This is a genomic window from Streptantibioticus silvisoli (genome assembly GCF_027947535.2).
Classification (GTDB): domain Bacteria; phylum Actinomycetota; class Actinomycetes; order Streptomycetales; family Streptomycetaceae; genus Streptantibioticus_C; species Streptantibioticus_C silvisoli.
Map to the genome: position 1 here is coordinate 1 of NZ_JAAGKO020000006.1, position 57,671 is coordinate 57,671.

The following is a 57,671-nucleotide window of genomic DNA, read 5'->3' on the forward strand; positions in this document are numbered from 1 at the left end:
CCTGCATCCCCCGCGCCCCGCCCCGCACCGCCCGCGCAGCACCCCCACCCGCCCCTTCACCCCCGCGGCCGGCCCGACCTCCGCCCCGCGCGGCGCGGAACATCCGTGAGCGGATACCGCAGAAGACATTGACCGCGAGCGCGCCAGTCAATAATCTCGCCGACGGTAAAGTGAAATGAATCGTTTCATTCTGCCGGTCGCCTCTGCCGTCATGGGCGTCCTCACCCTGCCAGCGGCACGGCCGGCCGCTCAGGTGCTTCACGCGTGTTCCTCCTCCCCCTGGAGCCGACCATGAGCACTGAACGGCGAACCCGAAGGCGCCGCCGAGCCGTCGCGGCCCTGGGCTGCGCATTCGCCCTCCTCACCTGGGCGTCAGCCCAGCCCGCCTCCGTGGCGGCCGCGGCGCCGCAGACCCCGTGGCCGACGGCCCCCGACTGGCAGAGCTACGTCGAGACGCCGACGAGCGCGACGGTGTGCCCGACCGCGGTGGTGAGCACCTCGGGCGGTGTCACCGGGGCGCAGAACCTGGTGTGCGGCGCGTCGGGCGGTGCCACGCTGACCCTGGCCTCGGGCGGCGCCACCCCCACGATCGTGCTCGACTACGGCAAGAACGTCGGCGGCATACCGTACTTCGACGTCAGCGCCGAGTCCGGTTCGCCGACGCTCCAGGCCGGCTACAGCGAGTCCCAGCGGTACCTGACCGCGACCGGTGACAACTCGCTGCCGTGGGCCGAGGGCGACCCGGCCCGCCACGACTCGTACACCGTCTCCGCGCCGGGGACGATCACCAACCACTACGAGCAGGGCGGCGAGCGCTACGAGGAGATCACCCTCACCTCGCCCGGCACGCTCACGCTGAGCACGGCGGGCCTGCACTACATCGCCGACCGCACCACCGCGGATGGCTACCAGGGGTACTTCGTCTCCAGCTCCGACGAGCTCAACAAGATCTGGTACGACGGCGCCTACACCGCGCAGCTCGACTCCGCCGACGCCGGTACGATGCCGGGCGACTGGAGCGTCGACGGCGGTGTGCTCGACGACTTCGGGGGCAACGCCGGCCTGCTCAAGCAGGGTTCCGGCTGGGGCGACTACACCACCACCTTCGACACGCGGATCGTGTCCAACCAGGCCGGCTGGGTGGTGCGCGGCCAGGACGCGAACAACGGCTACGTCTTCATCCTCAACGCCGCCAACGACACCGCGGGCACGCCGAACACCCTCCAGGAGTTCGACCTGCACGGCGGGACGTACACCAGCGTCGGCAGCGTCGCACTGCCCTCCGCGCTGGCCGCGAACACCTGGCACACCGTCAGCACGACGACGTCCGGCACCAGCGTGACGGTCTCGGTCGACCAGACGAAAGTGGCGACCCTCGACACCTCCTCCCTCCCGTCCGGCACCAGCACCTACCCGACCGGAACGGTGGGGCTGCGCGAGTACAACGGTGAGGAAGCCGACTTCCGCAACCTGAGCGTGGTGAGCAGCGCTGGCGCCACCCTCTACAGCAACGCCCTCAGCAGCACCGCGGCGCTGTCGGACTTCAGCGTCCCCGGCGGCAACGCGCTGCCGACCATCCTCGACGGCGCCACCCGCGACCGCGCGGTGTGGAGCGGGGACATCAACGTCGAGGGCCCCACGTCCTACTACTCCACCGACCACGCCGCCGACCTCAAGGGCGCGCTGCAACTCCTGGGCAGCTACCAGCTCTCCAGCGGTTTCGTGGCCGGCGACGAGCCGCCGCAGACGCCCCTGCACACCGGCGCCCCGATCCAGGGCACCACGGGCAGCTACTCCGCCTCGTACTCCATGTACTTCCTGCTGGGCCTGGGTTCCTACTACCTCTACACCGGCGACACCGCGTTCATCCAGCAGGAGTGGCCGGTCGTCAAGAGCGAACTGGCCTGGAACGCCACCCAGTTGGACTCCAACGGTCTGCTGGTCACCAACAGCGACGACGGCGCCGACTGGGACTTCTACGACGGCGACAAGACCGGTGAGGTCACCGAGTACAACGTCCTGTACTACCAGGCGCTGCTCGATGGCGCGCAGATCGCCACCGGGGCCGGCCAGAGCGCGCAGGCCGCGACGTACACCCAGCAGGCCGCCGCGCTGAAGACGGCCATCAACGCCCACCTGTTCAACACCTCGACCGGGCTGTACTCCACCAGCGACACGCAGACCACCGGGGTCGCGCAGGACGCCAACGCGCTGGCCGTGCTGTACGGCGTGGCGCCCGCGGCGAACCGCTCCTCGATCCTGGCGGCGCTGAAGACCAAGCTGTGGACCACCCCCTACGGCCCGCTGCCCTTCTCCGCCGGCTCCGGCGACGAGGCCCTGGTCAGCCCGTTCGTCAGCGGCTACGAACTCGACGCCCGGCTGGCGAACGACGACACCGCCGACGCCGAGCAGCTGCTGACCAACGTGTGGGGCCACATGATCGCCCCGGGCGCCGACTCCACCGGGACCATGTGGGAGAACGTCTCCGGCGCCGACGGCACCCCGGGCCTGGGGTCGGGCACCAGCCTGGCGCACGGCTGGTCCACCACGCCGACCAGCGCCCTGTCCGGCTACGTGCTGGGCATCCAGCCGACGTCCCCCGGCTACGCCGGCTGGTCGGTGCAGCCGCACCCCGGTGACCTGACCTGGGCCGAGGGCCAGGCACCGACACCGCACGGCGCCCTCCAGGTGTCGTGGGCCGGGCAGAGCGGGGTCGACCAGTTCGCCATGAGCGTCACCGCGCCCTCCGGCACCAGCGGCACGATCGCGGTCCCCACCTACGGCGCCAGCAACCCGGTGGTCTCGGTCAACGGCCAAGTGGTGTGGAGCGGCGGGGCGTTCACCGCCACCACCGGCATCGGCGGCGCCCACCAGGACGGCGACTACGTCTACCTCACCGGCGTCCAGCCCGGCACCTTCGTCGTCGCCTCCAACCAGGGCGGCGCCGCCACGCCGACCGGCTACACCTCGTGCGCGCAGCAGAACGGCACCTGCGCCTTCACCGGCACCCAGTCGGTGGCGTACGGGGCCAACGGGATCTACAGCTACCGCACGGCCACCGGCGGCACCGCCTGCGACGACACCGCGCTCACCGACGCCGACTTCGGGTTCGTCAAGTCCTGCTACGTCGGCCCGGTCACCAACGGCCCCAGCGGATCGGCGTACTGCGCGCCCGAGAACGGCCTGTGCGCCTTCAGCGGCTCGCGGAAGGTGGCCTTCGGCGCCAACGGGACCTTCACCACCAAGACCCTCACCAGCGGCACCCCCTGCACCGACACGGTGTTCGGCGACCCCGTGTCGGGCACGGTGAAGGCCTGCTACCTCCTGCCGAGCTGACCTGCACCGGCGCCTCCGCGCCCTCCGTCCGCCCTCCGCGTCCCGCTCGTCACCCCGGCGAGCGGGACGCGGAGGGCGGCGGGCGTTCACGGTCCGCCGCGGAGCGGGCGGCGGCCACGCCGTTCGCTCCGCGGCGGGGGTGTCACGGCCCCGGCCGCGCGCCGTACCGGCGTCACCCGGCCGCGCGGCCACCCGGGTCGACGGCCGGGGTGCGGCGCAGTACCCCGGCCGCCAGCGCGGCGATGGCCGGAACCGCGCGGCGTCATCCCGCAGGGCTGCTTGCGGTGGCCGGAAGGAGGAGGCGTGCCGGTCCCGGGCCTGCCGGCCGCGGATTCGGCGGTGTCCTGCGGCACTTGACCCTGCCGGGCCCGGGGTGCCAGCCTCGCATCCGGGCCTGCCGCCCAGCGGGTCCGCGGCGGCCACCTCCGCCGCCGGCTCCCCGTACCGCCGTGCACCGGCGCGGCCGCGCGACGGAGGGCCGCCTCCCGACCCGGCTGCACCATCCCGCCGTCGCGGTGCCAACCGCCGTTCCCGCCTCTGGAGTTGACGTGACCACTGACCCGCACAGCACGGATGCGACCGCGGCGGGCCTGCCGCTGCCGGCCACCCCGCGGGAGGTCGTCGAGCGGGCGAGGCTGCTGCGGCCGCGGCTGGCCGAGGACGCGGTCGAGATCGACGCGAAGGGCGTGGACCCGACGCGCAACATGCGGCTGATCGGTGAGGCCGGGCTGAACGCGATCAGCGTGCCAGCACGGTTCGGCGGGCTGTGGGAGGGGCCGCCGTTCGGTGGCTGGCGCCAGGTCGTCGAGACGCTGGTGGAGCTGGCGGCCGCCGACGGCTCCACCGGCCAGTGCTGGGTCTCCACCGCGCTGGTGTGCCGCGAGGTCTTCACCGCGCCCGGGCTGGACGCGGCGACCAAGGAGCAGCTCGCGAGCGAACTCCTGCACGAGGGGCGGCGGTTCGTCGCCTCCAACGCGGAGACCGGCGGCACCGGGAAGGTGGTGGCGCGACGGGTCGCCGGCGGCATCCGGGTCAGCGGCGTCAAGACGTTCAACACCAACAGCGGTGGCGGCGGCCGGGACCTCAGCTGCGTCGCGTTCACCCTGCTCGGCGCCGACGGACAGCTGGAGAACGGCACCCGGCACCACGCACTGATCCGGCTGGACGACCCGGCGCTTGAGGCCCACCACGACTGGGACAACATGGGCCAGCGCGGCACGTACAGCCAGACCATCACCTACCGCGACGTCTTCGTCCCCGACGGCCGGCACTTCCCGGCGCAGCCGGTCGACCCGTACTTCGTCGGTGCCGTCCTGCTGCTGCACGCGGGCCTGCTCCAGGGCATCGGCGAGGGGGCGCTGGAGGCGGCGCTGGCGTTCGTGCGGCAGCTGAACCGGCCGAGCATGCCGAAGTTCGCGACCGCGTCCCAGGACGTACTGATGCACCGTCAGATCGGGGAGATGTCCACCGAACTCGCCGCGTCCCGTGCCCTGATGCTCGCGGTGGCCGACGACCTGGAGACACCCGGCCGGGGCGTGTCGGCCGAGGAGGTGGCCGTCGGCGGCTTCCGCGCCAAGGTCGCCAGCACGCGGGCCGGGCTCGACGTCACCTCCCGCATCCATGACCTGACCGGCGCGCGGTCCACCGCGAACACCTACCGGCTCGACCGGTTCTGGCGCAACGCGCGCACCTTCGGCAGCCACGACTCGGTGGACGTCAAGAACGCGTTCATCGGCGCCTGCGAACTCGACGGCCGGTTGCCGTCCCTGTCCGACTACCTCCGCGTCTGACCGCGTTCCCGCCGGCGGGGCCGCGTCCGCCGCCGCGCCCGGCCCACCCGCGCGCCGGTGGGCCGGGCGCGTGCCACGTCGTGCCCGGTGCGCCGGTCAGGCGTCGGGGGAGCCGTTCTCCGGCGGCCGGGTGCGCAGCGGCAGGCGTTCGGCCAGCAACGGCACGACGATCCAGAGCACCCACGCGTAGGTGGTGGCGAAGAAGACCGGGATGGACAGGCCGAAGCCGAGGACGGTGCCGTACAGCCGTTCGCCCCTGAGGGTCGTCGAGGGCGCCGGGCTGCCGGGGTCCAGCAGGTGGTGCGCGGCCAGGTGGCGCGACATCGCGATCAGGGCGCCGCTCGCCAGCACCTGAAGGAGGGAGTAGAAGCCGAACCGCAGAGCGTGCGTGGCGACGGTGCCGTGGCCCTCCGTGGTGAGCAGCTTGGTCGCGAAGGGGTTCAGGACGATCATCAGCAGCCAGAACAGGTTGATCAGCCGCACCCGCGGATCGACGAGCTTGACGGTGCTGAAGACGCGATGGTGCTGGCTCCAGGACGCGGCGATCACCGCGAAGCTGATGAGGAAGGCCAGGTAGTGACCGTCGTTCTCGCGCACCGACCTCCAGAACGCGGAGACGTCGTGCCCGGCGGGAACGGGGAGTTCCAGCGCGAGCAGGGTGATGGCGATCGCGACCACCGCGTCGGAGAAGAGGATCATCCGGTCGGTGGCCCGTGCTTGCAGGGCCTGTTCGTTCTTCGCCGTACTCATCTCCCCATGCGGCGCCGCACGTTGAGTACCGCGCGTCCCATCAGAACGACCCAGTAGACCATTCCGGGTCGTGCGGGGGCCGGCCGCGGTCGCGTGGGCGGGGCGCCGGCTGGAGTTGACGTTGCGTCAGATCGCGGTCGGCGGCTCGCTCGGGACCGCGGGACGGCCTTCTGCCGTGCCGCCTCGGGCGGTCCGCCGGACACCGCCGCGTTCCGCCGGTCCGCGCCGGGGGGCGTCCGCACCGGCCGCGTCCCCGGTCCGCGCCGGGGGCCGGCGTCGACCGCCTCTCCCCGCGGGTCGGCGTGCCGCCCGCCCGTCCCCCGGGGGAGCGAACGCGGCAGACGCGGCCTTCGCAGTCGCCCACCGGCCGGGCCGGCGGCGCCGGGGCTGCCGCGCTGCCGCGCAGGCGTTCGGTCAAGAGCCTTCGCTGAAGCGCACCGACCAGGCGTACCCGCCCAGGGAGTCGTGGGGCACCCGCCGCACGTCCTGCACCTCGCAGCCGTCGTGGGCGTACTTGCGGGAGAAGCGTTCGAGGCGCTGCGCGTCCGTGAGGTCCTCCATGGACAGCGGCGCCCCGACAACGAGGTCCTCGTGGAGCGTGGTTCCTGACGCCGGGCTGGGCGAGCAGCCGGAGCACTGATGCGTTCGGGGTAGGGACATGCCACCAGTGTGCGCCCACCGCGGGGGGCATGCGAGGGCGTTTGGGTCCTTCTGCCGCGTATGGCGCAAAGTGGGCGTCGATCCTCCGGTGCCGGCCGGCACCGCGGGGACCCGGGACGGCCTCCGCGCCGGTCGGCCGCGCGGCGTCCGGTGCTCCGCGACAGGCCGGGCGCGCATCGGTCCGGTCGGCATCGGCGCCGCCCGCGCCGGGTTCCCGGCGCCCGGCGGGGCGTATGGTGCGGTTACCGAAGGCACTTCGCATGGCGCCGTTCATGGCGGCATCGTCTGCGGCGAGTGACAACACCGGGTGGCCTCGACCCGGGGCCGGCCGGCAGCACGGCCGCCGCCGCCGAAAAACCCTCGTCCGCCGGCGAGTCGACCGCCGTCGGAGCATCGCCTTCCCCATGTCGCGCCGCCCCGGCCCCGGCGAGGGACGACACTCAGCCGGTCCTGCGCCGACCCTTCCCGTCGTCCGTGGCGGGCCTGCGGCGCGGTCCGCGCCGCCCGGCCCCGTACCCGCGGCACCGGCTGACGGACCGGCCGCATCCGCCGTCCGATCCGACATCACCGCCGCAACACAAGCCCACCGGGAGCAGCCGGCAGTCCGGCGCCCCGACGACGTCCCGGCCGGCCCATGAACCGAGGCACCATGCCCAGTCCGCACCTGCTGAACGTTCACCGGCACGACGGGAGGAACCGGGCGTTGATCACCCTCGACGGTGAGATCGACCTGACGTCGGCACCACTGCTGCACGCTTCGCTGCGCCAGTGCCTGTGCGACGGCGTCCACCGCATGGACGTCGACCTCAGCACCGTCACCTTCTGCGACTGCAGCGGCCTCAACGCCTTCCTGACCGCCGCCGGGCAGACCGCCGCGGTCGGTTCGGTCCTGCGGCTGCACCACCCGCAACCGATGCTGGCCCGGCTGTTCGCCATGACCGGCACCGGCCCGCTGCTCCTGGGCCCTCGGGAGGCGACGCTCCGGGGCCCTCGGGAGCCGGCCCGCCTCCGGGCGCGGTGACCGCGGTGACCGTGCCGGTACGGACGCGGGGGACCGGGTCCCGGCGCGTTACCGCTGCTCAGCCGCCGGTCGCGGCACGTGAACGGCGAGGACCGCGGTGTCGTCGTCCAGGCCGTCGCCGAAGGTGGCGAGCAGGTCGCGGATCGCGGTGACGGCGTCCGCGGCGGTGGTCGGGGCGAGGTCGCGGGCGAAGGCGAGGAGGGCGTCGTCGCCGTAGCGGCCGCCGTCGTGTCCGGTGCCGGTGCGGGCCTCGGTGAGGCCGTCGGTGTGCAGCAGCAGCGTGTCGCCGGCCGCCAGCCGGACCGCCGTCGTGGCGATGCGGACGTCGCGGAGGGCGCCGATGAGCTGGCCGCCGGGGGTGGCCAGGTACTCGGCGCCGCCGCCGGCGCGCAGCAGGAGGGCCGGGGGATGTCCGCCGCCGGCCAGGGTGACGTGGAAGCCGCCGCGCTCGCCGTCCCGGGTGAGCAGGCCGAAGACGACGGTGCAGAAGCGCGGGTCGCGGCCGTGGTACTCGCGGTGCAGCACGGTGTTGAGGTGGGTCAGCACCGCGGCGGGGTCGGGATCGTGGACGGCGGCGGCCCGCAGGGTGTAGCGGGCCAGGGAGGTGACCACCGCGGCGGCGGCCCCCTTGCCGCACACGTCGCCCAGGAACAGCCCCCAGGTGTCGTCGGCCAGCGGGAACAGGTCGTAGAAGTCGCCGCCGACCTCGTCGGTGGAGGCGACCTGGTAGTGCGCGGCGGCCTCCAGACCCGGCACGTCCGGCAGGGCCGGCGGCAGCAGCGTCTCCTGGAGCGTGGCGTTCAGGCGCTGGAGGCGGGCGCGCTCGCGGTCGGCCTCCTGGCGGGCGCGCAGCAGCTCGGTCTCGTACGCGCGGCGGTCGCGGGCGTCGAAGACCGTGGTGCGGATCAGCCGGGGCTGTCCGTCGCCGCCCGTCTTCACCGTCGAGGTCACCAGGACGGGCAGCCGGTCGCCGCCGGCGGTCCTCAGCTCCAGGGCGATGCCGCTGATCTCGCCCCGCATGCGCAGCAGCGGCGCGTAGTGCGTCTCGTGGTAGAGCCGGCCGCCGACGGTGAGCAGGTCGGCGAAGTGCTTGCGGCCCACCACGTCGGCGCGCGCGTGGCCCAGCCAGCGCAGCAGGGTGCCGTTGATCTTCGCGATCCGGCCGTCCAGCAGGGTGGACAGGTAGCCGCACGGGGCGTTCTCGTACAGGTCCTCCGCGCTGTCCTCCAGCAGGGCCGAGAACAGGGCCCGGTCGTCCCCGGGGTGGCCGCCGCCCGCGGCTCCGGCGCCGTTCTCGTCCCCGTCGGTGTCGCACATCATCCGGTGCCGCCCGTGAAGGCGGTGCCGCCCACGAAGGACAGGACCGCGGCGGTGGTCTTCTCGGGGGCGGCGAGCTGCGGGCAGTGGCCGGCGGCGTTCCGGGGGAGCAGCCGGCCGCCGGCGACCTCGGTGTGGACGAACGCGTCCACTTGCGGCGGGGCGATCGCGTCGTGGGAGCACTGCGCGACCCGGGTGGGAACGGTCACCGCCGCCGGATCGGCACGGTGGTCGGACAGAAACGTCACGCGGGCGCGGCCGCTGGCCTTCACGTCGTTCCTGCTCGGCACGTCCATACGACCATCCTCGCAGAGCAGCACCGTTTCCCCGGTCCGGACCAGGGGGTACCGGCCTACGCCACCCCGGCGGCGGAGGGCGTCGGGGGATGAGTCCGGGGTCCTGCTGCGGGGCCGTGGTCCGGCGCCGTGGTCCGCCGCCCTGATCCGGCGCCCTGGTCCGGGGCCGCGCACGGCTCCGCGACCGACCTTCCGGCCTCCCCCCATAACCCCCGCCCGTCACCTCACCAGGCCGTCAGCAGCAGGTGGTTGACGAGCAGCGCGACCAGCGCCTGCGCGAGGAGCCAGCGGCGGTGGTCCCGGCGGGGGAGGAACGCGGCGGTGGCCGGCAGCCAGAGGGTGAACGGCAGCCAGATCCGTTCGGTCTCCGCCTTGCTCATCCCGGACAGGTCGGCGGCGAGCATCACCAGCAGGAATCCGCACGGCAGCAGCACCGCGGCCACCGCCCGCCGGTCGGCTCCCCTCCACCGGGCGACGAGCTGCCACCGGTCGGCTCCCCTCCACCGGTCGGTTCCGGTCCGCCGGTCGGCCGCCGTCCCCCGGTCGGCCGCCCTCCACGGCTGGGCTCCCTTCCGCCCCTCCCGCAGGCCCGCAGGCGCCACGGCGAGCACCCGGCGCAGTCCGGCGGCCGACGCCGGGCCGGCCGACACCGCGAGGGTGGCGAGGTCGCCGAAGAACCAGTAGCTGTAAGGGCGCACCCCGCCGTACCCCTGGAAGTAGCGGATCCGCAGCAGCCCGTACGCCTGCCACCAGTCGAAGCCCACCGCCGTGAAGACCGCGGCGACCGCGGCGGCACCCACGACGGCGTACGGCACCGGGCGGGCGGTGCGCGCGCACAGCAGGACCACGGCCGCCGGTATCACCAGCAGCGCCAGCCCGTACGACAGGTACACCGCCGCGCCGAGCAGGACGCCGCTGCCCAGGCCGGCCACTGCCGTCTGCCGGTGCGAGGTGCGGGTGGCGGCGACGGCGAGCAGGGCCAGCGCCCAGGCGGCCACCGCCGCGAAGTAGCCGTCGGCGGACACCCCCACCCACACCGCGCCCGGGGTGAGCACCACGAAGGGGGCCGCCGCCCGGGCCCGGTCCTCCCCGGTGAGCAGGCGCAGCGTGAGCAGGACGGCCACGACCAGCGAGGTGCCGGCCGTGATCACGAAGACCGCGGCGAAGGCGCCGCCGCCCAGGCCGATCCGGTCCAGGCCGACGAACGTGAGCACCGCGCCGGCCGGGTGACCGGCGATGTGGGTGGCCCAGTTGTGCGGCGAGTGCAGCAGGATGTGGCCGGTGAACGTCCGCAGGGTCGGCCCGAGGTGGTCGAAGCGCGACAGCTGCGTCAGGTACTCGCCGCTCGCGGTCAGCCGGCCGGCGACGCCGCGCTGCCAGCCGTCGACCAGCGCGAGCGACCAGGTCCAGGCCATGGCCGCCGCCCACGCCGACCACAGCAGCGCACGCCGGCCCAGGCGGGACGCCAGCGTCGGCCCGTATCCGGCGATCAGCACGCCCACCGTCACCGCGAGCGGCGTTCCCGGACCGACGTGGGGCAGCCACCGGGCCTCCAGCGGCGGGAACGACGACCGCAGCACGGAGCCGTCCCGCTGGAGGTAGCCGCCGATACCGGCCATGACGAGGAACAGCACGAGCACGCCGCCGCCCGCGACGACGTCCCACCGCCGGCCCCGCGGGGGAGCGGCAGCGGTGCCGGAGTCGGTCGGCGGCTGCGGGGTAGCCGCGGCGGGCGCGGCGGTGTCGGGGCCGGTCGGCGGCGTGGTGTTGCGACGGGGGAAGGGCAGGAGTCTCACCGACCGCACCCTAGGCAGGCCGGGACGCGCGAGGGGCACCGGGCGGCGGATGTCAGGCTTTCGTTAGGAGTTGATCCGGCCTGGTCCGGGGTGGCCGACCCTAGGGTCGGCTCCCATGAGGTTTCCCCCGCGTCCCGTCTCCGGTCCGTTCCGCAGTCCGCTGCGCGGACCCTGGCTGACCTCGGTCTTCGGCTCGGTGCTGCTGGTCGGCCTGCCGGTGCTGTTCGTCACCGGTCTGCTGTCCTACGCCGCGTACAACCCGGACTTGTCGCACATCAACGACCAGACCCCGGGCAAGGGCCTGCTCGGCTTCTACCTCTTCTCCTGGCCGACCCACCCGTACTGGCTCTACCGGCTCACCCAGGGCATGCACGTCACCCTCGGGATCGTGCTGATCCCCATCCTGCTGGCCAAACTCTGGTCGGTGGTACCGAAGTTGTTCACCCTGCCGCCGGTGCGGTCGCTGGGCCACGCCCTGGAACGGCTGTCCTTGCTGCTGCTGGTCGGCGGCGGCCTGTTCGAGTTCACCACCGGGGTGCTGAACGTCCAGCTCGACTACCTCTTCCCCGGCTCGTTCTACACGCTGCACTTCTACGGCGCGTGGGTGTTCACCGGCGCGGTCGCGGCCCACGTGGCGCTGCGGATGCCGCAGGCCGTACGGGCGCTGCGCAGCCGGGAGTTCCGCGCCGAACTGCGGACCTCGACCGCGCGCACCCGCCCCGAACCGGCCGACGGCGGCGGCCTGGTGGCCGCGCACCCGGCGGAGCCGACGATGTCGCGGCGCGGCGCGCTCGGCATGGCGGGCCTCGGCTCCCTGGTGCTCTTCGTCCTCACCGCCGGCCAGAGCATCGGCGGCCCGCTGCGCCGGACCGCCCTGCTCGCCCCGCACGGCCGCGACTCCGGCAGCGGGCCCAACGGCTTCCCCATCAACAAGACCGCCCTGAAGGCCCACGTGCGGCCGCAGGACATCGGTGAGGACTGGCGGTTGACGGTCCGCGGCAACGGCCGCACCGTCCGGCTCACCCTCGGCCAACTCCAGGCGCTCGCCCGGCACACCGCGGCGCTGCCCATCGCCTGCGTCGAGGGCTGGTCGACGGAGAACCAGCACTGGCAGGGCGTACGGCTGCGCGACCTGGCCGCCCTCGTCGGCCACCACACCGACCCGCCGGGGGTGTTCGTCGAGTCGGTGCAGCTCGCCGGCTCCTTCCGGGCCGTCGCGCTGCGCGCCAACCAGGTCCGCGACCCGCGCTCCCTGCTGGCGACGAACGTCAACGGAGCGCCGCTGTCGCCCGACCACGGCTACCCGGCCCGCATCATCGTGCCGGACGCGCCCGGCGTGATGAGCACCAAATGGGTACGCCAACTCACCTTCGGTGCAACGGACTTCGAGGAGCGGGCATGAAACGGCTGTTCGTCAGGGTGTACGGGGAGCCGCCGCGGCACCTGGTGATCCTGCTGCTGTCCTTCGCGGTGTGCGGCTACGCCCTGGTCCGGTTGCTGCGCACCGAGTGGCTGAGCGTCCTGGAGTGGGTGGTGGGCGCCGCGATCCTGCACGACGTGGTCCTGGTGCCGCTGTACGGCGGCGCCGACTGGCTGCTGCACAAGGGCGTACAGGCCGGAAAGCCGCTTTCGCGGTCCCGCCTGGCCGTGGTCAACCACCTCAGGGTGCCCGCGTTCCTGTCGCTGCTGACCCTGCTCGTCTACTGGCCGTCGATCTCCCGGAACGCGGGGACGAACTACCGGCGGGCCACCGGCCTGTCGCCCGACGTCTTCTGGCCGCGCTGGCTGCTGATCACCGTCGTGCTCTTCGCCGCCTCCGCCGCCCTGTTCGCCCTGCGCGCGCACCGCACCCGACGGCGGCCCGGCGGCTGACCGGGGACGGGGCGGGTGCCGCAGGCGGGCCAGCGAGGCGGGTGCCGCCGGCGCCGCCGCCGCCCCGCCCCCGCCCGCGTCGTAACCTACGCCTCCACGGGGTCCCCGCCGACCTCGTCGAGCCACTCCTGCCGCACGGCGCCGGCCGCGATCAGGAAGACGCCGAGCGGGGTGCGGGCGACGAGGTGGCGGCCGACGGTGACCAGGTCCAACCCCGGCGTGGTGTCGGGGCGTTCGTCCAGCGGTACGGCGAACAGCGGAACGCCCGCCGCCAGGAGCCGTCGGGTGCCGACGCGCAGGTGCAGCAGGTCGGAGGCGGCGTCGTAGAACGCGGTACGCCAACCGCTGACGTCGTCCTCGGCCCCCGCCCGGGCCAGGCCGGCCAGCAGGCGTACCGGCGAGCACCAGCGCCGCACCGCGCGACCGGCGCGCAGGACCCGTTCGCGCGCAGCGGCGCGGCGCGCGTCCGGCAGGACGACGGCCGGCCGCCAGCCCAGCCGCCCGACGCGGTCCATGGCCTCGCACCACTCGGGCCACAGGCCGGCCAGGGCCAGCCCGGCGCGCAGTTCGGCCACCCCCGCCGCGTCCAGTTCGCGCAGCAGCAGCGTCAGGTCGAGCAGGTCACGGCTGCGGAACTCTCGTTCCCAGCGCTCGGCCACCAGGGCCAAGGTGGTCACCGCCAGGGGGGAGTGGACCGGGCGCGGCAGCCGGCAGGCGGGCCGGCGCAGGTCGGTGAAGACCTCCGCGGTGACCAGGCCGACGACGTAGGGCTCGGCGCCGTCCCCGGCGTCCGTGCGGAACTCCGCGAACAGGTGCGGGGAGACGTGGTCGTCCCGGCGGGCGGGAAGGAGGGTGAACGCCACCATCTCCCAACCGGTGCCGGCCAGTTGCAGTGCGGCGGCCCAGAACGCCTCGTGGTCGGAGCAGACGACGTCCAGGTCACCGGCAGAGCGCAGCACGCCCGGCGGGTAGAAGGCCCCGATCGCCATGCCCTTGACCACCAGCAGGCCAGGGATGCGGGCGGTCAGCCCGGACCAGACGGTGGCGTAGCGCTCGACGCGCTCGCGGGCGGCGGCCAGTTCGGCGGCCTCGGCGCCGGTGAGCCGCTCACCCCCGGCGGCCCGCAGGCTCAGCAGGGTCCCGGCGAGTTTGTGCCCCGCACCCCGCGCGGTGGCGAGGACCGCCGCGTGCGGTGCGTCGTCGGGGGCGGCCAGCAGGTGCCGGACCGTGCCGATCGCTACCTCGGTCAAGCGCGCTCCGTTTGTTATCGGTACCGCCGGCCGCATTCCGTATACGGCCGGTACGAAACGATCAGGACCCGTGATCGGCGTGATCAACGGATCCTGATCGCTGGACCTGGGATTACTTCTTGTTCGGCTTCGGGCGAACGCGGATCCGCTTGGCAGAAACGGCCATGACAGCACTCCTTGATCTGCTCTATCCAACGGGTTAGCCTCAGGGTAATGCTCCGGCAGGACTCTGACAACGGGTCAAAAAGCGTTTTCCATACCGGGGTTGGACACGATCCCACGTTGGGGGAGTCATTCACGCGCTCTTACAGCCGCCGTTCAGTTCCGACCCGGTGCGCCGCGGCTTCTACCCCGACGACATCTACTTCTGTGAAACGGCCCTGCTGCTGGAGCGGGAGAGCCATCAGCGCCTCGACCTGATGCTGCGCCGCAGCAGTTTCGTGATGTTCAAGCCCGAGGCCGTCGTCGGCCGCCGGATCGGACCCGCCCTGGCCTGGCTGGCGGCCCGCGGCTTCCGGCCGACGGGCTGCGCCCGGGTGCGGGTCGACCCGCGCGTCCACCGGGAGCTGTGGCGCTACCAGCTCAACGCCGCGTCGCTGGCGATCGTGCGGACCGTGGACATGATCCTGTCGGCCGGCCCCTGCCTGGTCGTCGCCCTGCGCGACGAGCACGGGCCGGAGCGGACCGGGATGACGGCCTCCGCCCGGCTGGCCGCGCTCAAGGGGTCGTCGAGCAACCCCGGGGCCAACGGCGGCTCGCTGCGCGGCGAACTCGGCTGCGAGCTGCTGTGCCTGAACTTTCTGCACGCCCCCGACGACCCGTCCGACCAGGTCCGTGAGCTGGGCGTGCTGTTCCCCGCGCGGGAGCGGGCCGCGGCCCTGGCCATGCTCGCCGCGGACCCCTGCGCCGCAACGGACGCCGCCGTGGCCGCCGCGGTGCGCGCCCTGTACGCCGAGCACCCGGCGCACCCGCTGGACCCCGCCGCCGTCCCCGCGCCCCCGGCGACCGACGGGAGCGACGCCGCGCTGTTCGCCCGGCTCGACGTCCTCGACGATCCGGACAGCGACATCCCGCACTGGGACCGCGTCCTGATGGCCGCCCGGTTGGTCGACGGCCTGCCCTCGCGCCGCCGCCCGCTGATCGGCTCTCCGCGCAGCCGTTCCACCGGTTCCGAAGATCGCCATGAATCAACCGAAGATCGACATGATTCAGCGTCAAAAGCCTGACTTTACATGTTCGTTGACAACGCCTCGCGCGGCGTGTTGCTATCTTTCCGAAAGGCCGTCAGCAGGATTCTTTCAACTGCGAGGAACTCATGCAGATAGCTCAGAAAGCCCCTCAGCAGACCGTCACCCGTACCGGCGCCGCTCCGGTCATGCTTCTTCCGCGTCTGGTCGAGCGGATGATCGCCGAGCGTCAGGAAGTGCACATCGCGAAGTTCCGCACCACGTGCACCGACTGCGTGCCGAACTACTGATCGAGGGCCCACGTGTCGGCGGGCATGCGACCGTGTCCGCCGACCTTCGCGTGCTCCCGGAGGTCGTGAACCGATGCGTGGACGGCGCCGAACACGGCGTGATCCTGCTCGCGATGGACGGCCTTTCCCACCGGGCGGCCGAGCACAGCCTCTCCGGCGCCGGCCTGTGGCGGCTGCGCTCGACGTTCCCCAGCACCTCCACCACCGCCTGGCTCACCGCTGTCACCGGCGCCGGTGCCGCTGAGCACGGCGCGATCGGCATGGTCTACCGCGCCCCCGGCGCCGACCACGCCACCCACCTGATCACCGGCGACAGGATCGCCTTCGACCCGCCGGGGCCCGGTACCGCGGCGGGCGAGCCGATCGTGCCGCACGCCACGGTCTTCGACCGCTGCGCGGCCCGGGGCACGCCGGCCGTCGCGGTCGGCGCCGAACTGAACGGGTTGCGCGGCCCCTGGGTCACCGCGCTCCTGCACGGCGCCCGCCTGCTGCCGACCCCCCGCACACCGCTGAGCACCGACCCCGTCGCCGTCGTCGCGCGCGTCGTGGCCGAGGTCGACGCCGTACCGCCCGACCCGTCCACCGGCGAACGCCCACCGCTGATCTGGGCCTACGTCAACCTCGACGACCACATCCACCAGGCCGGCTACGACGAGCGCCTGCACGAGGCCGTACGCCTGCTGGACACGGCGGCCCGCCGCTGGGCACGGGCCGGCCGGAGCGTTGTGGCGCACGCCGACCACGGCCAGACCCGGGTGGCCCGCGACCCCGCGCTGCACGACGCCTGGGCCCGGTTGGACGCCCCCGAACACTGCCTGATGCCGGGCGGCGGCGCCGGGCGGACGCGCTGGCTGTACCCGCGTCCCGGCCGCGAGCGGGAACTCGCCGACCGCCTCGCCGACGCCCTCGGCGACCACGCCCGGGTGTACACCCCCGCCGAACTGGACGCCGCCGGGCTGCTGCCGGCGACCCCCGCCGTCCTGGAACGCATCGGAGCGGTGGTGGCCGTCGCCGCCACCGCGCGCTTCCCCGTCCCCGACCCCCGGGTGGGCTTCGAGCACGGCGCGCTCACCCAGGAGGAGACCCACGTCCCGCTCGCCGGCTGGGGCGCGGCCCTCGACGCGATCCCGCCGGCCCTGGCCGGAGCCACCCGCTGACCGGCGCGACCCCTCCCACCGACCACCACGACAGGAGCACAGGCCGTGAGCACCGTAGTCTTCCGCAACAAGACCGGCGGTTCCGAGAACCTCCACGCGACCGCCGGTCAGAGCCTGCTCGACGTCCTCCGTGTCCACGGCATCCCGGTCAACGCCGTCCTGACCTTCCGCGACGGGAAGATCGTCCCGGAGTCGACCGTCGTCCTCGGCCAGGACGAGGTCATCGAGGTGCGCCAGGTGCGCCACTACGACCTCGAAGTCCTGCGACGGCCCAAGGAACACACCTACGCCGCCCCCGACCCGGTGTACACCAAGTCCATCACGTTCGACCACGGCGGCACCCTGGAACGCCGCACCGAACAGCTCACCGCCGAGACCTTCGTCGAGTACGTCGAAGAGACCTTCGTGCAGAGCATCGCCTCCAGCGGCACCATGCGCGCCGGCGACCGGATCGTCATCGGCCTGTCCGGCGGCCGTGACTCCGTCGCCTACCTCAAGCTGCTGGAACGCACCCGCGGCCGCTGGCCCGACGTGGACATGACCTGCGTGACCATCACCGGGCTGCCCGACTGGGAGGAGCCCGCCACCTTCCAGGCCGCCCTCGACTCCTGCGCCGGGCTGGGCATCGAGCACACCATCGTCACCGCCGAGGAGGTCGCCGAGGTCTTCAAGCTCCGCGAGTCCTTCGTGTCGGTGATGAACCGCGTCGTGGCCGGCGAGCACCGCAACATGAACATGGTGATCGGCCACCAGGTCCTGCGCCGCATGCTGGAACGCGAGGCCGCCACCCGCGGCGCCGGCGTGGTCGCCTTCGGCTTCAACGCCGACGACCTGGTCGCCAGCATGGTCACCTGGTTCACCACCGGCTACCGCATGGGCGGCATCCCGGTCCGCCAGCTCGGCGACCTGCGCTACGTCTTCCCGCTCTACCGCATCACCAAGAAGGAACTCACCCTCTACCTGGAACTCGTCGCCCCCGAACTGAACCGGCAGGGCGCCCCCGGCCGCTTCACCACCGGCCCCGACGAACGCTCGCTGGCCTACGCGATGGCCGACCACCTCTACGACCTGTGGCCCGGCATCGACTACTACGTCTTCAACGCCTTCGAGAACGTCCAGCGCACCCTGCTGCCCTCGGTCGACGACACCTGCCGGGTCTGCGGCGGACTGTACGTACTCCAGGAAGGCGTCCCCAACCCGGCCGGCCGGTGCGACGTGTGCGGCTTCCTCGAACGGCAGGAGGCCCTGCGGGCTGACGCCGGATGAGCCGTCCCTGGTACCAGGACTTCTTCACCGAGCCGTTCTGGGCGGTGGCCGAACACGAGTACACCGCCGAACGCACCGACGGGGAGGCCGGCTACCTGGCCGCCGCCCTCCCCGCCGGCGCGCGCGTGCTCGACCTCGGCTGCGGCACCGGACGGCACGCCATCGCCCTCGCCCGGCGCGGCTTCGACGTCACCGGCGCCGACGTGGGCGAGTGGGCCCTGCGACAGGCCGAAGCCCGCGCCGAGCAGGCCGGCGCCGCGGTGCGGTGGCAGCGGCTGGACCTGCTGCGCGACCTGCCCTGGCCCTGGCCGGACGGCGACTACGACGCCGTCGTGTGCGTGCAGTCCTTCGGCTGGGGCACCGACGCCCAGCAACTGCGCCTGCTGCGCGAGGTCCGCCGGGTGCTCGCCCCCGGCGGACTGCTCGTGCTCGACCACTCCAACCTCCTCGCCCTGACCGCCCACTACGTCCCGGAGGCCACCTTCGAGACCGACGGGCTCCACGCGGCGTTCCACCGCACGCTGAAGACCGTCGAGGGCCGCAGCGCGGGCACGATCGAGGTCCGGCGCGACGGCCTGCCGACGGCCGTCGTCCGCGACGACATCCGGCTCTACCAGCCCGCCGAAATACGGGAACTGCTCACCCGCGCCGGGTTCACCGTCGAACGCGTCGACGCCGGATTCACCACCGGCGCGCCCGTCACGATGACCTCCCGCTACGTGCAGTTCCACGCCCGCCGCCCGCCCGAACCGCCCGCCGCGATCAGCACCTGGCGGCCGCCGGCGCGGGAGACCGGACCCCGCGGCCTGGACCTGCGCTGGACCCCCGACGAGTACGACTTCGTCCGGCCCGCCGTCGAACGGGCCTTCGCCGCCGTCGACCCCGGCACGGCCCGCGCCTACCACCTCGCCGACCCCTTCGCCGGCGCGCTCGCCTCCCCGGTGCTGTCCCGGCACTTCGCCGCGGACCTCACCCCCGCCATGGTCACCGCCGGCGCCGGCGCCACCGGCCTGCTCCACGCCCTCGCCCTGCTCGCCCTGCCCGGGCCCGTGCTGCACCTCGAAGGCGGCCACCCCGACCTGCCCCGCTGGGCGGCCGGCCTGGGCGCGCGCACCGTCACCACCCACCCGCGCACCGCCGTCGCCGACCTCGACCGCTACGCCCCCACCCTGCTGCTGCTCGACCACCCCACCCTCGGCGGCGAGTTCCACGACCGCGCGCTGATCGACGAACTGGCCACCGCCGCCCGCGCCCGGGGCGCCGTCGTCGTCATCGACGAGGCGTACGCCACCTACCCCGGCCCCGCCGCCAGCCACGCCCCCGCCGTCGCCGACCACGACAACCTCGTCGTGGTGCGCAGCCTGTCCAAGGGCTACTGCTGCGGCGGCCTGCGCGTCGGCTTCGCCCTCGCCGGCGAACGGCTGACCCGGCGCCTGCGCGAGAGCGCCCCGCCCCTCGGCGCCGGCAGCGCCTCCCTGGCCGTCGCCGTGCGGCTGCTGGACGAGGGCGACGTCTTCGGCCCGCTGCGGGCCAGGATCGCCGCGACCAAACCCCCGGTCGCCGCCGCGCTGCGGGCGGCCGGCGTCGACGCCGCCGCCGGCGCCGCCTGCCTGCCGTGGGTCACCGCCCCGGCGACCCCCGCGGCCCTGGCCGCCCTCACCGGCCGCGGCATCCTCGCCAAGACGATCGGCGACCGCCTGAAGATCGCCGTCCCGCTCTCGCCGGACCGCGTCGCCGCCTTCCACGAGGTGTTCACCGGTGACCGCTGACCTCACCGGTCTGGTCGCCGCCGTCCACCGCGACCTCGACACCGACCTGGCCATGAGCCAGCTGCGCCGCCTGACCGGCTGGGACCGCTACCAGGGCTCGGCGGGCCTGTCCGCCGCGGCCGGCTACGTCGCCGAGCAGGCCGAACGCGCCGGCCTGACCGGCGTCGAGATCATGACGTTCCCCGCCGACGGGCGCACCAGCTGGTGGACGTTCACCGCCCCCACCTCCTGGACACCGCGCTCGGCCCGGCTCTCGCCCGCCGACCCCGCCGGCCCGCCGCTGGTCGACTACCCCGGCCAGCCCTACACCCTCGCCGCCAACTCCGCCGCCACCGCGCCGGTGGAAGCCCCCCTCACCCTGGCCGGGCGGGCGCACTGGCCGCCCGGCAGCGTCATCCTCCTCGACCCCGGAGTACTGCCCGACCCCGAGCTGTTCGCCCGTATGCGGCGCGACCGGGCCCGCGGCTTCTGCGTCTGCACCCACCCCGACCGCCCCGACCAGGCCGGCCGCCTCGAACTCGCCCCCGGCAGCGGCCTGTTCGCCTTCAGCGTCCCGGCCCGCACGCACGCCGCCCTCAGCCGCGCCCGCCGCGTCCTGGTCCACGTCGAACTCGACCCCGCCCCCCACCCCATGCCCGTCGTCACCGCCCGCACCCCCACCGGCGACGGCGACGCCGAACTCCTCCTCGGCGCCCACCTGTGCCACCCCGCCCCCAGCGCCAACGACAACGGCTCGGGCGTCGTCGCGGCCCTCGCCGCCGGCCGCGTCCTGGCCCGGCGCCGGCTGCGCCGCCCGGTCCGCCTGCTGTGGGCACCGGAGTTCACCGGCACCGCCGCCTACCTCCACCACACCGGGCGCCGGCCGATCGCGGCCGTCAACCTCGACATGGTCGGCGAGGACCAGCGCCTGTGCGGCGGCCCGCTGATCGTCGAACGAAGCCCCGAGCACCTGCCGCACTTCCTCAACGCCCTCGTCGACGCCTGCGTGCGCGCGCTGCCCCCGCAGGCCCGCTCCTACAGCGGCGCCGTCGGCTGCGACACATGGGCCTGGCGGTCCACCCCGTTCGTCGGCGCCTCCGACCACGCGATCCTCGCCGACCGCGCCATCGGTGTCCCCGCCGTCCAACTCGGCCACTGGCCCGACCGGTTCAACCACTCCGGCGCCGACACGCTCGACAAGGTCGACCCGGCCGAAATACGGCGTGCCGCCGCCATCGCCGCCGCCGCCCTGGCCGCCGCGGCCGGCGCCGACACCGCCTGCGCCCACCACCTCGCCGCGATCGTCACCCGCTGGACCGCCCACCGCATGACCGCCTGCCTGCCACCGCACCCCGCCGGCGCCGACCCCGCCGACCGCCTCAGCCGCCGCTGGCAGTTCGGCCGCGACGCCCTGCCCACCCTGACCGCCCTCGGCGCCGACGCGACCGTCCTGGCCGCCCACGCCGAGCTGCTGGCCGGCCTGCACACCACCTTGGCGGCCTCGGTCGAACAGCACCCCGGCCCGCCGCGCGGCCCCCGGGGACCGGCCCTGTCGCGCACCTGGCCCGGCCCGTTCAACCTGCGGGCGTTCATGGCGGCCGTCCCCGCCGACGACCGCGACTGGCTCCAGCGCGAAGCGGCCGCCGACCGCGGCGGCTTCTACGCGCGGGCCATGGCCCTGGCCCAGGGCATCGACGCGGCCTGCGACGCCGCCACGGTCCGCCGCAACGCCGCGGCGGACTCCGAGTTGGACATCGACCCCGCATTCGCCCGCCGCTACCTCACCGCGATGGTCCGGGGCGGCTGGGCCAGAGAGGACGAGACCGCGTGAGCACCATCGACATCCACGTCGCCGCCGCCTTCCGTGAGGTCGACGCCGAAGCCTGGACCGACGTCACCACGCGGTCCGCCGCACCGGTCCAGTACGCCCCCGCCTACCTGCGGTCCTACGAAGCGGCCCCGCTCAGCCCCTTCCTGGAGGTCCGCTACCTCACCGCCGCCCAGGACGGCCGGGCCACCGCCGTGCTGCCCTGCTACCTCCAGGAACGCCCCGACCCCTACGGCGCGCTGCGCTCCGCCGGCCTGCCCGTCGGCGACGGCCCGGCCCTGCTGGGCCACAACTGGTACTGCTACGACACCCGCGTCCCCATGCTCGCGGGCACCCCCGCCCTCCGCGACCGCGTCCTGCACCGCATGCTCGACACCCTCGCGGACACCGCGCGCGCCGACGGGGCGTCCACCGCCGGCCTGGTCAACGTCACCGAGGACGACCCGGTGCTCCAGGTGGCCCGCGACAAGGGCTGGCCGACCGCCCCCATGGTGACCCGGTTCCAGCTGCCCATCGCCGGCGTCGCCGACTACGAGGGGTACCTGGAACGCCTGGGCGCGCGGACCCGCGGCACGATCCGCCGCTACCTGCGCCGCGCCGCCGACGCCGGGGCCACCACCGTCGTCGAACCGCCCACCCCCGACGTGCTCAAGACCGTCTGCCAGCTCACCCGGCTGACCGCCGCCAAGCACGGCAGCGACGACATGTACCCGGAGGGCCCCTTCGTCGACTTCGTGATGGGCCTCGGCGACCGCGCCCTCGTCGTCCGCGTCGACCAGGGCCCCGAGACGCTGGCCGGCGCGGTGGTCCTCCTCGACGACGAGCGCCTCCACATGTGGGTCGGCGGCACCCCGTACGCCACCGTCGACAGCTACAGCCCCAACTACCTGCTGTGGGCGACCGAGATACGCACCGCCATCGACCTCGGCAAGGTCCTGGTGGAGGGCGGCCGCGCCAACCAGCCCATGAAACGCCGCCACGGCATGAACCCGCTCCCCCTGTGGGCCTGCGTCACGCCGGTCGCGCGGTGAGGCACGGGGTACGGCGCCCGCCGAAGCCGGTACGCGGCGGGGGGTGAACCGGCGCCGGCCGAGGTTGACACGTGGTCGGCGCGGGCGCGGCCGGACGGCGTCGCCACGAGGTCGGCGCGGGCGACCGGCGCCGGTTGGGCGGCGGCCGGGGGTGGCGCGGGCGTCGTCGACCTCAGCCGTTCGTCGGGCTGGGCGTGTGGGCGGGCGGGCCGGCCGTCAGCCGTGGGAGGCCGGCGACCGGCGCGGAGGGGACCGCCTCGCGCACGGCGGGGGCGGTGAGGCGCGGGTTCACGGTGAGCGCGGTGACCCCCAGCGGTTCGCCCAGGGCGCGCAGCGCGGGCTCGGCCAGCCGGACGCACGCCTGGCGCCGGCCGAAGACGGCGGTCAGCAGTTCCCGGCTGGTGAAACCGACCGCGGTACGCCCACCCGGCGGGGTGCGGCACAGCCGGACGGTCCAGCCCGCGGGACCCGGCCGGACGGGAACGAACAGCCCGGCCGGGACGCGTTGTGAAGGCTCCGGATCGTCCCCGTACAACTGCTCAGCCATGCGAGCCTCCTTCAAGGGCGCCCCCGACCGGCAAGTCCGGACCCCGGGGCGCACGCTGACGGTATACCTGCCGACCGGCCCGCCGGGCCCGTCGCTGACGCGGCGTGGGCGCGGCGTTTCACGAAGCGTGGCGGGCGTCGGCGCGTCGTCGGGAGCGGTCCGGCGGCGGTGACCACGCCGGTGGGGCCGCGCGGGCGTGCTGTCCATTATTTTCTGGCAATACGTGCACATGGGCGTCATGGCGCAAGCGGGCGGTTTGTGCGACGGTGTGAGGGAGGGCGTGGCCCGGTGGCGGGCCGGCTGTTCCGCCCGGTGGGGGCAGGGGGAGCGCTGGTGCTCGGAGGGGTGCGTGCGCCGGACGGGCGGTGTCTGACGGTGGAGACGACCGGGGATCCGACGGGGAAACCGGTCTTCCTGCTGCACGGGACGCCGGGGAGCCGGCTCGGTCCGTCGCCGCGCGGGGTGATGCTCTACCACCAGGGCGTGCGGCTGATCTCCTACGACCGGCCCGGCTACGGTGGTTCGGACCGGCTGCGCGACCGCCGGGTCGCCGACGTGGCGCAGGACGTGGCGGCGATCGCGGACGCGCTCGGCGTGGACCGTTTCGGCGTGGTGGGCCGCTCCGGGGGCGGGCCGCACGCGCTCGGCTGCGCGGCGCTGCTGGCGGACCGGGTGACGCGGGCGGCGGTGTTGGTGAGCCTGGCGCCCCGGGGTGCCGACGGGCTCGACTGGTTCGACGGTATGGCCGCGTCGAACATCCAGGAGTACACCGCGGCGACCACCGGACCGGAGGAACTGGCCGCCAGCCTGGCGTCGCGCTCCGCGGAGATCCGCGACGATCCCATGCGGCTCCTGGCCGATCTGCGCCGGGAGTTGACCGGTCCGGACCAGGCGGTCGTCTCGGACGCCGGAATCCGCTCGCTGCTGGCGCGCAACTACCGCGAGGCGCTGCGCACCTCGGCGGACGGCTGGTACGACGACGTACTCGCGTTCAGCTCCCCCTGGGGCTTCGACCCGGCCGACATCAGGGTGCCGGTGATGATCTGGCACGGCACCGAGGACGTCTTCTCACCGGTGAGCCACTCGCGCTGGCTCGCCGACCGCATCCCCGGCGCCGTCCCGGTCTGGCAGTCCCGGGCGGCCCACTTCACCGCGCTGCACGTGATGCCGGACGTCCTGACGTGGCTGCTGACCGGCCGCTGGGTGCGGCCGGCCGGCGGTCACACCGCGGACGGTTCGAGGTCGCGGTAGACGTGCTCGTGGTTGAGGGCCATCACCGTCTGGGGGTGGTTGGGGCCCAGCAGCCTGGTCAGCCCCTCCCGGGCCGCCGGACCCAGCCGGTCCGACTCCGCGGACCGTCCCGCGCCGGCGAGGGTGAGGGCCAGGTCGGCCTCGCACAGGACCGTGTCCGGGTGCTGCTCGCCGAGCCGGCCCCGGAATCCGGCGAGGGCGGCGTACTGAAGTTCCAGGGCCGCCTCGTACCCGTCCGTCTCCCGCAGGATTCCGGCGAGGTTGACCATGCACCACAAGGTGTTGGGGTGCCGGTCGGGAAGGACCTCGCGCATCTCGCTCAACGCGCCCTCCAGCACCGACCGCGCACGGTCCGGTTCGCCGATGCCGCGCCAGTAGATGCCGAGGTTGTTGACGGCGACGAGGCTGGACGGGTGGTGTTCACCCAGCGACTCGCCGTACTTGGCGACGACCTCACGCGCCAGGTCGAGCGCGGCCGCCCGCTCGTCGGTCACGTACAGGTCGGCCGCCAGGTTGAGGGTGCAGGCCAGGCTTTCCGGCGTCTCGAACGGATACCGCTCGCGGTAGCAGTCCTGGGTGCGCGCGGTGAGCCGGCGGGCGTCCTGGAGGTGTCCGGACCGGCGCAGTGAGACCGCCAGGCTCTTCGCCGTCCGCAGGGTCTCCGGTGCCACCCGGCCGACGACCCGCTTGCACGCCGCGTAGGTGGCGGTCAGCAGCGTCGCCGAGGCGCCGTAGTCGCCCGAGTCGCGCAGGTCCCGGGCGAGGTTGCTCGCGGAGAACAGCGTGTACGGGTGCTCGTGGCCCAGCACGACGCGGCGCCGGTCATAGGTGTCCTGGTCGATGTCCCGCGCCTCGTAGTACCTGCCGACCATGCGCAGGCAGACGCTGAGGTTGTTGGCGGCGGCCAGGGTGCGCGGATGGTCCGCGCCGAGCAGGTCGGTGAAGCCGGCGTACGCCTCGCGTGCCATCTCCAGGGCCTCGTCGAACCTGCCGAGTGTCGCCAGGTCGGTGGCCAGTCCGCTGGCCGTCATGAGCGTGTGCCGGTCGGGTATGCCGGGCCGGTCGAGGTTGGCCCGCTGCCACGTCAGGATCCGCGCGTCCTTCTCGCGCGCCTCGACGTACTTTCCCCGGGAGCGCAGGATGTTGGCGAGGTGGAAGTCGAGGAAGTGGTTCTGGCGCTCGAAGTGCCGTCGCCGCAACGGGGATTCGACCGACATGTCACGTGCGCTCCACACCTGCACGAGCCGGTCGCCCAGTGCGTCGGCCGCGTCGAGGTCGCCGCGCTTCCACAGGTAGCGCACCCGGTCGATGAGGAGCTGGCGGGTGTCCGGCTCGTCGCACCGCGACGCCCGGGAGGCGTCCAGGTGCGGCCAGATCTCGGCGAACCGGTCCCAGTTCTCCGGGTCGTCGGTGTCGCCCTGGACCGGCCGGGCGCCCACCAGGATGCGGTGGACCGCGTGTTCGGCCGTCACCCGCTCCTCGGGCGTCAGATCCGCGCGGATGACCGACTGGACCAGGCGGTGGATCTGGATGCTGCGGGTGGCCGGGTCGACCTTGGCCAGGGCGAAGCGGCTCAGCTCCTGGATGAGCCGCCCGAGGTTGAGCCGGTCCTGCAGGCTCTCGTCGTACGGCATCAGCGACTCCAGCATCCGGTCGCTGTACAGCAGGTTCCCCGAGATCGGTTCGGGCGCGAAGAAGGCGCACAGCTGGAGCAGCCGGACGGCGGCCGGCGAGCGCTCGCGCAGCCGGGTCAGCGAGATGTTCCAGGTCGCGGCGACCGGCTGCGGATAGCCGGGCGGCGGGTTGAGCGCCAGCACGCGGGTGTCCTGCGCGGCCAGTTCCGCGAGGTAGTCGGAGACCGGGGTGGCGGTCTCCGCCAGCCAGGCCCCGGCCTGTTCGACGGCGAGCGGCAGGTCGCCGAGCGCCGCCGCCACGGCGTCGGCGTCCCGCGGGTCGAGCGCGGGCACCCGGCGCAGCAGGTGCTCGACGCTCTCCTCGCGGTTGAAGACGTCGACCTCCAGGGGGTGGCCGAGATGGGACCAGTTCTGGTTGCGCGAGGTCAGCAGGACGTGGCCCTGGCCGCCGGGCAGGAAGGGCCGGATCGCCTCGGGGTCGTCGGCGTTGTCGTAGATGAGCAGCCAGCGCTCGCTGACGGAGATGCGCCGGAGGTGGTCCAGGGCGTCGTGGGCCGCCTCCGCCATGTCCTCGGGGACCGGCAGACCGAGCCGCTCGCCGAGTTCCGCCAGGGAGGTGGCGACCAGTTCCTTCTGCTGCGAGGAGATCCACCAGACGATGTCGTAGTCCCCCATGAAGCGGTGCGCGTACTCCAGGGCCATCTGGGTCTTGCCGACACCGCCGAGGCCGTAGAGGGTCTGCGGCCTGGGCAGCACGATCGTCACACCGGCGCCGAGCTCCTCGCGGAGGTTCTCCAGCTGCATGCTGCGCCCGGTGAAGAGCGGGTTGCGGATCGGCACGTTCCACAACCGGGGCACGGTGCCGGGGAAGCGCGGCAGGTCCCTTGCCTCCTCGGGACGGGACGGCGGGCGGCCCGGCCGGCCCAGGGCGCGCAGCAGCGCCGAGCCGGCGTAGTTCTCGTCGCGCTGGACCAGGTCGACCGGCGTGCGTTCCACGAAGGGCGCGGTGACCCGCACCTCGCCGACCCGGACCGGGATGAGGAGCCGCTTGGCGCCCGTGGGATCCGCCGCGAGGGCCTGCTCCACCACGGCACGCGCCGTTGCGGACCGCAGGTAGGCGGCGGACAGCAGGGCCATGGTGCGGGCCGGGACCTCCCCGGCCGGCCGGGTGACCCGGCCGCCCGGCGCGGCCGGCGCGTCGGTCCCGGTGCCGGCCGGCAGGACCTGGAACCCGGCGTCGGCGAGCATGGCCGCGATCCAGTCGGCCCACATGCGGTCCTCGGGGACGAAGCTCAGCCGGACGCCGGTGGCCGCCGAGGGACGGTAGGGGCGGCTGAAACGGTCGCGGTAGTAGAGGCGGACGTTCTCCGGCATCGGCGGCAGCGAGGTCACCGACGACTCGCTGATCACCGTGGTGAGCCGTTCGAAGGCGGAGAGCAGCGAGTTGGCCACCCCGGTCTCGTCGCCGAAGGTGGCCAGCGTCTCCTCGTAGTTGTAGTAGGAGCGGTACGGCACCTCCACCGAACCCCAGTAGGAGGCGAGTTCGTCGTCGGACATGCCGTTGGGCAGCCGGTCGAAGACCGTCCGCACCAGGGAGCGGCCCGCGTCGGCCTTCTCCTTCTCCCCTTCGTCGATCCGCATGGGGACCGGCAGGATGCGGATGCGGCGGTCCCGGAAGCGTTCGTTGATGTTGCGGGCCACGCTCGCGGACCCGTCGACGCTCTGGCCGCTGAGGGTGAAGCAGTCCACCAGCACGTCCGGCAGCAGCACGGTGCAGATGTCGGCGACGTCGCTGATGCCGGTACGGCTGTCGATCAGCACGTAGTCGTAATGACGCTTCATGTCCTCGCGCAGCGCGTCGAAGAACCGGCCGCCGCCGAGCCGGTCGAAGAAGTTGTCCCAGTCGAAGCTGCTGACCGCCGCGGAGTACGTGCGGTCCTGCCGGCCGGCCGAGACGAAGTCGAGGGTTCCGCCGTCGGGGAACGTCCAGTCCAGCGACACCGCGTGCGGCGTGACGCGCGCGTACGGCAGGTGCCAGGCGTCCGGGCGCCCGTTGCCCGGGGTGACCGCGGCCTCCGCGAAGTCCCTGATGAGCTCGACGACCCCGGTGGTCGCGGCCAGCGTGGAGGGGTCGAGGAAAGGGTGGAAGAAGCGGTGGAGCCCCGGCGCCTCCAGGTCCCAGTCGACGGTCAGGACGCGCTTGCCGCTGGCGGCCAGGATCCAGGCGACGTTGGCGAGCGCCATCGTGCGGCCGGTGCCGCCCTTGTAGGAGTAGAAGGTGACGATGGTTCCGCCGCGATCGTCGGTCATCGCGGATCCTCCTTCTGGTCCGGGCGCGGATTGCGGTCCTGGGGCGGTGCGGTGGAGCCCGTCACGTCGGGCGGGCTGAGCCGGAAGCGTTCCTTGTGGGGGCCTTCCGGTGGGAAGGCGGGCGCGCGCTTGAGGTATTGGGAGGCCGCGTACTCCACGACGTCGGGCAGGACGTCGGAGAGCGACTCCAGGCTGAGGACGCCGTGCGCCGCCCGCCGGCAGATCACCGAGCCCTGCGCGGTCTTGCGGGGCATGGTCTCGCTGAGCGCGGTCACCAGTTCCTCCTCGTGCTCGCGGCTCTGCGCGTCGTCGCGGTTCCACGGCACCACGACACCGGTCCACGGCCGGTCCGCCACGTCGAGCCGGCCGAGCCGCTCCCGCTGCCGGGGGTCGGCCACCGCCCAGCGGTCGACCAGCAGGATCTCCGGTCCGTCGACCGGTTCCGCGGACTCCAGCGGGTCGGGCTCGTCGTCGAAGGAGACCAGGGTCGGGTGGTAGTCGAAACTCCCGGCGAACTCCGCCGCCACCGAGGCGAGCGGACGGCGGGACAGCGGGTAGAAGGGGTTCCAGTCGACGGCCCGGTCCCCGTAGTACTGCGCGTCGCGGCCCGGCGGCAGGTGGTGGCGGCTGGCGGCGGCCACGGTGATGCGCAGGTTGCGGGTGCCGCGCGGCGTGCCGAAGGCGCTCGGTATCCGCCGGTAGTCGACCGGCTGGCCCGGGCCGATGTGCGAGATCTCCGCCACCTTGACGATGTGCCTGGCCAGTTCGTAGACGGCCACCTCGTACTCCTCACGGAGCCTGCGCAGCTTGATCAGCCCGTAGAACCCGTCGGCGGTGTACCTGGCCCCGAACGCCGCGTGGTTGAACTGGAGTTGCTCCGCCGCGCTCGGCGTGGACTCCGGTGGCATCGGCACCCATAACGCCGGCACGATCGCCTGGATGGGCCGGTCGCTGCGCGCCTGCTGCTGGATGGCGCGCTGCTGGAAGGCGAACCACTCCTTGCCGCAGTTCAGGCTGCCGAAGTAGCGCGGCGAGGTGAGGGGGACGAAGACCCGGCAGGTGGCGAGCGCCTCCGACAGCCGGTCCGACCAGCCCTCCCCGGTCCGGATGTCGCGGTCCATGAAGCCGACCGTGGAATGCGGAAGATCGGTGAGGGAGAGGATGTGTTCGCACAGGTCCTGGTAGAGGCGCTCGACCCACAGATTCGGATCGGCGACGCTCGCGTCCTGGCTCGGCGTGTGAGCGTAACTCAGGAAGAAATACGGGTACCGCTCGTCACCCCACCGCTTCCCCGATGTGAGCACGCGTCCCCCATCTTCCGCCGGAGGGGACAGTGTAGGAAGCCATGTCTCTTCTGCGGAACAAGGCAAGCAGGAATTCAGGTGGGAAGTGTGCCGCGCGGACGTTTTTCGGACAGCCAGGGGACCGCGAAGTCCACGGCGTCGCGCATGACGAGGGAACGCGTCTCCGCGCCGCCCACCGGGCCGCGCAGAATGCGCGAACTGTTCCGGTCGAGATCGCTCTTCTCGTAATCCGTGCCGAGGTCCGTGAAGTCCGTGTCGTCGAGATCGACATCCTCGTAACTGATCCACACCGCCTTTCCCTTACGCACCACGACGCACGCGTAGTCACGCCGGGGCGGATTCGGCAGACGGTATTCGGCCAGGTGGAATGCGCTGCACACCTGGTATCCGACGCCGATGAGCAGCACGCGGGCCCCGACGTCGTACAGCCAGCGCAGCGGGGACTCCTCGCCCAGGTGGCACGTCTCGCCGTGCCGGGCGACCGCCTCCGGGGCCCGGGCGCCGAGCGCCACGAACGAGGTCTGGGGGTGGCCGCTGCGCCGGGCGCCGGCTGCCCGGCGCACGGTCTCGGCGAACCTCCCCATGCCGTCGGACGGGGAGTGGTCGGCCTCGAACGCCGGCATTCGGGTGCGGAACGCGGTGCGTTGGGCTGCCGTCATCCCCGCCGTGCGACGCCGGTGGACCCGCGAGCTCATGGAGTTGCCCTCGGTGAACGACGGAACGACCACCGTCCCGCGTCGTCCGAGCACGTCCCGCAGGGCCCCCAGCAGCGGCTCGGCCACCGGATCACGCGCGGGGGCGCCGGGCGGCTGTTCGACGTCCCCCACGGCGCTCATCCGGGCGTGCACCAGGACGACCGCTCCCGGCCGCACGCCGAGTTCCGCGAGATCGTCGGCGAGGGAGGCCCGGGTCGGCAGGACGGGCGGCACCGGTCGTCACCGATCCGCCGGCAGACCCGCGCGGATCCCCGCCACGAACTCCTCGCCCACGCCCGTCAGCACGTCGGCCTCCGTCAGCGCGTCGAGCGCCCGTGCCGTCTCGTGCGCGTACCGGCCCGGGTCGGCGGCGAACGCCGTCGTCGCGGAACGGGCGTACGCCTGCGCCAGCACCTCTCCGGTCAGCAGCGGGCTCTCGGTCCACGGCACCGTGAACGACCAGGGCGCGGCCTCGTCGTAGAGCTCGGTCTGCTCCACGAGGGCGTCCAGCGTGGCGAGTTGATGGCCGTGCAGCAACTCCCGGGCCAGCGCGGCCGGATCGCCGGTCGGCGTCAGACCGACGGCACCCATGCCGCGGATCCCGCCGGCGAGGCGGAGGTCGGCGGCGTCGTGCGGTGTCCCGGCGAGCGGGGTCAGCGTGGTGAGCACGGCGGTCAGTCCGGCGAGGCGCTGCGGTACCGCCTCGTGCAGCAGGCGCCAGGCGCGCTCCACCGTTTCCCCGAAGTGGTCCGCCCCCGCTCCCGACAGCCGTTCCCGGGCCGGGCGGGCGTAGCGGTCGCGGTACGGATCGAGGTCGTCCAGTACGACCGCGCCGGTGAGCCGCCCGACCGGTTGCCACCGGGCGTCCGGGGCCGTACCGGGGACGACACGCGCCTCGTCGCCGGCGAGACGTACGACGATGCCGTCGCCGTCCGCCACGGCCTCGGCCATCGGCACGTCGGCCGGTGCCATCCGGATCAGCCCGAGCGCGGGCAGGAACACCGTGCCGTCGGCCCGCGCCGGGACCGGCACCGCACCGGGGAGCCCGCCGCGCAGGGCGGCCGAGGCGGCGAACGCGGTGAGCGGGGCCATCGACGCAAGGCCGTCGGAGCCGTCGGCGGCCAGCAGGTCCGCGGCCCAGCCGCGCAGATACGGATGGCCGAGCAGCAACTCCATGGCGTCCGGGTACTCGTCCAGCCGCGACAACAACTGCCGCGTGACAGCGGGGAGTTCAGCGCCGCGGTCGGCGGCCCGCTCCTCGATGACCGTCAACCAGCCACGCGTCACCAGCCGTTGGGCCGCGGCCAGCGTCAGCAGTGGTTCCCGGTCGTCGCTCCCGGCGGCCAGCCGGTCCACCGCGGTGAGCGGGCCGCCGGGTCCGGCCGCGACGGTCGGCTCCGCCGCGAGGCGTGAACTCACGCCGGTCACCAGGGCCTTGAGGTCGGTGCAGTACACCGAGGGGTTGTCGAAGCCGTTCTCGGCGCGGTAGCGGTGCGCGTAGAGACCACCGCCGCACGAGCGGACCACCGGGCAGGCACGGCACGTGGCGCTGAGGCCGGCCACCCCTTGTTGCCGGGCCACCACACCGGGATGGCCCGCCGCGGTGTCGAAGCTGTGGGCGAAGACGTCGTATCCGGTCTCCGGAGCGCCGTCGTAGGCGATCTTCAGCGAGTCCGCCTGCTCCAGCGTGCCGTCGGTCTCGATCACCACGAGGTCGGAGGGGCCGACCCCCATCGACTCGGTCAGGCTCGGACCGCCGCGGCAGGTGCTGATCACCGAGTCGAACAACCGCACCGGCATCGGCCGTCCGGCGGCGTCCCAGCGGTCGAAGACACCCAGCAGCCACTGCGCGTAGGTCGGGCGGTCCTCCGGGCGGACCGGCGGCTCGTCCCAGGTCGCGTGCGGGAGCAGGAAGTCGACGCGGGGTGGCGCGAGGCCGGCCAGCGCGTCGTACACGGCGACCGGGTCGTTGGCGACATCAATGGTGCACAACAGGCCCGCGTACAGGTGGCGGTAGCGGTCGCGCCGCAGTAACTCCACCGCGTTGAGCACGTGTTGATGGCTGCTGCGGCCGTCGGCGTAGCGGCGATGCCGGTCGTTGGCGATGCGGTCGCCGTCGAGGGAGATACCCACCTTGACGTCGAACTCGGCGAACAGGTCGAGGTAACGCTCGCTCAGCTGGACGCCGTTGGTGTGGACGCGCAGGTCGAGTTCGGCGATGCCGGTCAGCGCGTCACGCAGGACGGCGCAGATCCGGCGCAGTGCGGCCGGACCGGCGAGCAGCGGCTCGCCTCCGTGCAGGATGACGTGCACGGAGGGCAGAGCGTGGGTCCTGGCGTGTTCCGCGAGTCGTGCGGCCACCCGGACAACGGTCTCCTCGGAGACCACCTTGGGCCGCCGGCTCCAACTCTGGTCGGCGTGCTCGTAGACGTAGCAGTACCGACAGGCGAGGTCGCACCTGCTGTGGACCTTCAGGACGAACTGGCGGAACGGAACCAGTGGTGGAGCCACCACTCGATATCAGATGGCCGAGTTGAACGTGGGGACCCCGGTGTTTCGGCCGTGGACGGCTGCTGCGCCCCGGCGCAGGCTTCTCGCCAGCACCCGGCCGTCCTGTGGAACGGATCGCGGCGGGCGGACACGGAGAGCCGCGGCGGTTTCAGGGTGCCGGGTGTCCACGGAAGTGTTCATGATGTCCTCGGGGGATGGGGATGCGGCGTGCGATCCCGCATCTCGGCGAAGACCGACCGCGACAGGTGGTTGACGTGATCCTAGCGTCGATTCCCGCCTACCGCGCGTGTTCCTCAACCACACCCGGGGCTATCCTGGTAGATGCTCCAGAAATACCTGAACGAGCTATAGCCCTGATTGACACGTCGTTATGGCGGGGCCCGGGCTTCTGCTCCGCTTCGGGGGACGGATCGTGCGGCGTCCTCCGTTCGGGGGACAAGGGACGGGGTCGTGCATGAGAGATCCTCGGGCCGACGAGCCCTCGAGTACCGAATTCCGCAACGCGGACCTCCCGCGGTTGTTCCACGACACCGACCGTGCCGCGGTGAGCAGGCAGAAGGACGCCCTGCGGTGGGTGCGGCGGCAGCTCGCGATGCTGCTGATCGCCGCCGGCTGTTCGGCGCTGCCCTGGCGATTACCCGTCGGCCGGGTCGACCTCCTCGCCCTGGCCAGCGCGGCCGGGTACGTCGGGGCGCTGTGGTACGCCTGGCAGGCCGCCCGTTACCGCCATCGGGCCAAGTGGCAGCTGCACCGGTCGGCCGCCGAACTCCTGCGCTCGCAGTGCTGGCGGTACGCCGTCGGAGGTGCGCCGTTCGGCCCCGGGGTGGCGGACCCCGACAGTGCCTTCGCCTTCCGCATCACCGAGAGCCTGACGCAGCTGCGGGCGGCCGGCTGGCAGGCTCCGGTCGAGGCGGCCGACCCGATCCCGGCGCCGGAGATGATCACCCCGGCGATGCGGGCGCTGCGGGGCAAACCGTTCACCGTCCGCCGCGGGGTCTACGTCCGTGACCGGCTGATGGAACAGCGCGACTGGTACCGCCGCAGGTCCGGTGAGTCACGGCGCTCCCTCGCGCTGTGGCAGGCCCTGTCCACGCTGAGCACGGCCGTCGCCCTCGCCGCCGCGGCCGCCAAGATCTTCGAGTGGGGCTCCTCGATGGACCTCGCCGGTCTCGCCTCCTCGATCGCCGCGTCCGGCGTGGCCTGGAGCGAGGTGCGGCAGTACCGCCCGCTGATCGCCGCCCACGCCCGGGTGGCCCAGGAGCTGAGCGCCATGGAGGTCACCCTGCGCAAGGAGACGGCGGAGGCCCGGTGGGCGGCCGGTGTGGAGAGTGCCGAGGAGGCGATCTCCCCGGAGCGGACCGCCTGGCTGACCCGGCACGGCGAGTGAGCCGGCCCCGTCACGCCGGATCGCGTACGACCCCCGCCTTCCAGATCACGGACACCGGTGTGCCGCGGCGCCGGGCGTAGTCGACGATCTCACCGGTGCCGCCGTGTCCGCGGGCCGGCCGGCCGTCCCAGACGGCGAGGACGAGGTCGCTGTGGTCGGCGATGTAGGTGCCGGCCTCGTAGTACGCCTCGTCGCACACCGTGGCGTGGCCCATCACGATCTGGCGGTCCGCGCGGTCCAACAGCCGCCTGAAGAGCACGAGTTCACCGGCGTCGAAGGTCTGCTCGTAGTCGGAGGAGGGCAGTACCGCGGTCAGCCGGGCGCCGTGGGCGAGGGCCACTTCGGCGAACAGCTGGTCGGCGCCGATCGCCAGACTGCTCAGCACCTCCAGCGGTCGGCGGTCCGCACCGTTCGGGTGCCCGGCCGCCCTCAGCGCGGTGACCAGTCCGGCGTGAACGTGGCGGCAGGCGGCGGGCGGGATGGCCCGGTGGCCGGTGATACCGACCGTGGTGGCACGCGTCGACTGGCCGTCGCTCTTCATGTTGGGGCCTCGATCGCAGGGGCGCCATCACCGGGCACGACCGGGTGCCCGGCTCGACGCGAGCCGTGAGGAGCGGTTCAACACGTCCAGTCTATAGACGGTTTGAACGCTTTTGCTGCCCGAACAGCACCTGCCGTTGGCATGTGACCGGATTCGTACGGTAACCGACGGCTCACTGCTGAGTTGCGAGCCGAGACGCACCCGGACCCCGCAGGCCACCGGCGGGGAGTGCGTCGCCGTCTCGACACGCGGACACCGATGCCGGTGGCGGAAACAGACCCGGTGAAGGAGCGGCGCACGGCGGCGGAGGGGCGTGCCCCGGCGGAGAGAGGTCGGCGGTGGCGCAAACGACCCGCGGCGGCGCAAACGGGCCCGCGGGCGGAGAGGCGTGCGGCCGGGGAGAGAGGTCCGGCGACCGAACGGGGTGCGGGGGAGGAGTGTGCCCCGGCGGAGAGCGGTCGGCGGTGGCGCCGGGGCCGGGTGCGGTGGTGACGCGGAGGCGGGCCGGCGCCTTCCGGAGCCCGGTCCGCCGACCGGCGAATAGGCCACCGGTGACCTGCAACCGCCGACAGGCCACCGGTGACCCGCGACCGCCGACCGGCGAACGGGTCACCGCCGACCGCCGAACAGCCCCCCGCCGACCCGCGACCGCCGACCAGCGCGCCGAGCTGTCGTGGTCGGCCCGCCGGAGGCACCCGTGCCCGTAGGATATTTGCATGGAAGCGCAAGTTGTGTCGTGGGACTCTGCTGGTGCCGACCGGGCGGTGGCGGTGCTGAAGGCGGTGGCCGATCCGACGCGCTACCGGCTGCTGTGGGCACTGGGGCAGCGGGAGCACTCGGTGGGTCAGCTCGCGGAGCTGGTTGGCGCCCATGTCGCGGCCGTCTCGCAGCACCTGTCGCGGCTGCGGTCGGCCGGGCTGGTGGCGTCCCGGCGGGAGGGGACGCGGATCTACTACCAGGCCGCGGGGCCGCATGTGCGGGGTCTGCTGGAGGAGGCGTCGCTGGTGGCCTCCGGTCCGGTCGACGGGGCGGATTCCGGCGAGGGCGGAGCGCCCGGGGCGGCGGCCGTCCAGGAACGCGGGACGGCCGCTTCGCCGGCCCGGTCGCCCCGGCCGCGCCCGCTGGCCATCGGGCGGTAGCGCCCCCGCCGCGTGCGGTCGCTCCGCCTCCGCCGCGCGCCTGGTCGCGCCCGGTTCGCGGAGGAGCGGCCGGCCGGGCGCTCAGCCGGCTGGCGGGGGTGCGGCGGCGGTCGCGTCCAGGCGGTATTCCTCGGGGCCGGCGTCGTAGGAGTACAGCTCGGCGTAGCGGCCCCAGTCGGTCGCGGTCTCCAGCTGCCGGGTGACCTGCTCGCTGGTGTAGTGATGCGCGAGCAGGTCACGGAAGAAGCCCGCGCGCAGGGTGCGGGCGGGGGTGATCTGGAGACTCGTCACGATCAGGCGGACCAGGGGGATCTCCAGCGCGGCGGTGGCGAAGATCTGCTTGGACCGCTGGACGTCGGCGCGGCCGAAAGCGGAGCCGCGCGCGGTGAGGGCCAGGTCGTTGCCGGTGACCATGGCCAGGCCGAGCAGGTCCAGGGCGTCGACCAGGGGCAGGAGGTCGTCGACCTCCAGGCCGAGTTCGTCCGCGAGGTCGGCGAGGTCGCGGCGGTTGTCGTGCTGGATGAGGATCTCGGCGAGGCCGGACAGGCCGTCGACGCCGGCGCGGGGCAGCGGGGTGTTGGCCGGAGTGCGCCTGGCCGGTGTCGCCGGCCGGCCGGGCAGGTGTCCCGCGGTGTCCTTCTCACGGCCGGTCATGACCTGGTACACCGCGTCGATGAGGGCGCCGAACTGCGGCGCGTTGCGGTCGCGGGGGCGCGGGAGCGGAACGTCGAACGTGGCGCGGATGCTGCCGAACGGCCGCGCGCCGAGGATCACGACGCGGTCGGCCATCAGGACGGCCTCCTCGATGTTGTGGGTGACGATCACCACCGCGCGGGTGGGGAACTCGCCGGACTCCCACAGCTCCATCAGCTCGCCGCGCAGGTTCTCCGCGGTGAGCACGTCCAGGGCGGAGAACGGCTCGTCCATCATCAGCACGTCGGGCTCGGTGACCAGGGCGCGGGCGAAGCCGACGCGCTGGCGCATGCCGCCGGACAGCTCCTTCGGGTACGCCGTCTCGAAGCCGTCCAGGCCGATCAGGTCGATGGCCTGCCCGGCGGCCGTCGCGCGCTCGGCGGCCGGCAGCCCGCGTGCCTCCAGGCCGAGTTCGACGTTCTGCTGGACGGTCAGCCAGGGCAGCAGGGCGAAGGTCTGGAAGACCATGGCGGTGCCGGGGTTGGCCCCGGTCAGCGGTTCGCCGCGGTACAGGGCGGTGCCGGAGGTCGGCGGGATCAGCCCGGCCAGGCAGCGCAGCAGGGTGGATTTGCCGCAGCCGGACTTGCCCAGCAGCGCGACGATCTCCCCGGCGCGCACTTCCAGGTCGATGTCGGCCAGCACGGGGAGCTGCTTGTCGGCGCCGGCGTAGGACTTGGTCAGGTTCCGGGCGGCGAGCAGCACCTCGCCGTCGGCGGCGCGGGCGGTGGCGGGCAGGGCTCGGGTGGCACGCTGGGCCATGGCGAGGCTCCTTCCGGATGTCTCGGTGGTACGGGTGGGATGTCTCGGCGGTACGGGCCGGATGCCTCGGTGGTACGGGAACCGGCGCGGGGCCGCGGTCAGAGGGCGTAGCGGGTTTCGGCGAGCCGGTACAGGGGGCGCCACAGCAACCGGTTGAGGCCGACGACGTACAGCGACATGACCGCGACCCCGGCGATCAGGTGCGGGTAGTCGCCGCGTTCGGTGGCGTGCGCGACGTAGGCGCCCAGGCCCGTGGCGGTCAGGGTGGTGCCGCCGAAGGTGACGATCTCGGAGACGATGGAGGCGTTCCACGCGCCGCCGGAGGCGGTGATGCCGCCGGTGACGTACGCGGGGAAGATCCCGGGGAGGATCAGGCGTTTCCAGCGCAGCCGGCCGGTGACGCCGAGGTCGTCCATGGCTTCGCGCAGGTCGGCGGGGACGGCCATGGCGCCGGCGATGGTGTTGAACAGGATGTACCACTGGGCGCCGAGCGCCATCAGCATCATGCCGCCGACGTTGATCGACAGGCCGGTCCGCAGGAAGAACCAAGTGGCCAGCGGGAAGAGGAAGTTGGCGGGGAAGCCGGCCAGGACCTGCACCAGCGGCTGGGCGATTCGCGCCAGCCGCGGGCTGAAGCCGATCCGCACGCCGACCGGCACCCACACCGCGGTGGCGACCGCGACCACCACGACCACCCGGGCCAGGGTGGCGAGGCCCAGCAGCAGCGGTTCGGCGAAGACACCGAGGCCGGTGCGGTCGCGCAGGTAGCCGAGCAGGTCCAGCAGGCCCCAGCCGATCAGGCCGCCGGCGACCAGGGCGAACACCGCGTCACCGCCGCGGCGGCGGACCGGGTCGACCGAGAGCGGCCGGTCGTCGGTGCCGAGAATCCGTGCGGCCCGGCCCAGTACCTCGGCGGCCGGTCGGGCGAGGCGGCCCAGCGCGTGCGGCCAGTGCGAGCGGCGCAGGAAGTCCAGTACCAGCGAGCGTTGGACGTCGGTGGCCTCGGACTGCTCGTTCTTGAACTTCTCCACCCACGCGGTCAGCGGCCGCCAGAAGACGAAGTTCACCCCGACGACCATCACCGCCATCGTCAGTACCGCCCAGCCGACCCCGCCCAGGTCGCCCTCGGCGATCGCGGTGCCCGCGTAGGAGCCGATCCCGGGCAGCGCGTACCGATGGCCGGACACGCTGATCGCCTCCGAGGCGACGAGGAAGAACCAGCCGCCGCCGAAGCTCATCATCCCGTTCCACACCAGGCCGATCGCCCCGGACGGCAGCTCCACCTTCCAGAACCGCATCCAGCGGGTGAAGCCGAACGACCGTGACAGCTCGTCGAGTTCGCGCGGCAGCGTGACGAGGGAGTGGTAGAAGCCGAAGGTCATGTTCCACGCCTGCGAGGTGAAGATCGCGAAGACCGACGCGCACTCCGGGCCCAGCGACGAGCCCGGGAACAGCGCGATGAACCCGGTCACCGCGACCGACAGGAAACCCAGCACCGGGACCGACTGGAGGATGTCCAGCGCCGGGATCAGGACGCGCTCCAGCCGGCGGCTGCGCGCGGCGGCGTAGGCATAGACCAGGGTGAACGCCACGGACAGGGCCAGCGCGGCGAACATGCGCAGCAGGCTGCGCGCCGCGTAGTACGGCAGGTCCGCCGGATCGGTGCTGACCCGGGTGACCCGCGCCGGGTTGAAGGAGACCGCGGTGCCCGCCCCCACCCGCAGGATCACGTAGAGGACGACCAGCACCGCCGCGGCCACCACGAGGTCGATCCAGGTCAGGCGGGTCAGCCGACCCGCCATCCGGGCCGGAAGGGACGTGCGTACGGCGGGCGGACGCGTCGACAGCGTCATAGGGACAACCCCCAAGGGCAACTCGGCGAGCCGCACACCGGGGCCACCGGCGGGGAGCAGACCGCGACGAGGAATCCGGCACGCGACGATCGGCCGTCGGCACCGGAACGGAGAGCCGGCCGCGCCAGGCGCCCGGTACGTGACACAGCGCGCCGCGGTCCGACCGGAGGGCCGGACCGTCACAGGCACGTCAGTGGGAGATCAGCAGCTGCCGACGAGGCAGCCGGGACTATGGGGATCGCCGCTCACGACTGCCTCCCTTCCGCACGTTCACAGCCCCCGGCACGACACGCCTGGGGGTCTGGCGGGAGCAGTCTGGCATCTTCTTGCGTCAATACGCAAATACGAAGGCCGGGGGGTTGCTCCGCCGGTGCGTTCACCGAATAGGGAGGCGACTGCTGCGGTTGCCGGTGCGTTCACCGAGAGGGGGCAACTGCTGCGGGCGCTGGCGCGTTCGCCGATTAGGGAGGCGGCGGCCGACGGTTGACGCGAGTGGGGTGCGCGGGCGTTGGCCGGGGTGCCGCTCGATCATCCGCGTCGGCGCAGGGTGCTCCGGGGGTGGTCGCCGGCCGGCGGCGTCTGCGGGGCCGGCGGTGTCTGCGGGGGCGGCGGTGTCTGCGGGGGCGGCGATGTCGATCGGCGGCGTCTGCGGGGGCGGCGGTGTCGATCGGCGGCGTCCGGCGGTGCGACGGGTGGCGGTGCGCCGGCCGGCGGTGCCTGCCTCGCGCGGACAGCGGTGGCCCGGTGGCCGCGGCGCCGGTGTGCCACGCCCACGGCTCCGCCTGCGACCGCGGCCGGGGAGTGGCCCTCCCCGGCCGCGGTGCCGGCGGCCCCCGTCGACAGCGCCGTGGCACCGGTGGTCTCCGCCCACGCTGCCGCAGCGCACCCGGCCCCCCGGCACCCGAGACGGAGCACCTCGGGCGCCGGGAACGGGGGCCGGTTCGTGCGGGCGGTCGGCCGGTGCCGGGGCCAGCCGGTGCCGGGATGAGCCGGAGCCGGGGCCAGTTGGAGCCGGGGTCAGCCAGCAGGGACCAGTTGATGCAGAAGCCGACCGGTGCCGACCTCAGCCGGTGCCGACCCCGGTCGAAGCCGGATCAGCTGAAGCCGGATCAGCCGAAGCCAGGAGGCGATCGGGGCCGGCGATCGGGCGACGTGGTGGGTCGGAGGCGGTCGATCGGCGGTGCGCGATCGACGGCGATCGGTCAGCCGGTCGGGGCGGTGAAGTAGTGGCCCTTGTCGAGGTCGTCGATGAGTCCCGGCTGGGTCGGCTGCCACCCCAGCAGTTCGCGGGTGTGCGCGCTGGCGGTGGGGCTGTCCAGGCCGAGGAAGCCGGCCAGCCAGGTGAAGTGTCCGGCCGCGTCCTCGGGGGAGACCGAGGCCACGGGCAGGTCGAGGTGCCGCCCGATCACCTCGGCGACGCTGCGGATCGGCACGCCCTCCTCCGCCACCGCGTGCAGCGTGGAGCCGGCCGGGGCGTTCTCCAGGGCCAGCCGGAACAGGTGCGCGGCGTCGGACCGGTGCGTGGCGGGCCAGCGGTTGGCGCCGTCGCCGATGTAACCGGAGACGCCCTTCTCGCGGGCGATGGCGACCACGGTGGCGAGGAAGCCGTGGTCCCCGTCGCCGTGCACGGTCGGAGGGAGCCGTACGACCGAGGAGCGGATGCCGCGGTCCGCGAGGGCGACCGTCACGTGCGCGTTGGCCAGCCGCTTGGCCGGACCACCGGTCACGTGGGCGCCGACCTGGCCGCCCACCTGGCCGTCCTGCTCGGTCGCGAGCCGCCCCGGCGCCAGCCCGAGCGTTCCGGAGGCGATGAGGAACGGGCGGCCGGAGCCGGCGAGCGCGTCGCCGAACGTGTCGATGGCACGCCGGTCCGCGTCGGCGGCGTCCTCGAAGCCGCCGCTGAACGCGATGTCGTGCTTGAAGGCGAGGTGGATCACGCCGTCGGACTCGGCGGCCGCGTCGCGCAGGACGTCGAGATCGTCGAGCGTGCCGCGGCGCACCTCGGCGCCGGCCTCGGTCAGGGCGGCGGCCGAGGCGTCGGAGCGGGCGAGCCCGACGACCTGGTGGCCGGCGTCGATGAGCTCCGGGACAACGGCTGAACCGATCCAGCCGGACGCGCCGGTGACGAACACACGCATGAGGAGAACCTCCGGATAGGTCGACCGTCCCCGCCGCGAGTCCCGGGACACGCGGACACGCTGCGGAGGAATCGATGTCAGTTGCTGACATCAACCGTAGCACCCGATGTCAGTCACTGCCATCGCGTAGGATCACGGGCATGGGTCGATGGCAGCCGAACGCACGCGGACGGCTCGAACAGGCGGCGCTGGACCTTTTCGGCGAGCGCGGGTTCGAGCAGACCACCGCCGCGCAGATCGCCGAACGCGCCGGGCTCACCGAGCGCACGTTCTTCCGGCATTACGGTGACAAGCGCGAGGTGCTGTTCTCGGGGGCGCGCGAGCTGGAGGAGGCCTTCGTGACCACCCTGGCCGACACCCCCGAAACCGCCGCGCCGATGGAGGCGATGGCCTCGGCGCTGGAGACCATCGCCGCCTTCTTCCTGGACAGCCACGAGTTCGCCCGGCGGCGCCACGCCGTCATTACGGCCAACGCGGAGCTGCGCGAACGCGAACTCATCAAGCTCGCGTCGCTGGCCGCCGCGCTCGCCGCCACGCTGCGCCGGCGCGGCGTCAAGGACCCGGCGGCGAGCCTCGCCGCGGAGGCGGGCATGGCCGTCTTCAAGATCGGGTTCGAACGCTGGGTCGGCGGGACCGGGGAACGCACGCTGGCGGACCACCTGCGCGAGTCGCTCGCCGAACTCAGGGCGATAACCGCGGGCGCGTGACTGCGGGCCGGGTCGATCCGGCGGACTGCCGACGGGCTGTCCCTTTCCGGCCGGCCACCACCCGGTCGCCCGGGCGGAGCCGGCTCACGCCCGGGCGGAGCTGCCTCGCGCGCACCAGTGCGCTGCCCTGTCCGACGTCGCACGCGCCGCGGCCCGCCCCGGCGGCGCGAACCACCCCAGGCCGCCCCCGCGAACACCCGGAAACGCCCCCGAACGCCCCCACGAAACCCCCGCGATGCCTCCCCATCGGCACCCGACGGCAGCCGTCAGCGCCGGCCCCCACCGCACCGGGAAGCCCGACTCACGCCCCACCGGGAAGCCCGAACCGCCCACCGGAGAGCCCGACCCACCCCCGGGAGAGCCTCGCCCCACCACGGCCCCCGCCGGGGACAACGCCGAGCCGGACTACTCCGGAGCGGGCAGGCCCAACAGGTCGCGGCCGGCGCGTACCAGGGTTCGGCGTACGGCTTCGGGGTCGTCGAGTTGGGCGCCGGACAGGGCGCCGTCGTGCAGCAGGACCAGGACGCGGCCGGCGTAGTCCGGGTCCGGGTGGCCGGAGCGGGCGGCCAGGTCGGTGACCGCCTGCTGGAACCAGGCGCGGTGTTCCGCGATCGCGACCCGCACCGGGGCGGACGCGTTCGGATACTCCGCCGCCGCGTTGATGAAGTGGCAGCCGCGGAAGCCCGCGGCGCAGGTCGTCTCGCCGATCAGGTCGAGCACGCCGGACAGGCCGCTGTCCGCGCCGTCCCGCGCGACCGCGGATTCGACGGCGCCGCGCAGCCGGGCGTCGGTGGCTCGCAGGTAGGCCACCACGAGGTCCTCCTTGGCCGGGAAGTGCCGGTAGAAGGTGGCCCGGGTGACGCCGGCCTCGGTGACCAGCCGGTCCACCGGGACGGTGTGGATGCCCTCGCTGTAGAACAGCCGGTTCGCCGTTTCCAGCAAGCGGTCGCGGGGGCTCGGGGCGGTGGTCGGCATGGGATCGAGTATAGAGAAGCAACGTTCTGTCGCGGTGGTCCACGATCACGCGAGAGAGAAGGAACGTTCTGTTTGACGTGCTCGCCGGAGGTGCGTACGGTCATCAACAAGAACGAACGTTCTGGCTACCTCGGTGGTCCGGTCCGCGAACGGAGACGATCATGAAGGACACGTCCCACGGTCAGCCCACCGTGGTGCTCGTGCACGGCGCGCTGACGGACGCGTCGGTGTGGAACGGCGCGGCCTCGCGCCTGCGGAAAGCCGGCTGCCGGGTCGTCGCCCCCGCGCTGCCGATGCGGGGGCTGGGGTCCGACGCCGCCTACCTGCGGAGTTTCCTCGGCAGTGTGCCGGGGCCGATCGTGCTCGTCGGGCACTCGTACGCCGGATCGGTCATCTCCCACCCCGCCGCCGTGACCCCCGGGGTCAAGGCGCTGGTGTTCATCTCGGCCTTCCAGCCCGACGAGGGGGAGAGCTCGGGCGGGCTGAACGAGAAGTTCGCCGGCAGCAGGCTCGGCCCGGACACCACGACCGTCCTCGCCCACCCCGGCGGAAACGACATGTACCTGAAGCCGGAGTGCTTCCGGGAGGTGTACGCCGGGGACCTGCCGCCCGAGACCGTCGCGACGATGGCGGCGAGCCAGCGGCCGATCGACCCGGCGGCGCTCGGCGAGACCCTCCCCGGGAAGGCGGCCTGGCACACCCTGCCGTCCTGGTCGCTGGTCTCGACCCAGGACTTCTCGCTGCCGCCGGAGCTCCTGCGGTTCATGGCCGGGCGCGCCGGTTCCCGGGTCGTCGAGGTGGACTCCTCGCACGCCTCCCCGGTGTCGCGTCCGGACGAGACCGCGCGGCTGATCGCGGAAGCCGCGCGGAGCGTCGGCTGATCGACGGCCGGGCGCCGGGCCACCGGGTGCCGGGTCACCGGGCGGTTCCCGGGAAGCGCGCGCCTGGCGTGGCGGTCCCGGCGGCCGTGGTGGAACTTGGAATGAACCCGGTAGCTCACCCTCCCCCGGTTCTCCCAGTTCCTCAGAACCACCAGAACCACCAGAACCAGACTTACATCCGACAGGGAGCACAGCGTGTCGAATTTCGCTACGTACATCGGGCGCAACAAGGCTTTCGCGGAGACCGACGCCAAGAGTGACGTCCCCGCCATCCCCTTCATCCCGTTCCAGCAGACGTTCGTGATCACCTGCCTCGATCCGCGCGTCGAGCCGGGCGCGGTCCTGGGGGTCGGGCTGGGGGAGGCGATCGTCCTGCGCAACGTCGGCGGCCGGGTCACGCCCGCCGTCCTTCAGGACGTGGCCTGGCTCAGCCACCTGCACGAGGCCAAGGCGCCGGACGCCGACTGGTTCGACCTGGCGGTCATCCACCACACCGACTGCGGCGCCGGCCTGTTCGCCGACGACGAGCTGCGGCACGGCTTCGTCGAACGCGGCGGTTACGACGACGCGACCATCGCCGGCCTCGCCGTCGTCGATCCCGCACGGACGGTCCGCGAGGACGTCCGAACGCTGCGCTCCTTCCCCCGGCTCTCCTCGCGCGTCCACGTCTCCGGACACGTCTACGACCTCAGGACCGGCCTGCTCACCACGATCGTCGAGTAGGGCGGCCGGCTGAACCGGCCACGCGGTCGCTCGCGGCAGCGGTCGTGCTGGGGGCGGGAGCCGGTGCGCGTCCCGTCGCCCCACGTCGCGCGGACGGACATCGCCGCCGGAAAGCTCCGGCAGCGATGTCCGTTCCGGCTGCCCTCACCCCTCCGCGGGCGGTTCCGTGCCGCTTGCGCGACCGTGCCGCCGCAGGAGTCGCGGGCCGCCGGGGAGCACGGGAAACGTGGTGGCCCCGGCGGCCGGGGGATCAGCTGTAGACGCCGAACTCGTAGAGGGAATAGCCGTAACCGGTGCCGCGGGCGGTGGCGTCGAGCCGGACGTAGCGTCCGCTGCCCGAGACGTCGAAGTCGTCGATCCCGCCGTCGCCGCCCGTGGTGGTGTGGATGGTCTGCCAGGTCTGGCCGTCGTTGGAGACCTGGATCGTGTAGTCCTTCCCGTAGGCGCTCTCCCAGTCGAGCTGGATGTGGTGCAGGGCCGTCACCGTGCCGAGGTCGACCTGGAGCCACTGCGGGTCGCTCCAGTCGCTGGCCCAGCGGGTGGTGAGGTCGCCGTCGGTGGCGTCGGCCGGGCCGCACGGGCAGCCGCCGTAGCCGTCGGACTCGAAGGACGAGGCGGTCGTCGGCCTGCCGAGGGCCACGTTGGTGCCGCTGACCGGCGGCGGCACGACCCGGACCGACAGCGAACCCACCCCGACGTTGCCGTGGCCGTCGTGCGCCTTGACGAAGATCTTCCACACGCCCGGCTTGCTCGGCGCGGTCACCTGGAGCCGGCCGCCGCCCAGGTCGGTGGAGGACTGCGACGTCAGCCCGCCGTCACCGTCGACGTACTTGCTGCTGTACAGCACCTCGTAGCTGATCGCGTCGCCGTTCGGGTCGGTGGCCTGCGCCGTCAGGGTCAGCGGCTGGCCGGCCACGACGGACGACGGGTTCGGCACCGTGACCGAGCTGACGACCGGCGGGGTGTTGTCGTGCGAGGTGTCGCCGCCGTACGCCTTCTTCACCGCGTAGTACGACAGTTGGCGCTCACCGGCGGGGATGAGGTTGAACCACAGGCCGCCGAAGTCGTACTCCGTACCGTAGTTGAACATCGTCGCGCCCAGCGAGACGCCCGGGTCGGACTCCACGCAGTTCCAGGCGTTGGTGTAACCGTCCGCCGACTGCTGCTCGTTGGGCTCCAGCGGTACGCCGTTGGCGTCGTTGGGCACCTCCCACTCACCGGGCGGTCCGGACTCGGTGACGATGTACGGCACGGTGTAACCACCGTTGTGCCAGTCCGACTTGATGCCGCAGACACCCTGGTAGGAGTTGACGGCGTACAGGTCGAGGTGCGGTGCGTAGGCCTTGAAGTACGGCCACGCGCCGGTCCACGCGTCGGTCGAGGTCACCGGGTGGTTCGGGTCGATGCCGTGGATCGCCTGCGCGGCCTGGTCCACGAACGACACGTAGGCGTCCCGCTCCTGCTCCAACTGGGCGCCGCTGTAGCAGTTCTGCATGCCGAGCACCGACTCGTTGCCGACGTCCCACATCAGCACGCCGGCGTTGTCCTTGTAGGCGGTGACCCACTGGGTGATCGCGCTGAGCTGGCTGGACTTGTACGCGGCGTCGTTCACGTAGTCGACGCAGCCGCCGGCGCCGGGGCCGCCGCCGGGCTGGAGCCAGAAGCCGGCGATCACCTTGATGCCGTTGGCCGCGGCCGCGTCGAACAGCGGCTGGCTGGTGGCGTCGGTGCCCCAGGTGCGGACGGTGTTGACGCCCATCGAGGTCAGGTCGGGCATGTCGGCGGCCGCGTCACGGGGTGAAGGGCCCCAGGTGACGCCCTTGATGGTGTACGGCGAGCCGTTCACCGTCAGCTGCCAGGCGCCCTGGCCGCCGGTCACCTTCACCACGCTGCCGGCCGCCTGCGCCTGGGTCGCGGGCAGCAGCGCGGTCGCCGCGGCGACCAGGGCCACCAGGGCCATGGGTGCGTGCAATCGCATCGGACCGCCTCCTCAGACGCCGGGCAGGCGGTAGTCGAGGCCGAGGGCGGCGCCCTTGTCCGGCTGGGTCTGGTCGTAACCGCGCGCGTCGCACTGGAGGCCGCCCACGATGCAGTGGTCGACCAGCGCCGCCTGCGTGGCGTCGTCCCAGGCGTTGAAGAAGTCGTAGTGGAACGAGTAGCTCGCCCCGCTGGAGAACCGCACGCCGGACATGTCACCGCTGACCGGGAAGGCCATCTTGAACTCGATCATCGGCAGCGCGACCGGGTGGTCGGTCGGGCACACGTCGTCGTTCGTGCCGGGCTTGACGATCGGGTAGGCCATGTGGCTCTTGTGGTCCGGGGTGTCCAGGTAGAGGCCGTCCCAGCAACTGGGCGCCTGGAAACGGACGTTGAGCTGCGAGCCGGCCGGGCAGCTCGGTGGGAAGTCGACGTTGCCGTAGCTGTCACCGCACTCCCAGCCGTCCACCCAGCCGGGACTGGCGCGGAACTGGTCGGCGGTCGTCGTCGGTGAACCCACCACGAAACGCAGGCCCTTGGGGAACGGGCGGACGCTCGTGTAGTCGGTGACACCGGACTTGTAGTAGATCGTCTGCGGTCCGACCGGCAGGATCTGCTGGGTGCCGTTGTACAGCGTCGGCATCCAGTACCCCGACAGGTCGTCGGGCGCCTTGCAGCTGCTGGACCCGGCGGAGAGCGACGCGGTCGTGCTGAACGCGTCGGTGGTCGTGTTGCCCATGAACGTGTGGTCGTGCGACGCGCCGGGCTGCTGCGGGAAGACGATCGGGTCGTCCGGGGCGGTCTTCGTCACCGAGCAGTTGGCCTGGAACTCGTGGAAGTAGGCGTGCGGGGGGTCGTTGTACGACGGCGTCACCCCGGTGACCTGCGGGTTCGCCAGGATATAGCCGTCGCCGTCCGGGTCGTCGCCCGAGGCGTGCTGCGGAGCGGCCATCCCCGGCATGTCCGCCATGGTCGTCATGGCGTGCGCCGCGGCGGGGGCCTTGGGCGCGGCGGACGCGGACGGTGCCGCTCCGCTGACGCCGAGTCCGGTGACGACGAGCGCCATACCGGCCAACAGCGTCGACGCGGCTCTGTATCTCCTTCTCACCATGCACTCCTGCCGTTCGTGGCGGTGCTGGAAACAGGCATGCCTTCTTTCCGGTCCTCGGTGGCCGTGACGTATCCGGAACGCGGGGCGGACCTGCGGGAATCGGAGCGCGGACGTCGTGAGAGCGCTCTCTTCGTTGAGAGTGTCGTTGCCCCAAGGGACTGTCAAGGGAAGGGAACAAGAAGGGAACGGACGCCCCCTCAGCACGGGGAACATCGCGCCAAGATCTGTGTGCCCCCTGTGGGACCGCGACGCGCCCGCCATGACACCGCGACACGACCGTCACCGCCGGCGGGGTACGGGACGGCCCGACCGGCGCCCGGCGTGCCGGTTCGCGGGCGTGGGTCCGCCCGCCGCACGGGCCGCCGTGATCGCGCCGGACCCGGGCAGCGGCTGCCGCGACGCGTCACCGTGGTGATGGGACGTCGGTCACCGGTTCGGCGGCACCCGGGGCCATCGCACGTGGTGGGCGCCGGTGCGCCGCCTCGCGCCGGGCCGCCCGGACGGCCCGGCGCGTCGGTGGCCGGTCGACGACGGTCGGCGGCCGATGATGAGCAGCCCACGGTCGGCGAGGGGTGGCGGACGCGGGGTCGACGACACCGTCCGTCCGGCGCACTTCCGTCCGGCGCGGAGAACCGGTCCGACGTACAGTCGACCGACGAAACACCGCCGTCACGCGAACCCGGCGAGGGTCGCAGGACGGCAGCGATGGAGGATCGCCTGTCATGGCCGAGCATCTCTCACCCGACGACATCAGCGGCATCAACCCCGGGCAGCCGCTGGACGACCTGTACACGCACCGGCCGCCGTGGGACATCGGACGCCCGCAGTCCGCGTTCCTCGGCCTCGCGCGGTCCGGCGCGATCCGGGGACGGGTGCTGGACATCGGCTGCGGGACCGGCGAGCACGTCCTGATGTGCGCCGGCCTCGGCCTGGACGCCACGGGCCTGGACCTGGCGGACACCGCGCTGCGCACCGCGCGGGACAAGGCACACCGGCGCGGCGCCGCCGTGCGGTTCCTCCACCACGACGCGCGGGCGCTGACGGCACTGGGCGAGCGGTTCGACACGGTGCTCGACTGCGGCCTGTTCCACATGCTCGCCGCCGCCGACCGCGCCCGCTTCACGGCCGGCCTGGACGCGTCCCTGCGCCTCGGGGGCCGCTACTTCATGCTGTGCTTCAGCGAACGGGAACCCAGCGAACCGGGGACCGTGGGACCGCACCGCCTGACGCGGGACGACATCACCACCGCGTTCGCCGGCACGCTGCGCGTCGACTCCATCGAGCCGGCCGTCATCGAGATCACCCTGGACCCGGCAGGCGTCCAGGGGTGGCTCGTCGCCATGACGAAGGTCTCCGCCTTGGAGCAGTAGGCGTCCCGCGCGGGGTGACGGGGGTCTCCTCCAGCGGGCGCGGGGCCGTCCGGGGCCGCGATGCCGTCCGTGCGGGGCGGTGGCGGGCGGTGCGCGGTGCTGTCCGTGCGGGGCGGGGCGTGCGGGGTGCGCGGTGCCGTCCGGGAAGGCTGAGGTGTCCCCGCTTCCCGGCCGCCGGTCGTCGTCGTCGCGTCCTCAGTCGAGATGGCGCAGCCGCGGCCACATCTGCGCCCAACTGCCGTGCGGCTGACGGCAGGTGTAGATGGCGCCGTGCTCGGTGGTCTCCTGGTTGCGCAGGCCGGGAGCCAGGCGGATCGGGGCGATCTCGGTCACCCGGGACCAGTTCTGGCGCAGGTAGCGGGTCTCCCACACGCCGACGCACAGCACGGTGTCCGGTCGTCCCGGGGGCGGCCCCCACTCACCGTAGGAGGTGTGGCCGCTGTAGACCGGCGCGCGCAGGCCGTCGGCCGGGCCGAGGAGGGTGAGCGCGCCCGCCTCGGCGTAGTTGCTGGTGAAGATGACGGTGCCGGGCGGCATGGTGGCCGCGACTCTGGCGACCTGGTCGACGAACTGGGGCCAGCCGTAGGTCTCCATCAGGTTGGCGTTGAGCGGGCGCAGCCGTGTCGCCATGCTCGGCGGCAGTACGGGCAGGCCGACCAGCACCGCGATCGCCGCGGAGACCGCGATCGCCGCCGGCCACCCGATCCGGCCGCGCGCGGTGCCGGCGGCCTCCACCCGCACCGCGCCGGCGGCGAACAGGCCGACCAGCGCCGGGGCGGGGTAGTACGGCTTGCCGCCGCCCGCGGTGAACGCCACGACGGCCACCACCACGACCACCAGCACCCACCGGTGCCCATGCCCGTCCCGCGAGGCCAGCCACCGTGTCCCCAGCAGCCACAGTACGATCAGCGGCGGCCCGGCCAGGAACAGCACCAGTTCCGGCAGGTGCGCCAACGAGCCGAGTGCACCGCCCTGTTGAGCCGCCAGCACGCGGGACATCCGCAGCTGCGGCCAGCCGTGCAGCGCGTTCCACACCAGGTCGGGGGAGGCCAGCAGCACGGCGGCCCCGGCGGCCAGCCACGGCCCCCGGGCGCGCAGCGCGTCCCGGCGGAACCACCACAGGCCCGCGGCGGCACCGATCAGCAGGACGGCGAGGGTCTGCTTGTTCTCCAGCCCCACGCCCGCCGTCACGCCTGCCGCCAGCCAGGCCCGGACCGTGCCCAGCCGCAGCGCCCTGGCGATCAGGACGAACATCGCCGCCCACGCCAACTGGTCCAGCACGGTGGTGCCGAAGAGCAGGGCCGCCGCCTCGAACGCCGGACAGGCCGCGATCGCGGCGGCGGTGACGACCTGGGCACGCCGCCGCCCGCCGAACTCGGCGGCCAGCTTGGCCGCGAGCAGTACGCACCCGGTCTGCGCCGCGACGGCCAGCAACCGCAGCGGCAGCAGGCCGTTGTCGAGCGCGTAGGCCAGCCGGGCCAGCAGCGGGGCGAGCGGCGGCTGGTCGACGTATCCCCAGGCCAGGTGCCGGCCGCAGATCACGTAGTAGAACTCGTCCCGGTTCCAGCCGTACCGCGTCGCCACCGCCAGATGGATGAGCGCGGTCACCGCGGCCACCGCCGACACCGGGCGCCACGCGATGCGTTGCCACTCGCCCGTGGCCTGCCTGGTCCGGACGAGTAAGACGCCGGTCTCAGCCATTCTCGTGGTCTCCCTGTCGCGGTACGGGCCGCTCGTGGCCGGTGGGGACTTCCGACGTGCCGGCCCGCGGGCCGCGCGGGGTCCGTCAGTTCGGGGTGGCACCGCCCGCCGCACCAACGCGTTCGTCGCGTTCGTCGCGTTCGGAGAGACTGCCGAGGGTGCGCGAGTCGCGGTCCAACTGCCGTGCGAACCAACCCGGTTCGAGCCCGGCGCAGTGCGACCGGCTGGTTCGGACGATCACCTCGTCGGCGCAGTCCTTCGTGGGGCGCACGTCGCCGACCGGGAGTACTCCGATGTTCATGACGTCCTGTCAATTCGTCGCGACGATGGGCGAACTGAATCCCGGCGGGAGTCAAGCGTTCGTCTCGGTGGACGACGCACCGCCGAGTCGATGAAACGCGGGCACTGCCGTCCATCGTCGCGGATCACCGGTCAACCTCAACGGCCGTCCGCTGGCAAGTAGTCTCCGGCCTTTTCTGCCGCCGTGGCCCCGACGTCACGCGGGAGATCGAGCATCCGCCCGCGCCGGTGCCAGTTCGCGCCCCGGGAGATGTCGTGCTCGTCCTTCATCCACCCCAGTCCCACGCCGACGTCGAGACGGCCGCCGCTGAGCACGTCGAGTGTGGTCAGCGTCCGGGCCAGGTGCGGTGGCTCCCAGTAGAAGGTGCTGAGCGTACTGGCGTTCAGCCGCACCCGGCTGGTCGCCGTCGCGGCGACGGTCCACAGCAGCACCGGATCGAGGCAGCGCTTCATCTGCGGCGGGTACGGCCGCTCCTTGCCCGGATGGACGCTGTGCATGTCCACCGGCTGGACCAGGCGATCGCCGACCCACAGCGTGTCGTAGCCAAGGTCCTCGATCCCGCGGCAGAACGTACTCAGGCCGGCTGCGCCACTGACAGCGGGCCCGATGACGGGAAGTGTGAAACCAAGCTTCATGGCGAGCCCCTTCGGTGTTCCGTCGACCGTCCGGTCAGACGGGAAGCTCGGTGATGCCCAGGGCGAAGTCCAGGTTCCCCACCCCGTGGTTGGCGAGGCCCACCGTGACCACGCCCGCTCCTTCCAGCCAGTGCGCCATCTTCAGGCCGCCGACGTCCAGCGGGCGCATCCCGAGGCTCTCGACGAACGCCGCCACACTCGCCTTGGCCCGCGCGTCGTCGCCGGCCAGGAAGACGTCGGGCCGGCCCTTCTCCAGGACGTGGCGGAAGACGGTGTTGAACGCCTTCACCACGCTGGCACCGGCCGGGACCGCTTTGGCGGCTTCCTGCGCGATCGAGGTCTCCTCGCGGTGGGCCAGCCCGTCGAAGGTGGAGTTGAAGGGGTTGCTGATGTCGACGACGACCTTGCCCGCGAGAGCGTCGCCGTACTGGGCGATGGCCGGCACGACGCCGTCGTACAGCAGGGCCACGATGACGATGTCCCCGGCCGGGGCGGTGCCCCATTCGCCTGTCGTGGTGCCGCTGCCGAGAGCCTGGGCCAGGTCGGCGGCCTTGGACCGGTCGCGGCCCATGACCTCGACGGTGTTGCCGCCCGTTATCGCCCGTGCGCCGATGGTGCGGGCCATGTTGCCGGTGCCGATGATGCTGATGCTGCTCATGAGATGTCCTGCCCTGGTTGTGTGGGGTTCGGTTCGGATGGCGGTGGTGCCGCCGTCGGCTATATCGGTGGTGCCCTGTGGACCCGGGGCTACGGTGTTAAGTAAACCGCCCTGTGTGCTTACGGTACGGGGTGGGTGGCCCGTGCGCAACTATGTACACCGGTCGTTACCTGGCTGCGGTACGATGGAGCCATGACGGAGTTGGAGAAGGGCCCCACGGGCCGCCGCCGCGGCCGGGGCGCCCGCGAGCGCATCCTCGGCGCGGCCCAGCAGCTGTTCCGCGAGCAGGGCATCAACCGCACCGGCATGAACGAGCTCTGCGCGGCGGCGGAGGTGTCCAAGCGCACGGCCTACCAGCACTTCACCGGCAAGGACGAACTCGTCGCCGAGTACCTGCGCCGGTTCGACCCCTCCGTTCTGCCGGGCGTGTTCGACCGCACCGACCTCACGCCCCGCGAACGGCTCCTCGCCGCCTTCGACATCCCTCCCGGCACCCCGCTGTGCCCCTACATCGGCGCCGCCGTCGAACTCCACGACCCCCAGCACCCCGCATCCCGGTACGCGAGCGACTACAAGAAGGCGGTCGCCGCGCGGCTCGCCGACACCGCCCGCGAAGCCGGTGCCGCCGACCCCGAGCGGCTCGGCGAGCAGCTCGCGCTGCTCATCGATGGCGCCGCAGCCCGCACCCGGGTCCTCGATGCCGATGCCTTCCCCACCGCCGCCGCCATCGCCGCCGTCCTCATCGACAACGCTCTCCCCGCGACTACGGGCCACGACCGCCGACGGGAAGAACTGTCGAGCTGACCCGGCACTCCGGCCGGGCCGAACCATGTCCGCGTTAATTGATGCGCCGTCACATCACACTCAACGGCGGGGAATCGCCGTCGGATTGCCGTTGGCCTGTTCGAGTTCCTCCCCGAACTGGCGCAGGACGTCGGCGTATCCGTGCATCAGCTCGGCGAGCGGGCCGAGGCAGTGCGCCGGAACCGTGGTGAGGATGCGCTGGCGGCGCTGGGCGGTGGCCGTGCAGATGCTGAGCAGCCGCAGGACCTCGCGTCCGGTGTCGTTGAACCGCAGTGCGGGATCCCGGCGCAGCCGGAGGAGCGTCTCCGTCAGCCCGGCGAGAGACCTGCCTTCGCCGTCCGGCCCCTCGTGGGCGCGGGACATCGCGGGAGCGGAACGATCCATCCGGCACTCCCCGGCCCGCCGTCCGCGGGGTACGGGGTCGACCCCGCGGCGCAGGCGGTCGCGGACGTCCGCCACGGTGGCGGGGGAGATGCCGGCCGCGGCGGCCACCTGGCGCAGGGTGGCGGTGGGATTCGCCCTGATGAACTCACTCGCCCGCTCCCGGCCGATCGCGCGGTCGACCGGTCGCAGGCGGCCGTCGCGCCCGATGCGCACCGCCGGCCGGTCGCCGGCGGGGGTGGCTCGGCGTCTCAGCGCGGCCACCGCACTGGCCGACATCCCCGCGACGGTGGCCACGGCGCGGTCGGACCACGCCGGGTGGGCGGTCAGGATGCGCCGGGCGGCGCTGACGCGGTCCACGACCGAAAGCGGCAGCCCGTTCGTGGTGTTCACCGAGACGGACAGCAGGAACGCCTCGTCCTGACTCCCGCCGAAGACGTACGCCGGTATGCGCTCCCTGCCCTGGAGCAGCGCGGCCCGGACGCGGTGCGCGCCGTCGATGACCGCCAGGGTCGGCGCATGGACGGTGATCGGCGGCAGGGGCGATTCCAGGTTGGCGAGCAGCCGGACATGGTTGTCGTCCAGGCCGGAAACGCGCGGAGAGTCATCCCAGGTGAGCGAACCGATGGCCAGTAATCGCACGGGAGACGTGTGGATCTCTTGCAGGTGCGAGGCGATTCGGCGAAGGAAGTCGGCTCCGCCATCGATGGTCACACCATCGTCTTGGGACATCGGTGCTCCTCGGAGAAGTAAGATCATTCGGCCGGCTGCTTTCGGCCGACCCGCTACTTTCCGCCGTGGCATTGCCACACCTTCTGTTCGTCCCGTTTTTCCGCCGAGGGGGCCGACGTTCCGGCGACCGCGCGCGTGACAACCTGAACCCGTTACGGCCGGAGGGTCCACCGGCGCAGCACTGAATGCCGCGCCATGGGTGCGATCGCGCCGAGGGCTCGGTCCGAGTTCCGTCGAAGTGGGGGGCGGTGGTGCGGGCCAGCGTTTCAGGGTCGGCTGTGAGCGCCAATCGCGCAATACCAAGAAGTCGCAATGCGCAGATTGGCCGAAATCGACTTCTCCTGACCGGTGGGCGCTCCGCGCATTCGATCGCATGGTGGTCCCGTGACGCGGCGGCCTCGGAATTTCGGGCCTGCCGGCACGGCTCATGATCGGGGTTTGCCCTCTTGCGCTCCCGGCCCCCGCCCCGCCCCAGCACCGGCTCCGCCCGCGCCCCTTCTCCGGTCCCCGGCCCGGCACCGGCTCCGGCACCGGCGCCCGCTCCCGGCTCCGCCCTCGCCCCGCCCCGGTCGTCGTCGCCGCTTCCGCCCACGTCGCCGCTTCCGCCCACGTCGCCGTTCCCGACCCCGCCCGACGTATTCCGGCGAATGTCCTCACCGGGCACGCACGCCCCAAGGGGCACACCTCATTGGCCGAATCGCCGCGCGCGACCGCGTCAACCCCCTGCTATCGGGGCACACCATCGCCGGCGGTGATTATCCGCTGTTTCGGCAGGTTGCCGCTCTCCGGTGCCTGCGAGAGGCGTTCAACTGTCCGGGCGATCAGTTGAACAACCGTTCCGGCGTACCCGTTCGTCCGGCGCGGGCAAACCGAAGAAAATCCCGGTGTGCGTATGCGTATGCAGGCGCGTGTGCGGGTGCTCAGGATTTCGGGAAAGGCGGTGCTGCTGATCTTCGGGGCGCCGTGGGAATCCGCCGAAGAGGCATCGGAAATCGCCGAGCGCGGCCCGGTCAGGCAGGCGGCATGGTCGTCGTCATCCCCGGCACGACGAATCCAGATCACCTGCGCGCCACCCTCAATCCTCCCCGGCCCGCGACGGTGAACTCCCACGGAGCAACTGCCGCACATCGATGGCCGGTTCGCCGGGCTGGCCCGCCTCCGTCCGGCGGCGCCTCGTCCGGTGCGCGGCAACAAGCCGGCAGCGCAGGCCGGTTCACCGGTCGGCCCGCCGCCGGTGCAGCTGCACGGGGCGGCCGGTTCAGCCGGAACCGCGCACGGTGCGGGCGATGTTGTCGACGTGGTCACGGAGGAAGTCGTCGGCCCACGCGTCGCTGTAGAGGTCGGACCGCACGCGCAGCTCGACCACCGGGCCGGTGCCGGTGTGGCGGACGAGGACGCGGATGCCGCCGCGCGGTACCTCGTCGCGCGGGACGCGGATCTGCTCCACCACGAGATCGGCGACGTCGCGGGTTTGAACAGCCGTGCCGTCGGTGACGTCGAAGTTGACGTAGTGCGGGACGTGCCGCAGTCCGGCCCGGTGCCTGGCGCCGTACTGGAGGGGATTGAGCGCCTTGGTGATGAGGGCGTGGGGGAGTTCCTGGTGGCGCAGGGCGGCGAAGATGACGGCGTTCTCGCGCCTGGCCAGCTCCAGCAGCGGTGCCTCGCCGGACACGTCGGTCCGCAGGACGCACGGGGTGGCGAAGTAGCCGACGGTGTCAGCGATCTGACGGTTCATCCGGTTGGCCAGCGACCCCATGATGGCGACGTCGCCGGCCCGCTCCGGTCCCATCCCGGCGGCCCGGCGCCGGTCCCTGATGACCGCCTTCAGGCAGGCCGCGTAGACGGCGGAGGGCGTCACGCGGTGGGCGCGCGACGTGGTCCGCAGCGCCCGCCGGGTGTCGTCGTCGAGCGCGGTCCGCCGCACGACGAGCCGCGGCACGCCGCCGCCGGCCGCCGGATCGGTGAGCCCCGAGGCCGGAATGGGGTCGACGCCGTCAAGAGTGGTCCGCCAGTGGGAGATCAGCCGCCGCAGGGTCTCCCCGCTCAGGTGGGCGCGTTCGGAGGCGGCGAAGTCGGCGAACTGGAGCGGCAGCTGCGGCAGTTGGGCCGGCCGGCCGGCGTGCCGGGCGGCGTAGAGGGCCAGCAGGTCGTTGCGCAGGATGTCGCAGGACAGCCCGTCCGCGACGAGGTGGTCGACGACGACGGCCAGCAGATGCCACCGCGGGGACAAGGTGACGACGTCCACCCGGAACAGCGGTCCGGTCGCCAGGTGGAAGGGCCGGGACGCCGCCTCGGTCAGCAGGCCGATCCCCCGCTCGCGAAGGCGCGCGTCGCTGTCGACCTCGCCGTCGCCCGTGCCCCCGCTGTTGCCTGTGCCCCCGCTCCCGCCGTCTCCCTCGCCCTCGCCCTCACGGTCTCCGTCGTCGCGCGGTCCGGCGGACGAGAGGTCGTGCTCGGTGATGTCGACCGCCTGCTCGGGCGGCAGGAACCGCAGGACGGGCTGCCCGTCGCCGCCCTGCGGGAAGACCGTGCGCAGGCTTTCGTGACGTTCCGTCACCTCGCCGACGCACCGCCGCATCAGGGCGACGTCGAGCGGGCCGGTGATCTCCAGGCCGAAGGTGAGCGTGTTGTTGGGGAAGTGGTCGTCCCGGCCGGTCAGCAGCCGTTCCTCCTGGGTGAAGGAGGGCAGGAGTCGCCCGCCGCGGTCCGCCGGGGCCATCCGCATTCTCAGCACGGTCCGCTCCTCCCGCCGGCCGGTACCCCGGTCCCCGCCCCGGCGAGGTGGGCCGCCAGGTCGCGCGGCCCGTCCACCGCGCGCAGCAGGTTGCGGTGCAGCCGGGCCAGGGTCTCGCGGTCGAAGCCGGTCGCGCGCCACGCCTCGTAGGTGATGCCGTGGCCGAGCGCGCACCACAGTTCCGCGTTCCGCGCCTCGTGGTCGCCGACCGGTTCCAGCAGGACGAGCGGGGTCGCGGACCACAGGGAGTCCAGCAGGGTGCCGCCGCCCGGCTTGCTGACGATCGCCTCGGCCCGTGCCGCCAGGTCGAACGACGGATGCCGGCCGGCCCCGCGCGTGTACCGCACCGGCTCCCGGCCGCTCCACCCCGCGGGTACCTGGGCGAGCGGCGGATAGCCGTCGTCGTGCCAGGGGTGCCAGTCCGGGTCCATGGCGAAGTACCGCACCCCTGAGCGCTGTTGGGAGGGAACGTCGTGCGGTTCGTGGACGACGAGGTCCACCGCGTGGCCGTGCTCCAGCAGTTCCTGCGCCCGTTCCCGGTACGTGCCCATGCCCCAGCCGCCACCGTGCACCAGCAGCCGGCGCGGCCGTTCGGTCCACGGCACCGGGGGACCGCCGACCGGG

46 protein-coding genes (1 of these 46 running past the window's edge) are annotated in these 57,671 nt (G+C 73.1%); 20 read left to right on the forward strand and 26 right to left on the reverse strand.

The genetic code is table 11. From position 1 onward, the window contains the following. Positions 1 to 291: 291 nt before the first annotated feature. Positions 292 to 3,336 (forward strand): alpha-L-rhamnosidase-related protein, encoded by a 3,045-nt coding sequence (locus POF43_RS06235; RefSeq protein ID WP_271323508.1) that lies wholly within the window; start codon positions 292 to 294, stop codon positions 3,334 to 3,336. Between the two features lie 548 nt (positions 3,337 to 3,884). Then, complete coding sequence (locus tag POF43_RS34795) at positions 3,885 to 5,126, forward strand: acyl-CoA dehydrogenase family protein (RefSeq protein ID WP_271313495.1); 1,242 nt, start codon at positions 3,885 to 3,887, stop codon at positions 5,124 to 5,126. Between the two features lie 96 nt (positions 5,127 to 5,222). Here the strand turns inward: POF43_RS34795 and POF43_RS06245 are convergent, their stop codons facing one another. Then, on the reverse strand, positions 5,223 to 5,876 hold the full coding sequence (locus POF43_RS06245) for a TMEM175 family protein (protein WP_271323507.1): 654 nt from the start codon (positions 5,874 to 5,876) through the stop codon (positions 5,223 to 5,225). Positions 5,877 to 6,290: 414 nt separating this feature from the next. After that, positions 6,291 to 6,536, reverse strand: a complete 246-nt coding sequence (locus POF43_RS06250; protein WP_271313493.1) for a hypothetical protein — start codon at positions 6,534 to 6,536, stop codon at positions 6,291 to 6,293. Between the two features lie 649 nt (positions 6,537 to 7,185). Here POF43_RS06250 and POF43_RS06255 point away from each other — a divergent pair. After that, positions 7,186 to 7,557 (forward strand): STAS domain-containing protein, encoded by a 372-nt coding sequence (locus POF43_RS06255; RefSeq protein WP_271323506.1) that lies wholly within the window; start codon positions 7,186 to 7,188, stop codon positions 7,555 to 7,557. 48 nt (positions 7,558 to 7,605) lie between these two features. Here POF43_RS06255 and POF43_RS06260 read toward each other — a convergent pair whose 3' ends face one another. The 3 genes from POF43_RS06260 to POF43_RS06270 form a co-directional block, all read right to left on the reverse strand. Next, on the reverse strand, positions 7,606 to 8,874 hold the full coding sequence (locus tag POF43_RS06260) for a PP2C family protein-serine/threonine phosphatase (RefSeq protein ID WP_271323511.1): 1,269 nt from the start codon (positions 8,872 to 8,874) through the stop codon (positions 7,606 to 7,608). Continuing rightward, positions 8,874 to 9,170, reverse strand: a complete 297-nt coding sequence (locus tag POF43_RS06265; RefSeq protein ID WP_308217723.1) for an alpha/beta fold hydrolase — start codon at positions 9,168 to 9,170, stop codon at positions 8,874 to 8,876. Before POF43_RS06265 ends, POF43_RS06260 begins: the two co-directional genes overlap by 1 nt. Before the next feature lie 224 nt (positions 9,171 to 9,394). Continuing rightward, a complete protein-coding gene (locus tag POF43_RS06270) occupies positions 9,395 to 10,789 on the reverse strand; it encodes a hypothetical protein (RefSeq protein WP_271323510.1) in 1,395 nt (464 codons plus the stop codon). A 292-nt stretch (positions 10,790 to 11,081) separates the two neighbouring features. On the opposite strand from POF43_RS06270, the gene POF43_RS06275 reads away from it, so the two are divergent. After that, positions 11,082 to 12,368 (forward strand): molybdopterin-dependent oxidoreductase, encoded by a 1,287-nt coding sequence (locus POF43_RS06275; RefSeq protein ID WP_271323505.1) that lies wholly within the window; start codon positions 11,082 to 11,084, stop codon positions 12,366 to 12,368. After that, on the forward strand, positions 12,365 to 12,838 hold the full coding sequence (locus POF43_RS06280) for a hypothetical protein (protein WP_271323504.1): 474 nt from the start codon (positions 12,365 to 12,367) through the stop codon (positions 12,836 to 12,838). Before POF43_RS06275 ends, POF43_RS06280 begins: the two co-directional genes overlap by 4 nt. Positions 12,839 to 12,924: 86 nt before the next feature. Here the strand turns inward: POF43_RS06280 and POF43_RS06285 are convergent, their stop codons facing one another. Continuing rightward, positions 12,925 to 14,088, reverse strand: a complete 1,164-nt coding sequence (locus POF43_RS06285; protein WP_271324520.1) for a hypothetical protein — start codon at positions 14,086 to 14,088, stop codon at positions 12,925 to 12,927. A 332-nt stretch (positions 14,089 to 14,420) separates the two neighbouring features. Here POF43_RS06285 and POF43_RS06290 point away from each other — a divergent pair, with 332 nt between their 5' ends. The 7 genes from POF43_RS06290 to POF43_RS34805 all read left to right on the forward strand — a co-directional run bounded on the left by POF43_RS06290 (position 14,421) and on the right by POF43_RS34805 (position 22,595). Next, positions 14,421 to 15,314, forward strand: a complete 894-nt coding sequence (locus POF43_RS06290; RefSeq protein ID WP_271324519.1) for a nucleoside-diphosphate kinase — start codon at positions 14,421 to 14,423, stop codon at positions 15,312 to 15,314. Positions 15,315 to 15,403: 89 nt separating this feature from the next. Continuing rightward, positions 15,404 to 15,565: a hypothetical protein gene (locus POF43_RS06295; RefSeq protein ID WP_271324518.1), complete on the forward strand. Its 162-nt coding sequence runs from the start codon at positions 15,404 to 15,406 to the stop codon at positions 15,563 to 15,565. Positions 15,566 to 15,642: 77 nt separating this feature from the next. Next, the gene (locus POF43_RS06300; protein WP_282704447.1) at positions 15,643 to 16,722 is read left to right on the forward strand and encodes an alkaline phosphatase family protein; all 1,080 of its coding nucleotides are present in this window, start codon (positions 15,643 to 15,645) and stop codon (positions 16,720 to 16,722) included. Positions 16,723 to 16,767: 45 nt separating this feature from the next. After that, the gene (locus tag POF43_RS06305) at positions 16,768 to 17,988 is read left to right on the forward strand and encodes a tRNA lysidine(34) synthetase (RefSeq protein ID WP_271313486.1); all 1,221 of its coding nucleotides are present in this window, start codon (positions 16,768 to 16,770) and stop codon (positions 17,986 to 17,988) included. Continuing rightward, positions 17,985 to 19,757 (forward strand): aminotransferase class I/II-fold pyridoxal phosphate-dependent enzyme, encoded by a 1,773-nt coding sequence (locus POF43_RS06310; protein WP_282704448.1) that lies wholly within the window; start codon positions 17,985 to 17,987, stop codon positions 19,755 to 19,757. The genes POF43_RS06305 and POF43_RS06310 overlap by 4 nt, the downstream gene beginning before the upstream one ends. Next, entirely contained in the window at positions 19,747 to 21,567 is a 1,821-nt protein-coding gene (locus tag POF43_RS34800) for a DUF4910 domain-containing protein (RefSeq protein ID WP_282704449.1), read from the forward strand. Before POF43_RS06310 ends, POF43_RS34800 begins: the two co-directional genes overlap by 11 nt. Further along, a complete protein-coding gene (locus tag POF43_RS34805; protein WP_271325712.1) occupies positions 21,564 to 22,595 on the forward strand; it encodes a GNAT family N-acetyltransferase in 1,032 nt (343 codons plus the stop codon). Before POF43_RS34800 ends, POF43_RS34805 begins: the two co-directional genes overlap by 4 nt. Positions 22,596 to 22,767: 172 nt before the next feature. On the opposite strand, the gene POF43_RS06325 is transcribed toward POF43_RS34805, so the two are convergent. Next, on the reverse strand, positions 22,768 to 23,142 hold the full coding sequence (locus POF43_RS06325) for an SAV_915 family protein (RefSeq protein ID WP_282698423.1): 375 nt from the start codon (positions 23,140 to 23,142) through the stop codon (positions 22,768 to 22,770). Between the two features lie 345 nt (positions 23,143 to 23,487). Between POF43_RS06325 and POF43_RS06330 the strand changes: the two genes are divergently transcribed. Continuing rightward, positions 23,488 to 24,393, forward strand: a complete 906-nt coding sequence (locus POF43_RS06330) for an alpha/beta fold hydrolase (protein WP_372515875.1) — start codon at positions 23,488 to 23,490, stop codon at positions 24,391 to 24,393. Here the strand turns inward: POF43_RS06330 and fxsT are convergent. The 4 genes from fxsT to POF43_RS06350 all read right to left on the reverse strand — a co-directional run bounded on the left by fxsT (position 24,363) and on the right by POF43_RS06350 (position 32,850). Next, positions 24,363 to 28,337, reverse strand: coding sequence for an FxSxx-COOH system tetratricopeptide repeat protein (gene fxsT, locus POF43_RS06335; protein WP_271323038.1), 3,975 nt, complete (start codon positions 28,335 to 28,337; stop codon positions 24,363 to 24,365). The genes POF43_RS06330 and fxsT overlap by 31 nt on opposite strands. Continuing rightward, on the reverse strand, positions 28,334 to 29,641 hold the full coding sequence (locus tag POF43_RS06340) for a TIR-like protein FxsC (protein WP_271313551.1): 1,308 nt from the start codon (positions 29,639 to 29,641) through the stop codon (positions 28,334 to 28,336). Before POF43_RS06340 ends, fxsT begins: the two co-directional genes overlap by 4 nt. Before the next feature lie 74 nt (positions 29,642 to 29,715). Continuing rightward, positions 29,716 to 30,570: an AAC(3) family N-acetyltransferase gene (locus POF43_RS06345; RefSeq protein ID WP_271313550.1), complete on the reverse strand. Its 855-nt coding sequence runs from the start codon at positions 30,568 to 30,570 to the stop codon at positions 29,716 to 29,718. A gap of 6 nt (positions 30,571 to 30,576) precedes the next feature. Then, positions 30,577 to 32,850, reverse strand: a complete 2,274-nt coding sequence (locus POF43_RS06350) for an FxsB family cyclophane-forming radical SAM/SPASM peptide maturase (protein ID WP_443732097.1) — start codon at positions 32,848 to 32,850, stop codon at positions 30,577 to 30,579. A 451-nt stretch (positions 32,851 to 33,301) separates the two neighbouring features. On the opposite strand from POF43_RS06350, the gene POF43_RS06355 reads away from it, so the two are divergent. Continuing rightward, positions 33,302 to 34,234, forward strand: coding sequence for a DUF4231 domain-containing protein (locus POF43_RS06355; RefSeq protein ID WP_271323040.1), 933 nt, complete (start codon positions 33,302 to 33,304; stop codon positions 34,232 to 34,234). Positions 34,235 to 34,244: 10 nt separating this feature from the next. Here the strand turns inward: POF43_RS06355 and POF43_RS06360 are convergent, their stop codons facing one another. Then, positions 34,245 to 34,775: a hypothetical protein gene (locus POF43_RS06360; RefSeq protein ID WP_271323041.1), complete on the reverse strand. Its 531-nt coding sequence runs from the start codon at positions 34,773 to 34,775 to the stop codon at positions 34,245 to 34,247. Positions 34,776 to 35,491: 716 nt separating this feature from the next. Here POF43_RS06360 and POF43_RS06365 point away from each other — a divergent pair. After that, complete coding sequence (locus POF43_RS06365) at positions 35,492 to 35,914, forward strand: ArsR/SmtB family transcription factor (RefSeq protein WP_271323042.1); 423 nt, start codon at positions 35,492 to 35,494, stop codon at positions 35,912 to 35,914. 81 nt (positions 35,915 to 35,995) lie between these two features. Here POF43_RS06365 and POF43_RS06370 read toward each other — a convergent pair whose 3' ends face one another. The 3 genes from POF43_RS06370 to POF43_RS06380 all read right to left on the reverse strand — a co-directional run bounded on the left by POF43_RS06370 (position 35,996) and on the right by POF43_RS06380 (position 41,357). Further along, positions 35,996 to 37,366: an ABC transporter ATP-binding protein gene (locus POF43_RS06370; RefSeq protein ID WP_271323043.1), complete on the reverse strand. Its 1,371-nt coding sequence runs from the start codon at positions 37,364 to 37,366 to the stop codon at positions 35,996 to 35,998. Positions 37,367 to 37,464: 98 nt separating this feature from the next. Then, a complete protein-coding gene (locus tag POF43_RS06375; RefSeq protein WP_271313544.1) occupies positions 37,465 to 39,219 on the reverse strand; it encodes an ABC transporter permease in 1,755 nt (584 codons plus the stop codon). A gap of 1,202 nt (positions 39,220 to 40,421) precedes the next feature. After that, complete coding sequence (locus POF43_RS06380; protein WP_271325713.1) at positions 40,422 to 41,357, reverse strand: SDR family oxidoreductase; 936 nt, start codon at positions 41,355 to 41,357, stop codon at positions 40,422 to 40,424. Between the two features lie 140 nt (positions 41,358 to 41,497). On the opposite strand from POF43_RS06380, the gene POF43_RS06385 reads away from it, so the two are divergent. Beyond that, positions 41,498 to 42,064, forward strand: a complete 567-nt coding sequence (locus POF43_RS06385; protein ID WP_271313542.1) for a TetR family transcriptional regulator — start codon at positions 41,498 to 41,500, stop codon at positions 42,062 to 42,064. 405 nt (positions 42,065 to 42,469) lie between these two features. Here the strand turns inward: POF43_RS06385 and POF43_RS06390 are convergent, their stop codons facing one another. After that, entirely contained in the window at positions 42,470 to 43,039 is a 570-nt protein-coding gene (locus POF43_RS06390) for a TetR/AcrR family transcriptional regulator (protein ID WP_271323576.1), read from the reverse strand. A 161-nt stretch (positions 43,040 to 43,200) separates the two neighbouring features. On the opposite strand from POF43_RS06390, the gene POF43_RS06395 reads away from it, so the two are divergent. After that, a complete protein-coding gene (locus POF43_RS06395; RefSeq protein WP_271323577.1) occupies positions 43,201 to 43,920 on the forward strand; it encodes an alpha/beta fold hydrolase in 720 nt (239 codons plus the stop codon). 195 nt (positions 43,921 to 44,115) lie between these two features. Then, positions 44,116 to 44,643, forward strand: coding sequence for a carbonic anhydrase (locus tag POF43_RS06400; RefSeq protein WP_271323578.1), 528 nt, complete (start codon positions 44,116 to 44,118; stop codon positions 44,641 to 44,643). Positions 44,644 to 44,893: 250 nt separating this feature from the next. Here POF43_RS06400 and POF43_RS06405 read toward each other — a convergent pair whose 3' ends face one another. Beyond that, positions 44,894 to 46,621, reverse strand: coding sequence for a discoidin domain-containing protein (locus POF43_RS06405; RefSeq protein WP_271323579.1), 1,728 nt, complete (start codon positions 46,619 to 46,621; stop codon positions 44,894 to 44,896). 12 nt (positions 46,622 to 46,633) lie between these two features. After that, positions 46,634 to 47,731, reverse strand: a complete 1,098-nt coding sequence (locus POF43_RS06410) for a DUF1996 domain-containing protein (protein ID WP_271316690.1) — start codon at positions 47,729 to 47,731, stop codon at positions 46,634 to 46,636. Between the two features lie 722 nt (positions 47,732 to 48,453). On the opposite strand from POF43_RS06410, the gene POF43_RS06415 reads away from it, so the two are divergent. Then, positions 48,454 to 49,101: a class I SAM-dependent methyltransferase gene (locus POF43_RS06415; protein ID WP_271323580.1), complete on the forward strand. Its 648-nt coding sequence runs from the start codon at positions 48,454 to 48,456 to the stop codon at positions 49,099 to 49,101. 195 nt (positions 49,102 to 49,296) lie between these two features. On the opposite strand, the gene POF43_RS06420 is transcribed toward POF43_RS06415, so the two are convergent. The 4 genes from POF43_RS06420 to POF43_RS06435 all read right to left on the reverse strand — a co-directional run bounded on the left by POF43_RS06420 (position 49,297) and on the right by POF43_RS06435 (position 52,396). Then, positions 49,297 to 50,802, reverse strand: coding sequence for a glycosyltransferase family 39 protein (locus tag POF43_RS06420; RefSeq protein WP_271323581.1), 1,506 nt, complete (start codon positions 50,800 to 50,802; stop codon positions 49,297 to 49,299). An 85-nt stretch (positions 50,803 to 50,887) separates the two neighbouring features. Then, a complete protein-coding gene (locus POF43_RS06425) occupies positions 50,888 to 51,103 on the reverse strand; it encodes a hypothetical protein (RefSeq protein ID WP_271323582.1) in 216 nt (71 codons plus the stop codon). Between the two features lie 137 nt (positions 51,104 to 51,240). Beyond that, positions 51,241 to 51,738, reverse strand: coding sequence for an LLM class flavin-dependent oxidoreductase (locus POF43_RS06430; protein ID WP_271323583.1), 498 nt, complete (start codon positions 51,736 to 51,738; stop codon positions 51,241 to 51,243). Positions 51,739 to 51,772: 34 nt separating this feature from the next. Continuing rightward, the gene (locus tag POF43_RS06435) at positions 51,773 to 52,396 is read right to left on the reverse strand and encodes an NADPH-dependent F420 reductase (protein WP_271323584.1); all 624 of its coding nucleotides are present in this window, start codon (positions 52,394 to 52,396) and stop codon (positions 51,773 to 51,775) included. A 192-nt stretch (positions 52,397 to 52,588) separates the two neighbouring features. Between POF43_RS06435 and POF43_RS06440 the strand changes: the two genes are divergently transcribed. Beyond that, complete coding sequence (locus POF43_RS06440) at positions 52,589 to 53,200, forward strand: TetR/AcrR family transcriptional regulator (protein WP_271323585.1); 612 nt, start codon at positions 52,589 to 52,591, stop codon at positions 53,198 to 53,200. A gap of 60 nt (positions 53,201 to 53,260) precedes the next feature. On the opposite strand, the gene POF43_RS06445 is transcribed toward POF43_RS06440, so the two are convergent. From POF43_RS06445 to POF43_RS06460, 4 genes are all read right to left on the reverse strand, one after another. Then, entirely contained in the window at positions 53,261 to 54,313 is a 1,053-nt protein-coding gene (locus tag POF43_RS06445; RefSeq protein WP_271323586.1) for a ParB/RepB/Spo0J family partition protein, read from the reverse strand. Positions 54,314 to 55,039: 726 nt separating this feature from the next. Further along, positions 55,040 to 55,375, reverse strand: coding sequence for a hypothetical protein (locus POF43_RS06450; protein ID WP_271323922.1), 336 nt, complete (start codon positions 55,373 to 55,375; stop codon positions 55,040 to 55,042). A 196-nt stretch (positions 55,376 to 55,571) separates the two neighbouring features. After that, entirely contained in the window at positions 55,572 to 57,038 is a 1,467-nt protein-coding gene (locus POF43_RS06455; protein ID WP_271323923.1) for a condensation domain-containing protein, read from the reverse strand. A gap of 2 nt (positions 57,039 to 57,040) precedes the next feature. Beyond that, on the reverse strand, positions 57,041 to 57,671 hold the 3' portion of the coding sequence (locus POF43_RS06460; RefSeq protein WP_271323921.1) for a glycosyltransferase family protein. It continues 479 nt past the right edge of the window; only the last 631 of its 1,110 coding nucleotides appear in the window; its start codon lies off the right edge, out of view; it ends in the stop codon at positions 57,041 to 57,043.

Bases quoted from the DNA above. Each gene is read 5' to 3' on its own strand.
- POF43_RS06235 (WP_271323508.1), top strand. From the start codon at position 292: ATGAGCACTGAACGGCGAACCCGAAGGCGCCGCCGAGCCGTCGCGGCC.
- POF43_RS06245 (WP_271323507.1), bottom strand. From the start codon at position 5,876: ATGAGTACGGCGAAGAACGAACAGGCCCTGCAAGCACGGGCCACCGAC.
- POF43_RS06250 (WP_271313493.1), bottom strand. From the start codon at position 6,536: ATGTCCCTACCCCGAACGCATCAGTGCTCCGGCTGCTCGCCCAGCCCG.
- POF43_RS06255 (WP_271323506.1), top strand. From the start codon at position 7,186: ATGCCCAGTCCGCACCTGCTGAACGTTCACCGGCACGACGGGAGGAAC.
- POF43_RS06260 (WP_271323511.1), bottom strand. From the start codon at position 8,874: ATGTGCGACACCGACGGGGACGAGAACGGCGCCGGAGCCGCGGGCGGC.
- POF43_RS06265 (WP_308217723.1), bottom strand. From the start codon at position 9,170: ATGGACGTGCCGAGCAGGAACGACGTGAAGGCCAGCGGCCGCGCCCGC.
- POF43_RS06270 (WP_271323510.1), bottom strand. From the start codon at position 10,789: ATGGCCGGTATCGGCGGCTACCTCCAGCGGGACGGCTCCGTGCTGCGG.
- POF43_RS06275 (WP_271323505.1), top strand. From the start codon at position 11,082: ATGAGGTTTCCCCCGCGTCCCGTCTCCGGTCCGTTCCGCAGTCCGCTG.
- POF43_RS06280 (WP_271323504.1), top strand. From the start codon at position 12,365: ATGAAACGGCTGTTCGTCAGGGTGTACGGGGAGCCGCCGCGGCACCTG.
- POF43_RS06295 (WP_271324518.1), top strand. From the start codon at position 15,404: ATGCAGATAGCTCAGAAAGCCCCTCAGCAGACCGTCACCCGTACCGGC.
- POF43_RS06310 (WP_282704448.1), top strand. From the start codon at position 17,985: ATGAGCCGTCCCTGGTACCAGGACTTCTTCACCGAGCCGTTCTGGGCG.
- POF43_RS06325 (WP_282698423.1), bottom strand. From the start codon at position 23,142: ATGGCTGAGCAGTTGTACGGGGACGATCCGGAGCCTTCACAACGCGTC.
- fxsT (WP_271323038.1), bottom strand. From the start codon at position 28,337: ATGACCGACGATCGCGGCGGAACCATCGTCACCTTCTACTCCTACAAG.
- POF43_RS06355 (WP_271323040.1), top strand. From the start codon at position 33,302: ATGAGAGATCCTCGGGCCGACGAGCCCTCGAGTACCGAATTCCGCAAC.
- POF43_RS06360 (WP_271323041.1), bottom strand. From the start codon at position 34,775: ATGAAGAGCGACGGCCAGTCGACGCGTGCCACCACGGTCGGTATCACC.
- POF43_RS06365 (WP_271323042.1), top strand. From the start codon at position 35,492: ATGGAAGCGCAAGTTGTGTCGTGGGACTCTGCTGGTGCCGACCGGGCG.
- POF43_RS06370 (WP_271323043.1), bottom strand. From the start codon at position 37,366: ATGGCCCAGCGTGCCACCCGAGCCCTGCCCGCCACCGCCCGCGCCGCC.
- POF43_RS06375 (WP_271313544.1), bottom strand. From the start codon at position 39,219: ATGACGCTGTCGACGCGTCCGCCCGCCGTACGCACGTCCCTTCCGGCC.
- POF43_RS06380 (WP_271325713.1), bottom strand. From the start codon at position 41,357: ATGCGTGTGTTCGTCACCGGCGCGTCCGGCTGGATCGGTTCAGCCGTT.
- POF43_RS06385 (WP_271313542.1), top strand. From the start codon at position 41,498: ATGGGTCGATGGCAGCCGAACGCACGCGGACGGCTCGAACAGGCGGCG.
- POF43_RS06390 (WP_271323576.1), bottom strand. From the start codon at position 43,039: ATGCCGACCACCGCCCCGAGCCCCCGCGACCGCTTGCTGGAAACGGCG.
- POF43_RS06395 (WP_271323577.1), top strand. From the start codon at position 43,201: ATGAAGGACACGTCCCACGGTCAGCCCACCGTGGTGCTCGTGCACGGC.
- POF43_RS06405 (WP_271323579.1), bottom strand. From the start codon at position 46,621: ATGCGATTGCACGCACCCATGGCCCTGGTGGCCCTGGTCGCCGCGGCG.
- POF43_RS06410 (WP_271316690.1), bottom strand. From the start codon at position 47,731: ATGGTGAGAAGGAGATACAGAGCCGCGTCGACGCTGTTGGCCGGTATG.
- POF43_RS06415 (WP_271323580.1), top strand. From the start codon at position 48,454: ATGGCCGAGCATCTCTCACCCGACGACATCAGCGGCATCAACCCCGGG.
- POF43_RS06420 (WP_271323581.1), bottom strand. From the start codon at position 50,802: ATGGCTGAGACCGGCGTCTTACTCGTCCGGACCAGGCAGGCCACGGGC.
- POF43_RS06425 (WP_271323582.1), bottom strand. From the start codon at position 51,103: ATGAACATCGGAGTACTCCCGGTCGGCGACGTGCGCCCCACGAAGGAC.
- POF43_RS06430 (WP_271323583.1), bottom strand. From the start codon at position 51,738: ATGAAGCTTGGTTTCACACTTCCCGTCATCGGGCCCGCTGTCAGTGGC.
- POF43_RS06435 (WP_271323584.1), bottom strand. From the start codon at position 52,396: ATGAGCAGCATCAGCATCATCGGCACCGGCAACATGGCCCGCACCATC.
- POF43_RS06440 (WP_271323585.1), top strand. From the start codon at position 52,589: ATGACGGAGTTGGAGAAGGGCCCCACGGGCCGCCGCCGCGGCCGGGGC.
- POF43_RS06445 (WP_271323586.1), bottom strand. From the start codon at position 54,313: ATGTCCCAAGACGATGGTGTGACCATCGATGGCGGAGCCGACTTCCTT.
- POF43_RS06455 (WP_271323923.1), bottom strand. From the start codon at position 57,038: ATGCGGATGGCCCCGGCGGACCGCGGCGGGCGACTCCTGCCCTCCTTC.